54 protein-coding genes, 1 tRNA gene, 1 other RNA gene and 2 pseudogenes (1 of these 58 running past the window's edge) are annotated in these 57671 nt (G+C 67.9%); 33 read left to right on the top strand and 25 right to left on the bottom strand.

Features of this window, described 5'->3' with window-relative positions; translation table 11 throughout:
- The 5 genes from sucB to A5760_RS01035 all read left to right on the top strand — a co-directional run.
- Window positions 1-750: part of a 2-oxoglutarate dehydrogenase, E2 component, dihydrolipoamide succinyltransferase coding region (gene sucB / locus A5760_RS01055; protein WP_064877235.1), annotated on the top strand (this coding region is incomplete at its 5' end). Its footprint begins 20 nt before the window's first position; the window shows 750 of its 770 annotated nt.
- A gap of 15 nt (window positions 751-765) precedes the next feature.
- Entirely contained in the window at window positions 766-1689 is a 924-nt protein-coding gene (locus A5760_RS01050; RefSeq protein WP_064877234.1) for a TIGR01777 family oxidoreductase, read from the top strand.
- A gap of 56 nt (window positions 1690-1745) precedes the next feature.
- Complete coding sequence (lipB, locus tag A5760_RS01045) at window positions 1746-2444, top strand: lipoyl(octanoyl) transferase LipB (RefSeq protein ID WP_064877233.1); 699 nt, start codon at window positions 1746-1748, stop codon at window positions 2442-2444.
- Window positions 2441-3382 carry a lipoyl synthase gene (gene lipA / locus A5760_RS01040; protein ID WP_064877232.1) on the top strand — a complete coding sequence of 314 codons (942 nt, stop codon included), beginning with the start codon at window positions 2441-2443 and terminating at the stop codon, window positions 3380-3382. The genes lipB and lipA overlap by 4 nt, the downstream gene beginning before the upstream one ends.
- 36 nt (window positions 3383-3418) lie before the next feature.
- Window positions 3419-4171, top strand: a complete 753-nt coding sequence (locus A5760_RS01035) for a DUF4191 domain-containing protein (protein WP_064877231.1) — start codon at window positions 3419-3421, stop codon at window positions 4169-4171.
- Window positions 4172-4213: 42 nt separating this feature from the next.
- Here the strand turns inward: A5760_RS01035 and A5760_RS01030 are convergent, their stop codons facing one another.
- Entirely contained in the window at window positions 4214-4636 is a 423-nt protein-coding gene (locus tag A5760_RS01030; protein ID WP_064877230.1) for an RDD family protein, read from the bottom strand.
- A gap of 244 nt (window positions 4637-4880) precedes the next feature.
- Between A5760_RS01030 and glnA (A5760_RS01025) the strand changes: the two genes are divergently transcribed.
- The gene (gene glnA / locus A5760_RS01025) at window positions 4881-6317 is read left to right on the top strand and encodes a type I glutamate--ammonia ligase (protein WP_064877229.1); all 1437 of its coding nucleotides are present in this window, start codon (window positions 4881-4883) and stop codon (window positions 6315-6317) included.
- Between the two features lie 100 nt (window positions 6318-6417).
- Here the strand turns inward: glnA (A5760_RS01025) and A5760_RS01020 are convergent, their stop codons facing one another.
- Window positions 6418-6981 (bottom strand): TetR/AcrR family transcriptional regulator, encoded by a 564-nt coding sequence (locus A5760_RS01020; RefSeq protein ID WP_064877228.1) that lies wholly within the window; start codon window positions 6979-6981, stop codon window positions 6418-6420.
- Between the two features lie 141 nt (window positions 6982-7122).
- On the opposite strand from A5760_RS01020, the gene A5760_RS01015 reads away from it, so the two are divergent.
- From A5760_RS01015 to A5760_RS00990, 6 genes are all read left to right on the top strand, one after another.
- Window positions 7123-7692, top strand: coding sequence for a carboxymuconolactone decarboxylase family protein (locus A5760_RS01015; protein ID WP_064877227.1), 570 nt, complete (start codon window positions 7123-7125; stop codon window positions 7690-7692).
- Between the two features lie 96 nt (window positions 7693-7788).
- Window positions 7789-8796 (top strand): hypothetical protein, encoded by a 1008-nt coding sequence (locus A5760_RS01010; RefSeq protein WP_064877226.1) that lies wholly within the window; start codon window positions 7789-7791, stop codon window positions 8794-8796.
- A complete protein-coding gene (locus tag A5760_RS01005) occupies window positions 8793-9149 on the top strand; it encodes an alpha/beta fold hydrolase (protein WP_064877225.1) in 357 nt (118 codons plus the stop codon). The genes A5760_RS01010 and A5760_RS01005 overlap by 4 nt, the downstream gene beginning before the upstream one ends.
- Window positions 9150-9200: 51 nt before the next feature.
- Window positions 9201-10160 carry an NADP-dependent oxidoreductase gene (locus A5760_RS01000; protein WP_064877224.1) on the top strand — a complete coding sequence of 320 codons (960 nt, stop codon included), beginning with the start codon at window positions 9201-9203 and terminating at the stop codon, window positions 10158-10160.
- 70 nt (window positions 10161-10230) lie between these two features.
- Window positions 10231-11400, top strand: coding sequence for a 12-oxophytodienoate reductase (locus A5760_RS00995; protein ID WP_064877223.1), 1170 nt, complete (start codon window positions 10231-10233; stop codon window positions 11398-11400).
- 215 nt (window positions 11401-11615) lie between these two features.
- Window positions 11616-12581, top strand: a complete 966-nt coding sequence (locus A5760_RS00990) for a zinc-dependent alcohol dehydrogenase family protein (RefSeq protein WP_231122511.1) — start codon at window positions 11616-11618, stop codon at window positions 12579-12581.
- Between the two features lie 224 nt (window positions 12582-12805).
- Here A5760_RS00990 and A5760_RS00985 read toward each other — a convergent pair whose 3' ends face one another.
- The 8 genes from A5760_RS00985 to A5760_RS00950 form a co-directional block, all read right to left on the bottom strand.
- Window positions 12806-13297: a hypothetical protein gene (locus tag A5760_RS00985; protein ID WP_064877221.1), complete on the bottom strand. Its 492-nt coding sequence runs from the start codon at window positions 13295-13297 to the stop codon at window positions 12806-12808.
- 107 nt (window positions 13298-13404) lie between these two features.
- Window positions 13405-14265 carry a TIGR03619 family F420-dependent LLM class oxidoreductase gene (locus A5760_RS00980; protein WP_064877220.1) on the bottom strand — a complete coding sequence of 287 codons (861 nt, stop codon included), beginning with the start codon at window positions 14263-14265 and terminating at the stop codon, window positions 13405-13407.
- Window positions 14262-14906, bottom strand: a complete 645-nt coding sequence (locus A5760_RS00975; protein WP_064877219.1) for a PaaI family thioesterase — start codon at window positions 14904-14906, stop codon at window positions 14262-14264. Before A5760_RS00975 ends, A5760_RS00980 begins: the two co-directional genes overlap by 4 nt.
- Window positions 14903-17887 (bottom strand): bifunctional [glutamine synthetase] adenylyltransferase/[glutamine synthetase]-adenylyl-L-tyrosine phosphorylase, encoded by a 2985-nt coding sequence (locus A5760_RS00970; protein ID WP_064877218.1) that lies wholly within the window; start codon window positions 17885-17887, stop codon window positions 14903-14905. The genes A5760_RS00975 and A5760_RS00970 overlap by 4 nt, the downstream gene beginning before the upstream one ends.
- Before the next feature lie 50 nt (window positions 17888-17937).
- Window positions 17938-19278: a type I glutamate--ammonia ligase gene (gene glnA / locus A5760_RS00965; protein WP_064877217.1), complete on the bottom strand. Its 1341-nt coding sequence runs from the start codon at window positions 19276-19278 to the stop codon at window positions 17938-17940.
- A gap of 81 nt (window positions 19279-19359) precedes the next feature.
- Complete coding sequence (locus tag A5760_RS00960) at window positions 19360-20928, bottom strand: alpha/beta hydrolase (RefSeq protein ID WP_155764153.1); 1569 nt, start codon at window positions 20926-20928, stop codon at window positions 19360-19362.
- 143 nt (window positions 20929-21071) lie between these two features.
- Entirely contained in the window at window positions 21072-22628 is a 1557-nt protein-coding gene (locus A5760_RS00955) for an alpha/beta hydrolase (protein ID WP_064877215.1), read from the bottom strand.
- Between the two features lie 57 nt (window positions 22629-22685).
- The gene (locus A5760_RS00950; protein ID WP_064877214.1) at window positions 22686-24089 is read right to left on the bottom strand and encodes a WS/DGAT/MGAT family O-acyltransferase; all 1404 of its coding nucleotides are present in this window, start codon (window positions 24087-24089) and stop codon (window positions 22686-22688) included.
- A 131-nt stretch (window positions 24090-24220) separates the two neighbouring features.
- On the opposite strand from A5760_RS00950, the gene panB reads away from it, so the two are divergent.
- Entirely contained in the window at window positions 24221-25069 is an 849-nt protein-coding gene (gene panB / locus A5760_RS00945; RefSeq protein ID WP_064877239.1) for a 3-methyl-2-oxobutanoate hydroxymethyltransferase, read from the top strand.
- Between the two features lie 199 nt (window positions 25070-25268).
- Entirely contained in the window at window positions 25269-26459 is a 1191-nt protein-coding gene (locus A5760_RS00940) for a hypothetical protein (RefSeq protein WP_064877238.1), read from the top strand.
- Window positions 26460-26469: 10 nt separating this feature from the next.
- On the opposite strand, the pseudogene A5760_RS00935 reads toward A5760_RS00940, so the two are convergent.
- Window positions 26470-26849: pseudogene (locus tag A5760_RS00935) on the bottom strand (hemophore-related protein).
- Between the two features lie 185 nt (window positions 26850-27034).
- On the opposite strand from A5760_RS00935, the gene A5760_RS00930 reads away from it, so the two are divergent.
- Both A5760_RS00930 and A5760_RS00925 read left to right on the top strand, forming a co-directional pair.
- Window positions 27035-27277: a hypothetical protein gene (locus tag A5760_RS00930; protein WP_064877213.1), complete on the top strand. Its 243-nt coding sequence runs from the start codon at window positions 27035-27037 to the stop codon at window positions 27275-27277.
- A 153-nt stretch (window positions 27278-27430) separates the two neighbouring features.
- Entirely contained in the window at window positions 27431-28969 is a 1539-nt protein-coding gene (locus A5760_RS00925) for a CYTH and CHAD domain-containing protein (RefSeq protein WP_064877212.1), read from the top strand.
- A gap of 4 nt (window positions 28970-28973) precedes the next feature.
- On the opposite strand, the gene rnpB is transcribed toward A5760_RS00925, so the two are convergent.
- Window positions 28974-29374, bottom strand: an RNA gene (gene rnpB / locus A5760_RS00920) — RNase P RNA component class A.
- Between the two features lie 77 nt (window positions 29375-29451).
- Here rnpB and A5760_RS00915 point away from each other — a divergent pair.
- Complete coding sequence (locus A5760_RS00915) at window positions 29452-30162, top strand: 2OG-Fe(II) oxygenase (RefSeq protein ID WP_064877237.1); 711 nt, start codon at window positions 29452-29454, stop codon at window positions 30160-30162.
- A 6-nt stretch (window positions 30163-30168) separates the two neighbouring features.
- On the opposite strand, the gene A5760_RS00910 is transcribed toward A5760_RS00915, so the two are convergent.
- On the bottom strand, window positions 30169-30801 hold the full coding sequence (locus tag A5760_RS00910; RefSeq protein ID WP_064877211.1) for a class I SAM-dependent methyltransferase: 633 nt from the start codon (window positions 30799-30801) through the stop codon (window positions 30169-30171).
- A 46-nt stretch (window positions 30802-30847) separates the two neighbouring features.
- Between A5760_RS00910 and A5760_RS00905 the strand changes: the two genes are divergently transcribed.
- From A5760_RS00905 to A5760_RS00890, 4 genes are read left to right on the top strand one after another with little or no spacing between them, the layout of a single operon-like run.
- Window positions 30848-31423 (top strand): helix-turn-helix domain-containing protein, encoded by a 576-nt coding sequence (locus A5760_RS00905; RefSeq protein WP_064877210.1) that lies wholly within the window; start codon window positions 30848-30850, stop codon window positions 31421-31423.
- Window positions 31424-31472: 49 nt separating this feature from the next.
- Window positions 31473-32651, top strand: coding sequence for a cytochrome P450 (locus tag A5760_RS00900; protein WP_064877209.1), 1179 nt, complete (start codon window positions 31473-31475; stop codon window positions 32649-32651).
- Window positions 32652-32703: 52 nt separating this feature from the next.
- Entirely contained in the window at window positions 32704-32898 is a 195-nt protein-coding gene (locus A5760_RS00895) for a ferredoxin (protein WP_064877208.1), read from the top strand.
- A 59-nt stretch (window positions 32899-32957) separates the two neighbouring features.
- Window positions 32958-34910 carry an aconitate hydratase gene (locus A5760_RS00890; protein WP_064877207.1) on the top strand — a complete coding sequence of 651 codons (1953 nt, stop codon included), beginning with the start codon at window positions 32958-32960 and terminating at the stop codon, window positions 34908-34910.
- A 3-nt stretch (window positions 34911-34913) separates the two neighbouring features.
- Here A5760_RS00890 and A5760_RS00885 read toward each other — a convergent pair whose 3' ends face one another.
- Genes A5760_RS00885 through cobC form a run of 4 tightly spaced genes read right to left on the bottom strand, consistent with a single transcriptional unit; the run spans window position 34914 to window position 38963 of the window.
- Window positions 34914-36035: a bifunctional RNase H/acid phosphatase gene (locus tag A5760_RS00885; RefSeq protein ID WP_064877206.1), complete on the bottom strand. Its 1122-nt coding sequence runs from the start codon at window positions 36033-36035 to the stop codon at window positions 34914-34916.
- Window positions 36032-36769 (bottom strand): zinc ribbon domain-containing protein, encoded by a 738-nt coding sequence (locus tag A5760_RS00880; protein ID WP_064877205.1) that lies wholly within the window; start codon window positions 36767-36769, stop codon window positions 36032-36034. Before A5760_RS00880 ends, A5760_RS00885 begins: the two co-directional genes overlap by 4 nt.
- A complete protein-coding gene (locus A5760_RS00875) occupies window positions 36766-37914 on the bottom strand; it encodes a Nif3-like dinuclear metal center hexameric protein (RefSeq protein WP_064877204.1) in 1149 nt (382 codons plus the stop codon). The genes A5760_RS00880 and A5760_RS00875 overlap by 4 nt, the downstream gene beginning before the upstream one ends.
- Window positions 37911-38963, bottom strand: coding sequence for an Rv2231c family pyridoxal phosphate-dependent protein CobC (gene cobC, locus A5760_RS00870; RefSeq protein ID WP_064877203.1), 1053 nt, complete (start codon window positions 38961-38963; stop codon window positions 37911-37913). Before cobC ends, A5760_RS00875 begins: the two co-directional genes overlap by 4 nt.
- Window positions 38964-39054: 91 nt before the next feature.
- On the opposite strand from cobC, the gene A5760_RS00865 reads away from it, so the two are divergent.
- The 3 genes from A5760_RS00865 to A5760_RS00855 are packed head-to-tail and all read left to right on the top strand — an operon-like array spanning window position 39055 to window position 41088.
- Window positions 39055-39756, top strand: a complete 702-nt coding sequence (locus tag A5760_RS00865; RefSeq protein WP_196771938.1) for an HAD-IA family hydrolase — start codon at window positions 39055-39057, stop codon at window positions 39754-39756.
- Window positions 39749-40246, top strand: a complete 498-nt coding sequence (locus A5760_RS00860) for a low molecular weight protein-tyrosine-phosphatase (RefSeq protein ID WP_064877202.1) — start codon at window positions 39749-39751, stop codon at window positions 40244-40246. The genes A5760_RS00865 and A5760_RS00860 overlap by 8 nt, the downstream gene beginning before the upstream one ends.
- Window positions 40246-41088, top strand: a complete 843-nt coding sequence (locus A5760_RS00855; RefSeq protein WP_064877201.1) for an SURF1 family protein — start codon at window positions 40246-40248, stop codon at window positions 41086-41088. The genes A5760_RS00860 and A5760_RS00855 overlap by 1 nt, the downstream gene beginning before the upstream one ends.
- Here the strand turns inward: A5760_RS00855 and A5760_RS00850 are convergent.
- Window positions 41070-42029 carry a cobalamin biosynthesis protein gene (locus tag A5760_RS00850; RefSeq protein WP_064877200.1) on the bottom strand — a complete coding sequence of 320 codons (960 nt, stop codon included), beginning with the start codon at window positions 42027-42029 and terminating at the stop codon, window positions 41070-41072. The genes A5760_RS00855 and A5760_RS00850 overlap by 19 nt on opposite strands.
- Before the next feature lie 161 nt (window positions 42030-42190).
- Between A5760_RS00850 and A5760_RS00845 the strand changes: the two genes are divergently transcribed.
- Genes A5760_RS00845 through A5760_RS00835 form a run of 3 tightly spaced genes read left to right on the top strand, consistent with a single transcriptional unit; the run spans window position 42191 to window position 44193 of the window.
- On the top strand, window positions 42191-43006 hold the full coding sequence (locus A5760_RS00845) for an oxygenase MpaB family protein (protein WP_064877199.1): 816 nt from the start codon (window positions 42191-42193) through the stop codon (window positions 43004-43006).
- Complete coding sequence (locus A5760_RS00840) at window positions 43007-43786, top strand: SDR family NAD(P)-dependent oxidoreductase (RefSeq protein ID WP_064877198.1); 780 nt, start codon at window positions 43007-43009, stop codon at window positions 43784-43786.
- A gap of 11 nt (window positions 43787-43797) precedes the next feature.
- Window positions 43798-44193, top strand: a complete 396-nt coding sequence (locus A5760_RS00835; RefSeq protein ID WP_064877197.1) for a VOC family protein — start codon at window positions 43798-43800, stop codon at window positions 44191-44193.
- A 4-nt stretch (window positions 44194-44197) separates the two neighbouring features.
- Here the strand turns inward: A5760_RS00835 and A5760_RS00830 are convergent, their stop codons facing one another.
- The 7 genes from A5760_RS00830 to A5760_RS00800 all read right to left on the bottom strand — a co-directional run bounded on the left by A5760_RS00830 (window position 44198) and on the right by A5760_RS00800 (window position 49661).
- On the bottom strand, window positions 44198-45316 hold the full coding sequence (locus tag A5760_RS00830) for an epoxide hydrolase family protein (protein ID WP_064877196.1): 1119 nt from the start codon (window positions 45314-45316) through the stop codon (window positions 44198-44200).
- A gap of 101 nt (window positions 45317-45417) precedes the next feature.
- Window positions 45418-46653 (bottom strand): DUF732 domain-containing protein, encoded by a 1236-nt coding sequence (locus A5760_RS27515; RefSeq protein WP_269198359.1) that lies wholly within the window; start codon window positions 46651-46653, stop codon window positions 45418-45420.
- Window positions 46654-46879: 226 nt separating this feature from the next.
- Window positions 46880-47845, bottom strand: coding sequence for a peroxiredoxin (locus tag A5760_RS27725; protein WP_064877194.1), 966 nt, complete (start codon window positions 47843-47845; stop codon window positions 46880-46882).
- Between the two features lie 131 nt (window positions 47846-47976).
- Window positions 47977-48051, bottom strand: a tRNA-Val gene (locus A5760_RS00815).
- Between the two features lie 55 nt (window positions 48052-48106).
- Entirely contained in the window at window positions 48107-48568 is a 462-nt protein-coding gene (locus A5760_RS00810) for a peroxiredoxin (protein WP_064877193.1), read from the bottom strand.
- Complete coding sequence (locus A5760_RS00805; RefSeq protein ID WP_064877192.1) at window positions 48568-48990, bottom strand: DUF3052 domain-containing protein; 423 nt, start codon at window positions 48988-48990, stop codon at window positions 48568-48570. The genes A5760_RS00810 and A5760_RS00805 overlap by 1 nt, the downstream gene beginning before the upstream one ends.
- An 83-nt stretch (window positions 48991-49073) precedes the next feature.
- A complete protein-coding gene (locus A5760_RS00800; protein ID WP_064877191.1) occupies window positions 49074-49661 on the bottom strand; it encodes a hypothetical protein in 588 nt (195 codons plus the stop codon).
- A gap of 185 nt (window positions 49662-49846) precedes the next feature.
- On the opposite strand from A5760_RS00800, the gene aceE reads away from it, so the two are divergent.
- The 6 genes and pseudogenes from aceE to kasB all read left to right on the top strand — a co-directional run.
- Complete coding sequence (gene aceE / locus A5760_RS00795; protein ID WP_064877190.1) at window positions 49847-52636, top strand: pyruvate dehydrogenase (acetyl-transferring), homodimeric type; 2790 nt, start codon at window positions 49847-49849, stop codon at window positions 52634-52636.
- A 190-nt stretch (window positions 52637-52826) separates the two neighbouring features.
- Complete coding sequence (locus A5760_RS00790; protein WP_064877189.1) at window positions 52827-54149, top strand: PucR family transcriptional regulator; 1323 nt, start codon at window positions 52827-52829, stop codon at window positions 54147-54149.
- A 143-nt stretch (window positions 54150-54292) separates the two neighbouring features.
- On the top strand, window positions 54293-55201 hold the full coding sequence (locus tag A5760_RS00785) for an ACP S-malonyltransferase (RefSeq protein ID WP_064877188.1): 909 nt from the start codon (window positions 54293-54295) through the stop codon (window positions 55199-55201).
- A gap of 88 nt (window positions 55202-55289) precedes the next feature.
- Window positions 55290-55637: a meromycolate extension acyl carrier protein AcpM gene (gene acpM / locus A5760_RS00780; protein WP_064877187.1), complete on the top strand. Its 348-nt coding sequence runs from the start codon at window positions 55290-55292 to the stop codon at window positions 55635-55637.
- Window positions 55634-56884: a 3-oxoacyl-ACP synthase KasA gene (gene kasA, locus A5760_RS00775; protein WP_064877186.1), complete on the top strand. Its 1251-nt coding sequence runs from the start codon at window positions 55634-55636 to the stop codon at window positions 56882-56884. Before acpM ends, kasA begins: the two co-directional genes overlap by 4 nt.
- A gap of 28 nt (window positions 56885-56912) precedes the next feature.
- A pseudogene (kasB, locus tag A5760_RS00770) lies at window positions 56913-57671 on the top strand (3-oxoacyl-ACP synthase KasB); the annotation flags it as partial.

Below are 57671 nucleotides of genomic sequence, written 5' to 3'. Positions count from 1 at the left end.
CCCACCCCGGCGCCCGCGCTGGCGCACCTGCGGGGCACCACCCAGAAGGCCAGCCGGATCCGGCAGATCACCGCGAACAAGACCCGCGAATCCCTGCAGGCGACAGCCCAACTCACCCAGACGCACGAGGTCGACATGACCAGGCTGGTCGGGTTGCGGGCCAGGGCCAAGGCGGCGTTCGCCGAGCGCGAGGGGGTGAACCTGACCTTCCTGCCGTTCATCGCCCGCGCGGTGATCGACGCGCTGAAGATCCACCCCAACGTCAACGCGAGCTACAACGAGGACACCAAAGAGATCACCTACTACGACGCCGAGCACCTCGGCTTCGCGGTCGACACCGAACAGGGCCTGCTCTCCCCCGTCGTGCACAACGCGGGCGACCTGTCCCTGGCCGGACTGGCCAGGGCGATCGCCGACATCGCCGCGCGCGCCCGGTCGGGCAACCTGAAACCCGACGAGCTGTCCGGCGGCACCTTCACAATCACCAACATCGGCAGCCAGGGTGCGCTGTTCGACACCCCGATCCTGGTTCCGCCGCAGGCCGCCATGCTGGGCACCGGCGCGATCGTCAAGCGGCCGCGGGTCGTGGTCGACGACAGCGGCAACGAGTCGATCGGCGTTCGCTCGATCTGCTATCTCCCGCTGACCTATGACCACCGGCTGATCGACGGCGCGGACGCCGGCCGCTTCCTGACCACCATCAAGCACCGGCTGGAAGAGGGAGCCTTCGAGGCCGACCTCGGCCTGTAAGAAGGACATGCGAACGTGGCTCGCGCTGGTCAGAATTCCGTCATCGCGATTGCGGGTTCGTCCGGCCTGATCGGTTCCGCCCTGGCCGCGGCCCTGCGGGCCGCCGATCACCGGGTGTTACGGATCGTGCGGCGGGCTCCCGCGAACGCCGATGAGCTGCACTGGAATCCCGAGACCGGCGATCTCGATCCCGACACGCTCGTCGACGCCGACGCCGTCGTCAACCTGTGCGGCGTCAACATCGGCAAGCGGCGGTGGTCAGGCGCCTTCAAGCAGAGCCTGCGCGACAGCCGCATCGCCCCCACCGAGGTGCTGGCGCATGCCGTCGCCGACGCGGGTGTGGCGACCATGGTCAACGCCAGCGCGGTGGGCTTCTACGGCAACACCAAGGACCGCGTGGTCGATGAAACCGACCGCGCGGGAACGGGTTTCCTGGCCCGGTTGTGCGAAGACTGGGAGGCCGCCACGCTGCCCGCCCAGTACGGCGGCGCCCGGGTGGTGCTGGCCCGCACCGGGCTGGTGTTGTCGCCCGCCGGTGGCGCGCTGGGCCGGTTGCGGCCGTTATTCCGCACCGGGCTCGGCGCCCGGCTGGGCGGGGGGCGGCAATACGTGTCGTGGATCACGCTGGAAGACGAAGTGCGCGCGCTGTTGTTCGCGATTTTCGACGCCGAGTTATCCGGCCCGGTGAACATGACCGGGCCCGCGCCGGTCACCAACGCCGAGTTCACCACCGCTTTCGGTCGGGCGGTCAACCGCCCGACCCCGTTGCTGTTGCCCGGTTTGGCCCTCCGGGCCGCGCTCGGCGAGTTCGCCGACGAGGGCCTGCTGATGGGACAGCGCGCCATCCCGTCCGCGCTCGAGCGTGCGGGTTTCGTCTTCCACCACAACACCATTGGCGAGGCGCTCGCCTACGCCACGGCCCGGCGCGAACACGACTAGCACCGCGGCCGGACCGGACTGGGCCCGGCCCGCCCCCGCCGAGTACCGTCGCGAATGTGATCGAGTCCATCCGGTCCAGCCAGGCCTTGATCGACGTCCGCCAGCTCGGCGTTGTCGACTACCGCCTGGCCTGGCAGCAGCAACGCGATCTTGCCGACGCCCGGGTGGCCGGTGGCAGCGACACGCTGCTGCTGCTGGAGCACCCCGCGGTCTACACGGCAGGCCGGCGCACCGAGCCGCACGAACGGCCGGTGGACGGCACGCCCGTCGTCGACACCGACCGCGGCGGCAAGATCACCTGGCACGGTCCCGGCCAGTTGGTCGGGTATCCGATCATCGGCCTGGCCGAACCTCTCGACGTGGTCAACTACGTGCGGCGCCTGGAAGAGGCGCTGATCAAGGTCTGCGCCGACCTGGGCGTTGACGCGATCCGGGTGCCGGGCCGGTCGGGGGTGTGGGTGCCGGGCGGCGAGGGCCGGCCCGACCGCAAGGTTGCCGCGATCGGCGTCCGGGTGTCGCGGGCGACCACCCTGCACGGATTCGCCCTCAACTGCGACTGCGACCTGGATGCCTTCAGCGCGATCGTGCCGTGCGGCATCAGCGACGCCGGGGTGACGTCGCTGTCGGCCGAGCTGCGCCGCCCGGTGTCGGTCGAAGACGTCCAGACTGCGGTCGGCGACGCCGTCTGCGACGCCCTGGACGGCGTCCTGCCGGTCCGTGACCACCCCGACGCCCGCGTAGCATCAGCGATGTGACTGTCGCACCGGAAGGACGCAAGCTGCTGCGCCTGGAAGTGCGCAACGCCGAGACCCCGATTGAGCGCAAACCGCCCTGGATCAGGGTGCGGGCCCGGATGGGCCCGGAGTACACCCAGCTCAAGAGCCTGGTTCGGCGCGAGGGGCTGCACACGGTGTGCGAGGAGGCCGGCTGCCCCAACATCTTCGAGTGCTGGGAGGACCGCGAGGCCACCTTCCTGATCGGCGGCGACCAGTGCACCCGCCGATGCGACTTCTGCCAGATCGACACCGGCAAGCCCGCCGAACTGGATCGCGACGAGCCCCGGCGGGTCGCCGACAGCGTGCGCACGATGGGACTGCGCTACGCCACGGTCACCGGGGTGGCCCGCGACGACCTGCCCGACGGCGGTGCCTGGCTGTATGCCGAGACGGTGCGCGCCATCAAGGAACTCAACCCGTCGACCGGCGTCGAGCTGCTCATCCCCGACTTCAACGGCGAGCCCACCCGGCTGGCCGAGGTGTTCGAGTCGCGCCCGGAAGTGTTGGCGCACAACGTCGAAACCGTGCCGCGGATCTTCAAGCGGATCCGGCCCGCCTTCACCTACCAGCGCAGCCTCGACGTGCTGACGGCGGCGCGCGACTTCGGGCTGGTCACCAAGAGCAACCTCATCCTCGGCATGGGCGAGACCCCCGACGAGGTGCGCACCGCCCTGGCCGACCTGCACGACGCCGGCTGCGACATCATCACCATCACCCAGTACCTGCGCCCGTCGGCGCGTCACCACCCCGTCGACCGTTGGGTGAAGCCGGAGGAATTCGTCGAGTTCGCCCAGCACGCCGAGCAGCTGGGTTTCGCCGGGGTGCTGGCCGGGCCGTTGGTGCGCTCGTCCTATCGCGCGGGACGGCTCTACGAGCAGGCCGCCCGCAGCCGCCTCGACGATGCCGCGGCACGGTAGCGGCGTTCGTCCTTCGGCCCTACGTATTCTTTGACTATGGCTAAATCCCGCAATGCCGCTGAGAACAAGGCCGCCCGAGCGCAGGCGCAGGCCGCCCGCAAGGCCGCCGCGCGGGAGCGGCGCACCCAGTTGTGGCAGGCGTTCAACATTCAGCGCCAGGAGGACAAGCGCCTCCTGCCGTACATGATCGGCGCGTTCGTGCTGATCGTGGGCATCTCGGTGGGGGTCGGCATCTGGGCGGGCGGTCTGACGATGATCACCCTGATCCCGCTCGGGGTGGTGCTGGGCGGCCTGGTCGCCTTCATCGTGTTCGGCCGCCGCGCCCAGAAGTCGGTGTACCGCAAGGCCGAAGGCCAAACCGGCGCCGCCGCATGGGCTTTGGACAACCTGCGCGGCAAGTGGCGGGTGACCCCGGGGGTGGCCGCGACCGGCCACTTCGACGCCGTGCACCGGGTGATCGGCCGGCCCGGCGTCATCCTGGTCGGCGAGGGGGCGGCGACCCGGGTCCGCCCGCTACTGGCGCAGGAGAAGAAGCGCACCGCGCGCCTGATCGGGGACGTGCCGATCTACGACATCATCGTCGGCAACGGCGAGGATGAGGTGTCGCTGGCCAAGCTCGAGCGCCACCTGACCAAGCTGCCGGCCAACATCACCGTCAAGCAGATGGACACCCTGGAGTCGCGGCTGGCCGCGCTGGGGTCGCGGGCCGGCGCCGCCGTAATGCCCAAGGGACCGCTGCCCAACTCGGGCAAGATGCGCGGTGTGCAGCGCACCGTGCGCCGCAAGTAGCGCGCGGCTTCGCCGCTTTCACCGGCGATCGCCGCCATTGATTCAGCGACGCACCACGGCCGTCGCGGTCAGCCGATCCTGCATTCCGCGGCCATCCCAATCGGTGAACAACGCCGGGACCACCGTCCCGACCAGCACGCCGCGCACCACCGCCCGACCCAGGCCGACGGGCCCGCGGCCGTCGACCGTCACCACCTGCAGGCGCAGGGCCAGCTGGCCGGGTGTGAATCCGAACAATCGCAAAAACACCACACCCAGCACGAACCAGATCACCAGGACCGCGGTGGCCAGCGCCGGCTGGGACAACCAGCCGAAGCGCATGGCCAGCGCGGCCAGACCGTACGAGATCAGCCAGTCGATCATCAGCGCGCCCAGCCGGCGCCCCATCGGCGCGAGCGATCCCGGCCCGCTCTGCGGAAATCCGAGCTTCTCTCCCGGGTATGCGGATCGAGATTCCGCCATCATCGGCGCGGACCGCGGTCCGAATAACCGGCCGGAACGGCCTGGTAAAGAGGGCGGACGGTGCGCGCGGCCACCGGAAAAGATACGATCTTGCGATCCATGGCCCCACAATAGAACCCGCCGCCGACGCGGCCACTTTTAGCGTGTGGCATGGTCACGTAACGTGCGCGCAACATCGGGTTGACTGACGGGCAACATCTGCTCCATAGCGTCAGGCCGCGGATCTCACCAAGTAAAGGAGCATTCTGTGACGGAAACGACGCCCGACGACGTCTTCAAACTCGCCAAGGACGAAAACGTCGAATTTGTCGACGTCCGGTTCTGTGACCTGCCCGGCATTATGCAGCATTTCACAATCCCGATTTCGTTCTTCGACGAGAGCGTTTTTGAGGACGGCTTGGCCTTCGACGGCTCGTCGATTCGCGGATTCCAGTCCATTCACGAATCCGACATGCTGCTCCTCCCCGATCCCGCCACCGCGCAGATCGACCTGTTCCGCGAAGCCAAGACGCTGAACCTCAACTTCTTCGTGCACGACCCGTTCACCCTCGAGCCGTACTCGCGCGACCCGCGCAACATCGCCCGTAAGGCCGAGAACTACCTGATCAGCACCGGCGTGGCCGACACCGCCTACTTCGGCGCCGAGGCGGAGTTCTACATCTTCGACTCGGTGAGCTTCGACTCGCGCACCAACGGCTCGTTCTACGAGATCGACGCGATCGCGGGCTGGTGGAACACCGGCTCGCCGAACGAGCTCGACGGCAGCCCGAACCGCGGCTACAAGGTGCGGCCCAAGGGCGGCTACTTCCCCGTCGCCCCCGTCGACCACTACGTCGACCTGCGCGACAAGATGCTCAAGAACTTGATCACGGCCGGCTTCAGCTTGGAGAAGGGCCACCACGAGGTGGGCACCGGCGGCCAGGCCGAGATCAACTACAAGTTCAACACGCTGCTGCACGCGGCCGACGACATGATGCTGTACAAGTACATCGTCAAGAACACGGCGTGGCAGCACGGCAAAACCGTCACGTTCATGCCCAAGCCGCTGTTCGGCGACAACGGCTCCGGCATGCACTGCCACCAGTCGCTGTGGAAGGACGGCAGCCCGCTGATGTACGACGAGACCGGTTACGCCGGGCTGTCGGACACCGCCCGCCACTACATCGGCGGCCTGCTGCACCACGCGCCGTCGCTGCTGGCGTTCACCAACCCGACGGTGAACTCGTACAAGCGTCTGGTGCCCGGCTACGAGGCGCCGATCAACCTGGTCTACAGCCAGCGCAACCGGTCGGCGTGTGTGCGTATCCCGATCACCGGCAGCAACCCGAAGGCCAAGCGGCTCGAGTTCCGTTGCCCCGACTCGTCGGGCAACCCGTACCTGGCGTTCTCGGCGATGCTGATGGCCGGCCTGGACGGCATCAAGAACAAGATCGAACCGCAGGCGCCGGTCGACAAGGACCTCTACGAGCTCCCGCCGGAGGAGGCCGCCAACATCCCGCAGGCGCCCACGCAGCTGTCCGCGGTGATCGACCGGCTCGAAGAAGACCACGAATACCTCACCGAGGGCGGCGTTTTCACGCCCGACCTCATCGAGACGTGGATCAACTTCAAGCGCGAAAACGAGATCCTGCCGGTCCAGATCCGGCCGCACCCTTACGAATTCGCGCTGTACTACGACGTCTAAGTCGGCTTGACGAAACCACCCGCGTGGCAATCGCCGCGCGGGTGGTTTCGTATCTGTCGGGAGGACCGGGCCCTCGCGAACTGGTCCAGAGCGAATGGCGTCAGGCCGACGGTCCGAAGACTTTCTCCACGGTTCGGGGTATGCGTTTGACGGCGGCCGGTCCGGTGAGGGCCAACTGCATCAGGTAGCCAGGCAGGACACACAACAGCAGGTCGGTCACCGCGGCCGCGTCGCGGGCAGGGCGTTTGGGCGATCGTAAGAGCCGTGCTGCGGCGCTAATCGAGGCGCGGAGTCGTTCCGCCAGAACGGGATTGCGCATCGCCTCCGACCAGACAAGCAGCGCGATCGCTGCAAATCCATCCTCGGCATGACGGGCGGTGACGAAGTCGAGGACGGCGCCGATGGCCGCTTCGGCGGTCAAGCCATCCTCGATCGACGTGCGGATCACGTTGACAACCTGATCAAGGTTGTCGGCGGCGATCGTCTCGATGACGGCGTCCTTACTGGGAAAGTAGCGGTATACCGCGCCTGAGGACACTCCAGCCTCGTCGACGAGATCCTGCATCGAAGTGCCATGGAAGCCGTCGCGGACGAAGCACCTGCGCGCCGCGGCCAGGATGTGCGCGCGCCGTTCGGCGCGGTACTCGATTGACACCTTCGGCATCGCCACACCCTACCTCAAACGCACATGAGCGTTCGCGTTTGACGTCAGCGGGCGACGGTGACACTATAAAAACATGAGCGCTCATTCTCTTATCTGCAACTGAATGGCACGACCGCTCGGATTTAACGAGGAGACGGATCGATGAGTGATGCAGGGGGATTCGGAACTTTCGGCCGGTTTGTGGAGACGCCGGTGCACGCGATGTCACCGGAGATGAAGCAGGCTTATGACTTCACCCGCGAGTTGCGCGGGTTGGTGCCGGGTCCGCACAAGATCTGGCTGGCTAACCCGACGCTGTCCAAGACGATTGTGCCGACCGGCGCTTACTATCAGCGCGATTCGACGCTGAGCAAAGCGGAGATCGAAATTGCGACCAACCTGGTGTGCGGCCGATGGCGCAGTGCGTACGCCAGCTACGAACATGAGATCATCGGCGAGCGGGACGGCCAGCTCGACGCGCGGCGCGTCGCAGCCTTGATCGCCGGGTTGCCGACATCTTTCAGCGATTCGCGTCAGCAGGTGGTCTACGACCTTGCCTCGACATTGCTGGTAGGGCGGGTGGTTCCGATGGGACTGTACCGGCGTGCCCGGGATCTGCTCGGCGACGCCGGCGTCGTTGACGTGACGGTGCTGCTCGGCTGGTTCACCATGGTGTGCCTGACACTGAGCGCGTTCGACGTGCCCGCCGACGCTACGGGTTTGGACCAGTGAGCGCCGCCCCCGCCTTCGCCATGACCACCAGCCGCCGGGCTTCGTGGCCCGCACCTCCTGCTCTAGTTCTGAAGACACCGGAAGGTAGGACCAACCGTGCCTGATGTGCCCCTGCCCACCGTCACGGTGGCACCCGTCGCGTTCTTCCCGAAGAAGTACTTTCTGGAAAACCTGGCCGTGCGCGCTGACGGCTCCGTCTTGATCACCGCGGTACTGCAGAAAGAACTTTGGTACGTCCCGGCCGCCGAGAACGGTTCGCTGGTGGACCCGGTCTTGGTGCATCGTTTTGACCATCCGGTCACCGGCATTGTTGAGATCGCGGCCGACGTGTTCGTCCTCAGCCTCACCGAGGCCTACACGACCCACGAATCTCTGCTCGTCAGAGTCGATCTCGTCGGCTGGGTTCCCGGCGACCCTGTCATCCCGGAGACCATCTACCGGTTCGACGACCGCGTCCGCGGGCTCAACGGAGCCTGCCTGCTCGGCCCGGACGTGCTGGCGGTCGCCGATTGCTTCGCCGGCCTGATCTGGCGTGTCGACCTCGCAGGCGGCGCCGACACGGCCACCGCCGAGGTGTGGTTGACCCACGACACCATGGCCTTCGACCCCGACAGCGGCCTGCCGCCCCCACCCCAGCCGGGCGTCAACGGCGTGCGCTACAGCCCCAAAACCGGCTACCTGTACTACACCTCGACCGCACAAAAAGTGTTCATGCGCGTCGCCGTCGATCCCTCGACACGCAACCCGGCCGCGGCACCGGAGTTCGTCGCCGCGATCGACAACGCCGACGACTTCTGCCTCGACGAGGACGCCGGGTTCGCCTACGTCACCCGCCACCGCGCCAACACCATCGACCGGGTACCGCTGCAGCCGCGGCACGGCAGCGAGGTCCGTCACCTCGTCGGCGACCCCTTCGACGAAGCGCTGGTCGGACCGTCCAGCGCCACTTGGGGACGCCGCCCCGGAGAGCGCGGCAGAGTTTTCTATGTCACCACCGATGGCGGCACCACCGCACCCCCACAGGGCATCGTGCGCAACGCGGCGCTGCTGCGTGTCGCACTGGACTCAGCCCGATCCGAAACATCCGGCGCGGCGCGGCCATGACCCGGTACGGGGAAGTCGTCGACACACCAGACGCGTCCATCGAAACCTGCGTCGACGGGCACGGACCGGCGGTAGTGATCGTCCCGCCTTATGGCCGCGACGGTGGCGCCGATTTCGACGCGCTGACCGCCGCGCTCGTCGAGGCCGGCTACCGGGTGCTGCGGCCCCAGCCGCGCGGCGTCGCCCACTCAGTTGGTCCGATGAGCGAGGTCACCTTCGAAGACATGGCCGATGACCTCGCCGCTATCGATGAGCTCGCCGACGGGCCGGCGATGGTGCTTGTCCCTGACCTTTTCCACAGGATAGGTGAAACACCGTGTTTCCCTGCCCTTTTCATGTTCGTTGTCGGGTGAAAAATGTCGATTCTCGGGAATAGGAGTGCACATGATTGGTTGTGGTGAGGGATGAAAGCGATCGGCTATACCGAATTCGGTGGTCCTGAAGTCTTGCGCGTCTTGGAGTTGCCGGAGCCGCACGCGGGGCGTGGGCAGGTTCGGGTCCGTGTGCAGGCGGCGGCGGTCAATCCTGCTGATACAGCGGCCCGGTCGGGCTGGATGCAGAGGACCTATGCGCCAGACACGCTCCCTGGAGGACGCTACCCCGAACCGCCGTACGTCCCGGGATGGGACTTCTGCGGTGTTATCGACGAGTCCCCCACTGGCGCTCCGGTCGCGGTTGGCCAACAAGTTATCGGCCTCACGCTCAGCCCGATCGGCGATGTCGGCGCTTACGCCGAATACGTGGTCACCGACGAGCGCTCGATTGTACGAGCACCGAGTAACGCCACAGTCGTTGCCGCGTCCACTCTTCTCATGAATGCGGCGACCGCATACGCCATGCTCGAGGCACTAGCCGTCCCGGCCGGCGGCACCGTCGCGGTGACGGGCGCGGCCGGCGCTTTAGGCGGCTACGCCGTTCAATTGGCCAAACATCAAGGGCTGCACGTCATTGCTGATGCCGCTGCAACCGACGAGCAGTTGGTGAAGGGGTTAGGGGCGCACATCGTCGTCCGCCGCGGAGACAAGTTGGTCGACCACATTCGTGCAGCGTTGCCTGAGGGAGTCGACGGTGTCGTCGACGCCGCGCTGTACAACGATGCGATCGTTCCCGCGATCCGCGATGGCGGCGCCGCCACCTCGGGCCGCCAACACGTCGGCGCCACCGAGCGAAACATAGTGTGGCACAAGGTCTTCGTCAACGAACACACCACACGTACCGACGTTCTCAACACCCTGCGCGACCTCGTCGAGGCCGGCGTCCTGACCCTGCGGGTAGCAGACACCCTTCCCGCCGAGCGGGCCGCCGAGGCACACCGGCGGCTAGAGGCCGGCGGGCTGCGGGGTCGTCTCGTACTCACGTGGTAGCTCAGACAAGCCCGGCGCGGGCTCAGCCGCGCGAAACACCTTGTACTGATCGATCGCTGAGAGGAATCCAATGACGAAGGACTTTCGCCCACCCGACTCGTTTGGAGTGGATGACGCTGTCGACATCTCGGAATTGCTGGCTCCGTTGTCGGTGGGGTCGCTCCGGCTGCCCAACCGGTTCGCGCTCGCGCCGATGACACGCTATGCCACACCCGATGGGATCCCCACCGCGTCCTATGCCCGCTACTTTCAGCGGCGCGCTGCGGGCGGAATGGGCCTGTTGATCACTGAGTCCGCCCTGATCCCCGACCCGAGCACCGCAATGGACCTCGACATGATCAGCTACTTCCACGACGAGGCGAAAGCGGCATGGAAACCGGTGGTCGAGGCGGTCCACGACGAAGGGGCAGCAATCTTCTCCCAGTTGCTGCACGCAGGCGTCTACCGAGGCACCCATCCCACCCTCTTCCCCGATGTCCCCACAGCCAGTCCCTCCGGACTCGACTTCTACGGTGAACCGATTGGTAAGGCGTTATCCACCAACGACATCGACAACATCATCGCCAGCTACGTGAAGGCAGCCCGAGACGCGCAGTGGGCGGGCTTTGACGGCATCGAAGTGCACGGCGCCCACGGATACCTGCCGGACCTATTTTTGTGGGAGCGCACCAACCAGCGCTCAGACCAGTACGGTGGCACGTTGGCCGACAGGACCCGGTTCGCGTCCGAATTGGTCCGCGCCCTGCGTAGCGAACTCGGACCGGACACCGTGATCAGCTTCCGGTTCTCCCAATGGAAGGCCGACCTTTTCGACGCGCGGATCGCTGACACACCCTGCGAACTGGAAACGGTGCTGGGCCCGCTTACCGCCGCGGGAGTCGATATCTTCCATCCGTCAACACGCCGTCACTATGACCCGGCCTTCCCTGACCTGCCCGGCACCGACGGCCAACTCAGCCTTGCCGGTTGGACCAAGAAGATCACCGGCAATCCCACCATCACCGTGGGATCAATCGCGCTCACCAAGACCATCGGAGAATCCGGCGCCACAGCCGACGGTCACGCGGACATCGCCTCCCTGCACGCCCTTGTTCGCCAGTACGAACGCGGCGAGTTCGACATCGCCGCCATCGGGCGTGCTGCCCTGGCGAACCCCGACATAGTTCACAAAGTCCACGCCGGACGTAGCCACGAACTCATCCCCTACAACGAGCGCCAACACAAACTCATACTCCGGTGAACACCGAACGCACGACGGAACGTAATTTGCAAACGTTGAAGCGGATTCGCTGCATCGGCCGCGCTGGGATTCAGCGTGCTGAAGCGCCCATAATGGCCGCTGCTGACTTCCTGATGGGCAATACGAGTCTCATCCGCACCTGACATCCGACTGAAAGGAGTATCGCTGTGCGCGTATACCGATTCGATTACCACGGTGGGCTAGACGGTCTGCAGTTGCACGACGAAACCGTACCCTCACCGCAACGAGGAGAAGTCCTGCTGCGGATCAAAGCCGTCTCGCTGAACTACCGGGATGTCGCGATTCCGCTGGGCCGCTATGTGCGTGACGCCAAACCCGGTTTGGTGCCGTGCAGCGACGCAGTTGCCGAAGTCATCGAGATCGGTGACGGCGTCGCTGACTACCGCCCCGGCGACCGGGTGGTGGGGACGTTTCAACCCAGGTGGTTCGGTGGACCACTGCCGGCGACCGCAGAGTCCGACAGTTACGGCAGCGGACAGGACGGATGGCTCACCGAATACAAAGTGGTCTCCCAGGAATCGGTAGTCGCCGTGCCACCCGGCCTGTCGGATGAACACGCCGCCACGCTGCCCTGCGCCGGTGTCACCGCCTGGAATGCGCTAGGCGGTCCCGCACCCATCCGCGCCGGCCAAACCGTATTGACGCTCGGTTCCGGCGGCGTGTCGGTCTTCGCCGTGCAGCTGGCGAAACTGCTCGGCGCCCATGTCATCGCGACAACCTCAAGCACCCAAAAGGCGCAGGTATTGCAGTCGTTGGGGGCTGACGAGGTCATCAATTACCGCACCAACCCTCAATGGGGCCAACGGGTGCGGGAGTTAACCGGAGGTCGCGGCGTCGACCGCGTCGTCGAAGTCGGCGGGCCGGCCACCATCGAGCAGTCATTGCGGGCGGTCGCCGTGGGAGGGGAAGTAACCCTGATCGGCTTCCTGAGCGAGGACAATCCCGGCATCGACTATTTCTTGCTCAAGGGCAGCGACGCGATCACGCGGTCCATCACGGTGGGCGACCGCACAGAGCTTGAAAGTCTCATACGGGCCGTCACCACCACCGGGCTCACACCGGTTATCGACGAAATCTTCGAATTCTCAGATGCAAGAGGGGCATTCGAGCGACTGCGCGACGGAAAGCACCTCGGCAAGATCGTCATAAGGGTCAACTGAGACGGTCGCACAGACCGTCGCGTCCTGTGCTGTGGTTGATAGCCCAGCCGTGAGCGACGTCCGGTCGGCCGTATCAGGGGTGGGGACATCACCGGCGGTGCAGGTGCCGTGGCGTTTTCCGCGGTCGCGCTGTTCGCGCGGTACTACGACGCCTGGTCGGCTTGACGAAACCACCCGCGTGGAGGTTGCCGCGCGGGTGGTTTCGCATTTTGCTGCCTCGGCTGTTATCCGCGGCGCGCGCAGTCCTTGTCGGCGGGCGCTGACGGCCACGCGCAAGCGTCGATGTCCGTCGTGCTGCCGAAGCCCCCTCCGGTGAAGACCCCGAAAGCGTTGCCGTTTCTGGCGGTATACGTGGCCCCACCGCCGCCCGGCCCGCCACCGGCGCTGTCGACGATCAGCGTCCAGTTCATGCTCAACAGCGCGGTCTTGTAGGCGCTCATCACGTCGGTCGAAGATCCGTTGACGAAGAAGTGCGAACGGATGCCGCCGTCATGAATGGGATCGGGGCCGTCGGTTCTGTTGGTGGTCGCCGGCGTCGGGATCAGCGACCGCAGATACGCGACGGCGGCAGCGGTAGTGGCCTGCGACACGATCGTGGTGACCGTGTTGGTGTGGGTCCCACCCGTGGTCGTCGAGATGCCCGCATACGGTGAACCACCGCACGCTGCCGTCACCACTCCGGCGGCCGCGGCCGCAACGCAGATAGTGGGGCGCATCTGGACTCCGTTCGGGGCAAGGGTTCCCGAAACATATGCGATGGCGAGGCGCGCCAGCGTGCCTTCGCCGCCGGTTAGGTGCCCCGCGGCGCCGAATTAGGTGTCGTCTAGCCGTCGAGCGCGAGGTCCTTGCGGAAGCGCTGCATGCCGTCGATCTTGTCGTCCAGGCTGGCATCGGGCCCGGAGTAGAACATCCACGGCATGGTGATGATGCCGGTGATGCCGGCGTCCTCGACGCGTTGGTAGTCGGCGGTGGTGAACGCGTCGGTCAGCGGTGTCAGGATGGTGAAATCGTCCATGGTCAAACCGCTTTCGGCGCGCATCTCCCGCAGCCGGCCGACCGCCTCGATGGCCCGCTCAGACTTGATCAGATCTCCGATCCAGCCGTCGTTGCGGGCGGCGCGGCGCAGCGCGATGTCGGACAGGCCACCGACATACACCGGTATCGGGGGCGGAGTGGGTTGCATCTCCAGCCGCGGCGCTTGGTAGAACTGGCCGTCGAACTCGGTCCAGCCCGGCGACCACAGCGCCCGCATCAAGTCGATGATTTCATCGGTGCGCTTGCCGCGGGCCTCGAATCGCTGCCCCATCAGAGCGAATTCCTCGCGGCACCATCCCACGCCGATGCCCAGCTCCACTCGGCCGGACGCCAGAACCGCCGCGGTGCCAATGGCTTTGGCCGCCGAATACGGGTTGCGCATCGCGGGGATGTAGACGGTGTTGACGAACCGCAACCGCGTGGTGACCTGGGCCAGCGCACCGACAAGCACCCAGGGGTCGGGCCAGTCGGTGAACGGCTGCCAGCGCCGTTCCCCGTCTTTGGTGTACGGGTAGGGGGTGTCCAGGGTCTCCAGGTTGACGACGTGATCGGGAATGCCGATCCCGTCGTAGCCGAGCTCGTCGGCCGCCTTGGCGAGCTCGATGATCTCGCGGGTGTTCAGGAAGGCGCTGCTGATGTAGAACTTCACTGCGCCTCCTGCGCCCAGGCCGGCTCGATGAAGACGCCGTCGGCCTCGACGGTGACGCCGGTGGCATCCGAAATCGTGCCGCGCGCAAAGACTTTGCGCCCCTCCTTGCCGTCGACCCACGCCTCGCAGCGGAGCGGGCCCAGCGGGGTGCCACGCAGGTACTTGACGGTGATGGTGCCGGTGAAGCGGGCCTTGGACAGCCCCTCGCTGGCCGCCTCGCCGAGCATGTGGTCGAGCACCAGGGCGCTGACGCCGCCGTGCACCAGCTTGGGCGGACCCTCGTAGGCCGAGCCGAGGGTGAACTCGCTCCAGCAGCGCCCGTCGCCCTCGGGGTGCACGACGATCGGCGGGGCGATGGGGTTGCATACGCCGATCGCGGCGTTGCCCAGCGGCAGCGGGCGGCCGTTGACGCGGTAGCTCACCCCGAGCGGGCGGGTGCGTTGCCGCAACGACGCGGTGACGGCCTCGACCGCCCTCTTGGCCTCGGCGACGGCGTTGTCGTCGGCCTCGGTCCGGATGGTGGCGTCGACGAGCTCGCGGACCGCGTCGGCCAGCGGAGCGTACAGCGCGGTCACGCGATCGGCCTCCGCCGCGCTGAGCACCTCGAATGTGGCGTCCAACGCGCCGGCTTCCTGACTCAACTTCCAAACACCTTGCGCACCACCGCTTTTGCTCGTCGCGTCACCCGAAGATAGTTGTCCAGGAATTCCCCGCCCTCATCGGTCGGCCACCCCGCGGCCACGGCGACCGCGTTGAGCTGGCGCCCGGGCCCGGGCAGCTGGTCGGTGGGCTTACCGCGGACCAGCACCAGCGCGTTGCGGGCCCGGGTGGCGGTCAGCCAGGCCTGCCGCAGCAGTTCCACCTCGTCGGCGGGCACCAGGTCGGCCGCGGCGATCGCGTCCAGGCACTGCAGCGTCGAGGTGTTGTGCAGCGCGGGAATCTCGTGCGCGTGCCGCAACTGCAGCAGCTGCACGGTCCATTCGACGTCGGCCAGTCCCCCACGGCCCAGCTTGGTGTGCGTGTTGGGGTCCGCACCGCGCGGCAACCGCTCGGAGTCGACGCGGGCCTTGATGCGCCGGATCTCCTGCATCGCCTCGGCGGACACCCCGTTGGCCGGATACCGCGTCTTGTCGACCATCAGCAGGAACCGCTGCCCCAGCTCCGCGTCGCCGGCGACCGAGTGCGCGCGCAGCAGCGCCTGGATCTCCCAAGGCTGCGCCCACTGCTCGTAATAGGCGGCATAGGACGCGAGGGTGCGTACCAGTGGACCGTTGCGGCCCTCGGGCCGCAGGTTGGCGTCGACCTCCAGCGGCGGGTCGACGCTGGGCGTCCCCAGCAGCGCCCGAATCTGTTCGGCGACACCCGTCGCCCAGCGCACCGCCGCGGAATCCTCGACACCGGGCGCCGGTTCGCACACGAACATCACGTCGGCGTCGGACCCATAACCCAACTCGGCGCCGCCCAGCCGGCCCATCCCGATGACCGCGATCGCCGCCGGCGCCTTACCGTCCTTGGGCAGGTTGGCCCGGATCATCGCGTCCAGCGCCGCCTGCAACACCGCCACCCAAACCGAGGTCAGCGCACTGCACACGTCGGTGACCTCGAGCATGCCGAGCAGGTCGGCGGACGCGATGCGGGCCAGCTCGCGGCGCCGCAGGGTGCGCGCCCCGGCGATCGCCCGCACCGGGTCGGAGTAGCGGCTGGCCGAGGCGACCAGCGCGCGGGCCACCGCGGCGGGCTCGGTGTCGAGCAGTCTGGGCCCGGACGGCCCGTCGCCGTAGTCCTGAATCACCCGGGGGGCGCGCATCAGCAGCTCCGGCACGTATGCCGAGGTGCCCAGCACGTGCATCAGCCGGCGGGCCACCGCAGGCTTGTCGCGCAGCGTGGCCAGGTACCAGCTCTCCCCGGACAGCGCCTCGGACAGCCGCCGGTAGGCCAGCAGTCCGGCGTCGGGGTCCGGCGTGTACGACATCCAGTTCAGCAACCTGGGCAGCAGCACCGACTGCACCCGGCCGCGCCGGCCGCTCAGGTTGACCAGGGCCGACATGTGCTTCAACGCGGACTGCGGACCCTCGTAGCCCAGCGCCGCCAGCTGGCGCTCGGCCGCTTCGGAGGTCATGCCGCGGGCGATCTCCAGCCCCGGCGGGCCGATCGACTCCAGCAGCGGCTGATAGAAGAGCTTGGCGTGCAGCTGGGACACCCGCAGGTTCTGGTGCCGCAACTCCTCACGCAACACCCCGGCCGCGTCATGGCGCCCGTCCGGCCGGATGTGGGCGGCCCGCGCCAGCCAGCGCACTGCCTCCTCGTCCTCGGCCTCGGGCAGCAGGTGGGTGCGCTTGAGCCGCTGCAGCTGCAACCGGTGCTCGAGCAGCCGGAGGAACTCGTAGGAGGCGGTCAGGTTGGCCGCGTCCTCGCGGCCGATGTAGCCACCCTGGCCCAGCGCGGCCAGCGCGGCCACCGTCGACGCCACGTGCAGCGAGTCGTCGCCGCGGCCGTGCACCAGCTGTAGGAGCTGCACGGCGAATTCCACGTCGCGCAACCCGCCGCTGCCGAGCTTGATCTCGCGGCCGCGGACCTCGGAGGGCACCAGCTGCTCGACCCTGCGGCGCATCGCCTGCACCTCGACCACGAAATCCTCACGCTCGCAGGCGACCCAGACCATCGGCATCAGCGCGTCCAGGTAGCGCTGGCCGAGCCCCGCGTCGCCCACCGCCGCACGGGCTTTCAGCAACGCCTGGAACTCCCACGTCTTCGCCCAGCGCTGGTAGTAGGCGATGTGTGACTCGACGGTGCGCACCAGTTCCCCGCTGCGTCCCTCCGGCCGCAGCCCCGCATCGACCTGAAAGAAGGCCTCGGAGGCCAGCCGCATCATCTCGCCGGCCACCCGGGTGGTGACCGGGTCGGCCTGCTCGCCGACGAAGATGACGTCGACGTCGCTGACGTAGTTCAATTCGCGGGCACCGCATTTGCCCATCGCGATGACCGCCAGCCGCGGCGGCGTCTTATCGCCGCACACGCTCTTCTCGGCCACTCGCAGCGCGGCGGCCAGCGCGGCGTCCGCCAGGTCCGACAGGTGGGCCGCCACCACGGTGAACGGGACCACCGGTTCGTCCTCCACCGTCGCGGCCAGATCCAGCGCGGCGAGCACCAGCAGCTGGTCGCGGTACAGGGTGCGAAGGCGCACCATCGCCGAACCCGGCGCCGCCAGCGCCTCGTCGACGCATTCGGTGAACATGTCGCACAGCTGGTCGTGGGTGGGCAGTGTGACGTTGCCGCGCAAGAGTTTCCAGGACTCCGGCTGGGCGATCAGGTGATCGCCCAGGGCCAGCGACGAGCCGAGCACGCCGAACAGCCGGCCGCGCAGCGGACGTTCGGCCAGCAGGGTCGCGTTGAGCTGATCCCATCCGGCGTCGGGGTTCTCCGACAGCCGGACCAGGGCGAGCAGCGCGGCGTCGGGATCAGCCGCGCGCGACAGCGACCAGAGCAGGTCGACGTGGGCCTGGTCGTCGTGGTCGTACCAACCCAGCTGCGCCATGCGTTCGGCCGCTTGCGGATCGACCAACCCGAGCCGGCCGACGCTGGGCAGCCTGGGACGCTGCGTCGCGGGTTTGGTCACGCCCACGACCGTAGCGCAAGCCGCCGGCGTTCAGCCTGATCGGCGCTCGATCCGGGTCAGAGCGACAGGTAGGTGTTCAGCTCGTATGGGGTGACGTGGCTGCGGTAGTTGGCCCACTCCGTGCGCTTATTGCGCAGGAAGAAGTCAAAGACATGCTCCCCCAAGGTTTCCGCGACCAGCTCGGAGGACTCCATGGCGCGCAGCGCGCTGTCCAGGCTCGTCGGCAGCTCGCGGTAGCCCATCGCGATGCGTTCCTCGGCGGTCAGGTCCCACACGTTGTCCTCGGCCTGCGGCCCCAGCACGTAGCCCTTCTCCACCCCGCGCAGCCCGGCGGCCAGCAGCACGGCGAACGTCAGGTACGGGTTGCACGCCGAGTCGGGGCTGCGGACCTCGACGCGCCGCGACGACGTCTTGTGCGGCGTGTACATGGGCACCCGCACCAGCGCGGACCGGTTGGCTGCACCCCACGACGCGGCGGTGGGCGCCTCGCCGCCGCCGACCAGCCGCTTGTAGGAGTTGACCCATTGGTTGGTGACGGCGCTGATCTCCGAGGCATGCTCGAGGATCCCGGCGATGAAGGACTTGCCCACGTCGGAGAGCTGCAGCGGGTCGTCGGGGCTGTGGAACGCGTTGACGTCACCCTCGAACAGGCTCATGTGGGTGTGCATGGCGGAGCCGGGGTGCTGCCCGAACGGCTTGGGCATGAAGCTCGCGCGGGCGCCGTTCTCGATCGCGACCTCCTTGATGACGTAGCGGAACGTCATCACGTTGTCGGCCATCGACAGCGCGTCGGCGAAGCGCAGGTCGATCTCCTGCTGGCCGGGCGCGCCCTCGTGGTGGCTGAATTCCACCGAGATGCCCATGAATTCCAGGGCGTCGATCGCGTGGCGGCGGAAGTTGGAGGCCGAGTCGTGGACGGCCTGGTCGAAGTAGCCGGCGTTGTCGACGGGGACCGGCGGCGTGCCGTCGTCGTGGCCCGGCTTGAGCAGGAAGAATTCGATCTCGGGGTGCACGTAGCAGGAGAAACCCAGGTCGTTGGCCTTCTGCAGCTGGCGGCGCAGTACGTGCCGCGGGTCCGCCCACGACGGCGATCCATCCGGCATGGTGATGTCGCAGAACATCCGCGCCGAGTGGTGGTGGCCGTTGGGCGAGGCCCACGGCAGCACCTGGAAGGTGGACGGGTCGGGGTTGGCCACGGTGTCGGATTCCGAGACCCGCGAGAAGCCCTCGATCGAGGAGCCGTCGAAGCCGATGCCCTCCTCGAAGGCGCCCTCGAGCTCGGCCGGGGCGATGGCGACCGACTTGAGGAAACCGAGCACATCGGTAAACCACAGCCGAACGAAGCGGATGTCTCGTTCCTCGAGGGTGCGGAGGACGAATTCCTTCTGTCGATCCATAACTCGAACAGTATGCAACGGCTGTTAACTCTGTGTTACCGATGCCCGCTCAGAAGCGTTGCGAAGCTTGCCGGGCGCTGGTCAGGACTGGCAGCGGTAGGCGGCCGGCGGCGGCGTGCCGGCGACCAGATAGCGGACGACGGCGTTGTCCACGCATTGGTGGCCGTTGAACACCGCGGTGTGCTGCGTCCCGTCGTAGGTGATCAGAGGGCCGCCCAGCTGGCGGGCCAGGTTCACGCCGGCCTGATACGGCGTGGCCGGATCGTGCGTGGTGGAGACGACGACGACCTTGCCGGCGGCCATCGGCGGCGCGGCGTGCGGCGCCAACGTCGCCGGCACCGGCCACAGCGCGCACAAATCGCGGGGAGCGTTTCCGGTGAACTGCCCGTAGCTGAGGAACGGCGCGGCCTGGCGGATGCGCTGATCGGCACTCACCCAGCTGGCCTGGTCCGTCGGATTCGGCGCGTCGACGCAGCGGATCGCGTTGAACGCATCCTGATCGTTGGCGTAGTGCCCGTTCTTGTCGCGCCCGTCGTAGTCGTCGGCGAGCAACAGCAGGTCGCCGGCGTCGGTGCCGCGCGCCAGGCCGAGCAGGCCGCTGGTCAGGTACTTCCAGTGCGCCGGCGTGTAGAGCGCGTTGATGGTGCCGGTGGTCGCGTCGGCGTAGCTCAGGCCGCGCGGGTCCGCGGTGCGGCCCGGCTTGGTCGCCAGCGGGTCGACCAGCGCGTGGTACCGGCTGACGAATTGGGTCGGGTCGGTGCCCAGCGGGCAGCCCGCCGAGCGGGCGCAGTCCGTGGCGTAGTCGTTGAAAGCGGTTTGGAATCCTGCCATTTGGTTGACGTTCTCGTCGATCGGCCCGACGGTCGGGTCGATGGCGCCGTCGAGCACCATCGTGCGCACGTGGTTGCTGAACTTCTCCAGATAGGCGGTGCCCAGCTCGGTGCCGTAGCTGTACCCCAGGTAGTTGATCTGGTCGTCGCCCAGCGCCTGGCGGACGGCATCCATGTCGCGGGCGACCGAGGCGGTGCCGGTGTTGGCCAGGAACGCCGTGCCCATCCGGCTGACACACTGCTGGGCCAGCTGCCGGTAGAGCTGCTCGATATGCGCCACCCCGCCGGGGCTGTAGTCGACCATCGGCTCACGCCGGTACGCGTCGAACTCGGCGTCGGTGCGGCAGCGCAGCGCCGGGGTGGAATGGCCCACCCCGCGCGGGTCGAAGCCGACCAGATCGAAGTTGCGCCGGACCGGAGAGCTCTCCAGGTTCGAGGCCATCGCGGCCACCATGTCGACCGCCGAACCGCCGGGTCCGCCGGGGTTGACCAGAAGGGATCCGATCCGTTGACCTGATGCGGGAATCCGGATCACCGCCAGCTTGGCCTGCCCGCCGCCGGGGTTGTTGTAGTCGATCGGGACCGACACGGTGGTGCACTGTGCGGTGGGGATATCGCTTGTGTCATCGACGAATTGGCCGCAACTTCCCCAACCCTGCGGCACCGCCGCCGACGGCGGATTCGGGCCCGGCGTCTGCCCCGCGCCGGGTTCCGGCGTGGCGACGGCCGCGGGCGGCGCGAGGACGCAGGGACCACCGAGCAGCAGCCCGAATGAAAACAGCGCCGAGCTCAGGGATCTCAGGCGCGACATGGCTGTCATCGTTGCAGCCCCGGGTACCCGTGACAGCGCGAAACGGTTACGCCTTGGTCTCAGCTGCCATCCCCGCCAAGCGTGCAACCACGGCGAAGGATCGACGAAAACCTCGCCGTGAGTACACGTTCGGCGTCAGCGTGATCGACCGGTCAGCACTTGGCGCCGTCGGGCGGGATGGACCCGCCGACCAGATACGCCGTGACGTAGTTGTCGATGCAGCCGTCGCCCTGGAAGACCACGGTGTGCTGGGTGCCGTCGTAGGTGAGCAGCGAGCTGCGCAGCTCGTTGGCCAGATCGACGCCAGCCTTGTACGGGGTTGCCGGATCGTGGGTCGTCGACACCACCACCGTGGGCGCCAGGCCGGGCGCGGAAATGGTGTGCGGCTTGCTCGTTGGCGGCACCGGCCAGAACGCGCAGGTACCCAGCGGGGCGTTGCCGGTGAACTGCCCATAGCTCATGAACGGCGCGACCTCGCGGGAGCGGCGGTCTTCGTCAACCACCTTGGCGCGGTCGGTGATCGGCGGCTGGTCCACACAATTGACCGCCACCCGCGCGTCGGTGGCGTTGCTGTAGTGGCCGTGCGAGTCGCGGCGCATGTACATGTCGGCCAGGGCGAGCAGGGTGTCGCCGTGGTGGTCGACGAGTTCGGACAGGCCGTCGGTCAGGTGATGCCACAGGTTCGGTGAGTAGAGCGCCATGATGGTGCCGATGATCGCGTCGGAGTAGCCCAGTCCGCGTGGGTCGTTCGTCGGGATTGGATGGCTGACCATGGGGTTGTTCGGGTCGACCATCGGGTCGACCAGGCTGTGGTAGACGTCCACCGCCTTGGCCGGGTCGGTGCCCAGCGGGCAGGTCGGCTGCTTGGCGCATTCGGCGGCGTAGCCGTTGAACGCGTCCTGGAATCCCTTGGCCTGACGGAGGTCTGCTTCGATCTGGTCGGCGTTGGGGTCGACGGCGCCGTCGAGGATCATCGCCCGCACGTTGTGCGGGAAGGCCTCGGCGTACGCCGAGCCGATCCGGGTGCCGTAGGAGTAGCCGAGGTAGGTCAGCTTCTCGTCACCGAGCGCCGCGCGGATGGCGTCGAGATCCCGTGCGACGTTGACGGTCCCGATGTTGGCCAGGAAGTCCTTGCCCATCTTGTCGATGCAGCGGCCGACGAACTGCTTGGTTTCGTCTTCCATGTGGGCCACGCCCGCCGGGCTGTAGTCGACGTTGGGCTCCGTACGCAACCGGTCGTTGTCGGCGTCGGAGTTGCACCAGACCGCCGGACGCGACGCTCCCACTCCGCGGGGGTCGAAGCCGACGAGGTCGAATCGTTCGCGGACCTTCTTGGGCAACGACTGGACGACACCGAGGGCGGCTTCGATGCCGGACTCCCCCGGCCCGCCGGGGTTGATCACCAGCGAGCCGATCTTGTCTCCGGTCGCGGGGAAACGAATCATGGCCAGCGTCGCCACGTCGCCGTCGAGGTGCTCGTAGTCGACCGGCACGGCCAGTTTGCCGCACAACGCGCCGGCCGGGAGTTTGACCTTTGGGTTCGCGGCGCGGCACGGCGTCCACTCCACCGCCTGGCCCAGCTTCGGCCCGGACATGACGGCCCGTCCGACCACCACGCGGACACACCCCGCCAGAAGCAGCGCGACGGCAGCCATCGACGTCCAGATCAGCAGCGTGCGCGCGATCTTGGCGCGGCGAGACAGGCCCATGCCAACCTATGCTGCCAGAGGAAAGCTGAGATCATGATTAGCGGCACCGCCGCCCGGCTACCGCGCGAGCGCGAGCAGCTCCTCCATCCCCACCGCGAAGTCATCGGCCATCTCCCACAAATCCGGCAGCAGATCGGGGCAGGCGACAAGTCCGATGTCGAGTTTGCCCAGCAGCGACATCGCGGTGATGTTGAGTCCCGAGCCGTGAAATATCGGCCCCAGCGGATACATCGATTTGACCTCGCAGCCCAGCATGTACAGCGGAACCTGCGGTCCCGGCACGTTGGAGACCACCAAATTGTGCACGGGCATGCTGGCGGTGAATCGGGTTCTGGCGTAGATCCGCATCGCGATGCCGAAAACCGCCGGGGCGGCGAATTGCGACCAATCCTGCAGCAGTGACGCACCGATAGCTGAACTGTGTTCTTTGGCAACCGAATTCGCCCGCGCGATGGCTTTCAGCCGTTCCACCGGATCGGTGATCTGGGTGTGCAGACTGGAAAACATCGCCGATACCTGATTGCGGCCGGGCCGGTCGGATTTGCCGTGCACCGAAACGGGGACGGATGCCACCAATGACGAATCCGGCAATTCATTTCGGTCCGTCAGGTATTGGCGAAGCACGCCCGAAACCAATGCCATCACGACGTCGTTGACTTTGACGCCGAAATGGTTCTTCACCCCTTTGATGTCGTCCAGATCCAATTCGGCATAAGCGACGTTGCGGCGGTCGGTGATCCTGGCGTTGAAAACGGTTCCGGGCGCCGCGAAGGGACGGGCCATGGCCACGCCTTCGCGCGCGCGTCGCACCGTGGCGAGCACCGACGAGACGGTGTCGGGCACCACGTTGGCCAGGTGCAGCGGCCGGGCCGCGAAGCGGACGAAGCCGCCGGCCGCGATCTGCCAACCGTTGGCTCCGCCGACGCCCTCGGCCGGCTCCGGGGCGGGGGCGTCGGCTTCGGTCGCGCACAACTGCGACATCAGGTTGGCGCCGGTCACCCCGTCGACGCCGGCGTGGTGCACCTTGGTCATCACCGCCAGCCGCCCTCCGAGACCGTCCGAGCGGTGGCAGTCCGTGCCAGCGACGCCTTCGATGACCCACATCTCCCAGAGCGGCCGGTCACGGTCCAACGGCCGCTCGGCGATGTGGCCGCAGATTTCGGAGAGCTCGGCCCGCCCTCCCGGCGCGGGCACCGCGATGCGATGCAGGTGGCGATCGATGTTGAACTTCTCGTCGTCCACCCAGACCGGGTGGTCCAGATTCAGCGGACTGTTCGCGAGCTTTTCGCGGAACGCCGGGATCGCCTTGATGCGGAGCGCAAGAGCGTCGCGGAGCCGGGCGAAGCTGTAGCCGCCCGGCACGGTCGACGTGTCCAGCTCGATGATCGAGCACACATGCATGGGCTGTGACGAGGTCTCCAGGTACAGGAAGCTGGCGTCCAGTCCACTCAGCCGCTGCATGCGCGAATGGTATGTCTCACACCGCCGCGCCGGTGCAACTGCGCAAAAGAAATGGCAGAATCGAGTAGTCCGACGAACCCGGGGACCCGTAACGGCCACGAGGATCGAACCGACCACCATTAGGGACAATGATGTCTGAGCACAACGTTTACGGTGCCAACTCACCTGCGCAGCCCGAAAAGCCGCGGACCAAGATTCGCACCCACCACCTGCAGAAGATGAAGGCCGAAGGCCACAAGTGGGCCATGCTCACGGCCTACGACTATTCGACCGCCCGCATTTTCGACGAGGCCGGTATCCCGGTGCTGCTGGTCGGCGACTCGGCGGCCAACGTGGTGTACGGCTACGACACCACCGTGCCCGTCTCGATCGATGAGTTGATTCCGTTGGTGCGCGGCGTGGTGCGGGGCGCCCCGCACGCGCTGGTCGTCGCCGACCTGCCGTTCGGCAGCTACGAGGCCGGGCCGGCCGCCGCACTGGCCGCCGCAACCCGGTTCATGAAGGAGGGCGGCGCGCACGCGGTCAAGCTCGAGGGCGGTGAGCGGGTGGCCGAGCAGATCGCCTGCCTGACCGCCGCCGGCATCCCGGTGATGGCGCACATCGGGTTCACCCCGCAGAGTGTCAACGGCCTGGGCGGCTTCCGGGTGCAGGGCCGCGGCGACGCCGCCGAGCAGACGGTGCACGACGCGATCGCCGTCGCCGAGGCCGGCGCGTTCTCCGTCGTCATGGAGATGGTGCCGGCCGAACTGGCCACCCAGATCACCGGCAAGCTGACCATCCCGACCGTCGGCATCGGCGCCGGACCCAACTGCGACGGCCAGGTCCTGGTTTGGCAGGACATGGCCGGGATGAGCAGCGGCAAGGCCGCTCGCTTCGTCAAGCGGTTCGCGGACATCGGCGAAGAATTGCGCCGGGCCGCAACGCAATATGCGCACGAGGTGGCCGGCGGGGTCTTTCCCGCCGACGAGCACTGCTTCTGATCCGTACGTAGACCGGTTGCGGTGTTTTGCGCGGTCACGTCGCCAGTCTGAAGTTCGCGCCTGGTTGACACGTTATCCCCGTCACTATGAAACCGCTGAAAAGCGTTGCGGTACAGGGATGTACGATGGCTCGCTGAGACGATCTGAAGTCTGACGAGCAGAGGTGGACCACATCGACCGGGGGTATCGCGGTGACTTCGTGCACCGTCGAACGGTGTTGACGCTGCCGCTGCTAGTAGCGGGAGGCATGGCTTTGGCCCAGACACCTGGCGCGTCGGCGCAACCGCCCAACACCTCGCCGCAGGCAAGCCGGTGGTCGCCCGAACGGGCCAACCGCTGGTATCAGGCGCAGGGCTGGCCGGTCGGCGTGAACTACATCACCTCCAACGCCATCAATCAGCTGGAGATGTTCCAGCGCGAAACCTTCGACCCCCGGCGCATCGATACCGAACTGGGCTGGGCGCGGACCAACGGGTTCAACGCGATACGGGTCTTCCTGCACGATCAGCTTTGGGCGCAGGACTCCCGCGGGTTTCAGGGCCGGCTCGCCCAATTCGTCGACATCGCCGCCCGCCACGGCATCAAACCGCTGTTCGTCCTGTTCGATTCGTGCTGGGACCCGTTCCCCCAGGCCGGCCCGCAGCGCGCGCCGCGGCCGGGCATCCACAACTCCGGCTGGGTGCAGAGTCCGGGGGCGGCGCGCCTCGACGATCACGGCTACCTGCGCACCATGCGCGGCTACGTCACCGGGGTGCTGACGCAGTTCCGCAGCGACGACCGCATCCTGGGCTGGGACCTGTGGAACGAGCCGGACAACCCGGCCAACGCCTACGCCTCGGTCGAGCGCAAAGACAAGGTGGACCTGGTCGCCCAGCTGCTGCCCCGGGTGTTCGAGTGGGCGCGGCTGGTCGATCCCTGCCAGCCGCTGACCAGTGGCGTCTGGCACGGCGAGTGGGCCGACCCGGGACGCCGCAGCGTGATCAGCGGCATCCAGCTCGACAACTCCGACGTCATCACGTTCCACTCCTACGCCGGCCCGGAGGAGTTCGAGAGACGCATCGCCGAGCTCGTCCCGCAGGGCCGGCCCATCCTGTGCACCGAGTACATGGCCCGGCCGCTACGCAGCACGGTGCAGGACATCCTGCCGATCGCGAAGCGTGCCGGCGTCGGCGCATTCAACTGGGGATTCGTCGCCGGCAAAACGCAGACCTTTTTCCCGTGGGATTCGTGGGACCACCCGAACCCGGACCCCGCGATGCCGCAGGAGTGGTTTCACGACCTGCTGGCCCCCGATGGACGGCCATTCCGCGACACCGAGATCCAGACGATTTTGGAGCTGAGCGACCTGGCAATGCACCTGCAACAGCCGCCGCCGCCACCGGCCGGCTGAGGGCGATCGGTCAGCGGCACCGGTTCTGGAAGTCGGTCAACGGCTGGCGAATGCCCTCGAGATCGGTGTGGGTCTGCGGGTTGGCGTCCATGTACTGCTTCAGCTGCGCACGCATGTCGTCGCGCGGCTGGCCCTTCAAGCTGGTGAAGTACGCGTTGACGTCGGGGTGGGTGAATAAATATGCCGACGTCGCCGCGGCGACGCCCGACGAGGCCTGGGCAAGGTCGGCCGCCGTGCAATTCGGCTGCGACGAGGGCGCCGGTCCGGATCGTCCATCGGCCAGTCCGCGGCGGCCGAACCGGCCGTCGCGAAAAGCATTGCCACACTGACCGCGCCGGCCGCGATTACGCCGGCAACAACTCGGCCCGCCGGGCGAACAAAAGACACCATGGAAACGCTCCTTCGTCTTCGCATCCGCAACCGCGGCCGTTATCGGTACCGCAAACCATAAGGGGTTTTCTCGCCGCGCATGCGCTAATCACCGGCAAAGGAATATGGAGCCATTCTTCGATCTCGGCCCGTCGGTCGGGCCTCGACGGCAGAATGCTTTACGGGTGGCAGGAAGGAGACCGCAGATGATTCGGCGCCGCTGGTTTGCCGCAGTGCTGGTGTTCTCGGGCTTGGCCGCAACTCCCGCAATTGTCGTTGCCGCGCATTCCGCCGGTCGGGCGGAGGCGACCGTGTGTGTGAGCGCGGGCCGACGCATCTCGGTCAGCGGATGCACCAACATCGCCGACAACATCGAACGCTATGTCCCGCCACCGGCCGCTTATGCGCCGCTGCCCGAGGACGACGCGCCACCTCCGCCGCCGCCCTAAGGGCGGCCGCGACGGGCCCTCCACGCACCCGCCGATCCGCGGCGGCCTCGTCGCTTCGGTATGGCAGGCTATGGGTGCTCATTTCCCATCCGATGTGTTCACGGCCGCGGTGACGCGCCCAACGCGCCCTCCCAGCCCTCAGTGGAGCCGAAAATGCCTGCAAAAGCGCCGCAACCCTCGCGTCATCTCGAGGTCGAGCGCAAGTTCGACGTACTCGAATCCACCGTGTCACCCTCGTTCGAGGGGATCGCCGCGGTCGCCCACGTCGAGAAGTCACCGGCGCAAACCCTGGATGCGACGTACTTCGATACGCCCATACACGATTTGGCGCGCAACAAGATCACCCTGCGCCGCCGCACCGGTGGCTCCGACGCGGGATGGCACCTCAAGCTGCCGTCAGGTCCCGACGCCCGCACCGAGGTCCGCCTACCGCTGGACGCATCGGACGGAAACGACTCCGTGCCCAACGAGTTGACGGACGTGGTGCTGGCGATCGTCCGCGACCGTCCGGTGCAGCCGGTCGCGCGCATCACCACCCGGCGTGAGAGCCAGGTGCTGTACGACGCCGCGGGCACCGCGCTGGCCGAGTTCAGCAACGACCACGTCACCGCGTGGTCGATGCGGGGATCCGAGGACACCGACTCGCCGACCGAACAGGAATGGCGCGAGTGGGAATTGGAGCTCCTCGAAGCGAGTGGGCTCTCCAACGGGACGGCCGGTGTCGAGCTGCTGAACCGGTTGAGCAACCGGCTGCTGGACGCCGGCGCCGCGCCGGGGGGTCATGGCTCCAAGCTGGCGCGGGTGCTCGGCACGCCGCCCAACGGCACTCCGTCGCCCGGCGATCCGCTGCAGCGCGCGATCGCCGAGCAGGTTCGCGAGCTGGTCGTGTGGGATCGCGCGGTACGCGCCGACGCCTACGACGCCATCCACCAGATGCGGGTGACCACCCGCAAGCTGCGCAGCCTGCTGCGGGACTACCAGGAGTCGTTCGGGCTGCCCGAGGAGGGGTGGGTCCTGGACGAGTTGCGTGAGCTCGCCGGAATTCTGGGCGTGGCGCGTGACGCCGAGGTGCTCGCCGAGCGATACGAGCGCGACTTGGACGGGCTCGCACCGGAATTGGTGCGCGGCCCGGTGCGCGAACGTCTGGTCGGGGGCGCCCAGCGGCGCTACCAGACCGGGTTGCGCCGGTCATTGATCGCCATGCGCTCGCAGCGCTACTTCCGCCTGCTGGACTCCCTCGACCTGATAGCAGCCGAAACCCCGGGCGTTGCAACGGCCGAGGAACAGGCGCCGGTGACCATCGAGGTTGCCTACCAGAAGGTCCGCAAGGCCCAGAAGGCTGCCGCCCAGGTCGACCGCGAGCACCCGGACGACCAACACCAACGCGACGAGGCGATCCATCGGATCCGCAAGCGCGCCAAGCGTCTTCGCTACACCGCGTCGGCTACCGGCGCCGCGAAGGTGTCCGAACAGGCCAAGGCGGTCCAGTCGCTGCTGGGTGATCATCAAGACAGCGTCGTCAGCCGCGAGCATCTGCGTCAGGAGGCCGAGATCGCGCACGCCGCCGGCGAGGACACCTTCACCTACGGGCTGTTGTATCAGCGGGAGGCCGACCTGGCGGACCGCTGCCGCGACGAACTCGACGACACCCTGCGCGGCCTCGCCAAGGCGGTCCGCAAAGCGGGGCATTAGAAGGCGGACGAGTTGGCCTGTAAGCCGGATTCTGTTCCCCGCCGCCGCGCATAAGCAACGGCGGCGCGGCGGCGACCATCCATCTGGACACACCGTCACCGGGTGCCTCGAGCGGCCTACCCGCAGGCTCGGGCGAGCAGCCCTCGAACGCCTGCGCGGCCACACCTTAGGTGCGGCCTTCTTGGCCTTGCTTCGGGTGGGGTTTGCCTAGCCACCCCGGTCACCCGGGGTGCTGGTGCGCTCTTACCGCACCGTTTCACCCTTACCACCGCGAGGGTGGCGGTCTGTTTTCTGTGGCACTTTCCCGCGAGTCACCTCGGATTGCCGTTAGCAATCACCCCGCTCTGTGAAGTCCGGACTTTCCTCGAACCGCTTGTGACGGTCCGCGGCCGCCCGGCCAACTCGTCCGCGACGAACCACGGTACTACCTGCGGCATCCTGGGGCCAGCAACTATTGCTCGTGCCGCTCTATCGTGGACCTGATGGACCGATGGAAAAAGCGTGTCGACACCGGCGATTGGAACGCCATCGCCACCGAGGTCGACGAGTACGGCGGTGCGCTGCTGCCGCGGCTGATCACGTCCGATGAAGCGGCCAGGCTGCGCAAGCTCTACGCCGACGACGACCTGTTCCGGTCCACCATCGACATGGCGCCCAAACGCTATGGCGCCGGGGAATACCGCTATTTTCATGCGCCCTACCCCGAACCGATCGAAGCGCTCAAGCAGGCCCTCTATCCGCGGCTGCTGCCGATAGCGCGCGATTGGTGGGACAAGCTCGGCCGGGAGGCGCCCTGGCCGGACCGCCTCGACGATTGGCTGGCGGCCTGTCACGCCGCCGGTCAGCGCAGGTCGACCGCCCTGATGCTGAAATACGGTGCGGGCGACTGGAATGCGTTGCACCGGGATCTGTACGGCGACTTGGTTTTCCCGCTCCAGGTCGTCATCAACCTGAGCAACCCCGAGACCGACTACACCGGCGGCGAATTCCTGCTCGTCGAACAGCGTCTGCGGGCCCAATCCCGCGGCCTGGCAACGCAACTGCCGCAGGGACACGGGTATGTCTTCACCACCCGGGAACGGCCGGTGCCCTCGGCCCGGGGGTGGTCCGCGGCGCCGGTGCGCCACGGCGTCTCGGTCGTTCGCTCCGGCGAGCGCTACGCGATGGGGCTGATCTTCCACGACGCGGCGTAGGCGGGGCTATCCCGTTCGCCGCAAGACCATGATGTTGTCGGCCATCGTTCCGGATTCCCCGTTCGGGCCGACCATTTCCCGGTCGACGGCCTCGGTCCGCAGCCGCGTCCACCGCGGCGCCTCCAGGCGCAGCGACCCGAGGACCTCCTCGATACCGGCGAAGTGGTGATCGTGATGCTCCGCCCACGGCGGAGGCGCCCCGTGGTCGACGATCAGCAGCACCCCACCACGATCCACCCGCTCGGCCGCCCGCTGCAGCACCCCGTCGCGTTCCAGTCGCGCCGGGGAGTGCAGATACTGCGCGGAGACCAGGTCGAAGCTCCCTTCGGGGAAGCTCTCGTTGAGGTCGTGTCGCTGAAAGTCGATGTATGCGAGCAAGTTCCGCGCGGACGCGGCCTCGGCGGCTCGCTGCAGCGCGGTGGCCGAGATGTCGACGGCCACCACCTGCCAGCCGCGCTCGGCCAGCCAGAGCGCGTCGGCCCCCTCACCGCAGCCCAGGTCGAGGGCCCGCCCCGCCGGCAGGCCGGCGGCCACCTCGGCCAGGCGGGGATTGGCCCGTCCGCTCCACGCTCGCTCCACCGAGCGGTAGCGCTCCTCCCAGAAACGCTGGGCGTCATCAGGTTTGCACGAATTGTCCACACCGCGAGCTTGCCTACCCGGTACGAATTTGCCAAGCTGAATTGCCATGCAGGCAAAAACGGCCCCCGACATCGACCTCCTGGTGCGCCGGCGGCTGCGCGAACTGCGGGTGCAGCGCGGCTTGACGCTGCAGGAGGTCGGCGAGCACGCCGGCATCGACGTCTCGACCCTCAGCCGCCTCGAGTCGGGGAAACGCCGGCTGGCGCTGGATCACCTGCCCCGGCTGGCCCGGGCCCTGTCGGTCAGCACCGACGAGCTGCTGCAGACGCCGCCCACCCCCGACCCGCGGGTGCGCGGCACCGCGCACACCCACCACGGCGTCACCTATTGGCCGCTGACCCGCCAGGGCCCCGCCGGCGGCCTGCACGCGTTCAAGGTCCGGGTCAGCGCGCGTCGCCGCACCCCGCCGGCCGACCTGCCGGTGCACGAGGGCCAGGACTGGATGTATGTGCTTTCCGGCCGGATGCGGCTCATCCTGGGCGAGCGCGACTTCACCATCGACCCCGGCCAGGCCGTCGAGTTCTCGACGTGGACGCCGCACTGGTTCGGCGTGGTGGACGGGCCGGTGGAGGCCATCGTGATCTTCGGAGCGCACGGCGAGCGGCTTCACCTGCATAGTTGATCCGCGCTACACCATTGCCCAACAGGCACGCCGGTGCCAGGCTGACCGCATGACAGAAGCCGAAAGTTTCGTCGACCAGACGGTCATGGGGCTCGCGGAGCCGCAGCCGATGTACAAGGCGCTGCGCGAAACCGCCCCCGTGTTCCGGTCGCCGCAGGCGGTCGTTCTCAGCCGCCTGGCCGACATCGAAATGGCGCTCAAACACACCGAGCTGTTCTCGTCGAACATGGATGCGGTCGACCTGGGTAACGTGCGGCCGCTGATCCCGCTGCAGATCGACCCACCCGAGCACGCGAAGTACCGGCGCATCCTCGATCCGCTGTTCACCCCGCGGGAGATGGCCCGCCGCGAACCACGCGTCACCGAGCTGGTCAACGAGATGATCGACCGCTTCGCCGGCCGGGGCGAGTGCGACTTCCACACAGAGTTCGCGGTGCCGCTGCCCTGCACCGTCTTTCTGCAGCTGCTCGGCCTGCCGCTGGACGACCTCGACCAATTCCTGGTGTGGAAGGACGGCGTCATCCGCCCCGAGGGCGACTCGGGCTACGAGCGCCGCCACGAGAGCTCCGCAGGCGTGGCCCGACAGATCTACGAGTACTTCGACCGCGCGATCGACGACCACATCGCCAGCCCGCGCGACGACGTGCTGTCCGCGATGATCGCGGCGAACTTCAAAGACGATGCCGGCCAACCACTGTCGCGCGAAGAGCTGCTCGACATCTGCTTCCTGTTCCTCATCGCCGGCCTGGACACGGTCACCGACTCGCTCGACTGTTTCTTCGTGTACCTGGCGCGTCACCCCGATCACCGTCATCAACTCGTCGACCAGCCCGACGTGCTGCCCAGCGCGGTCGAGGAGTTGTTGCGTTGGGAGACACCGGTGCCCGGCGTCGCGCGGGTGGCCATCCAGGACGTCGAGGTGGGCGGGTGTCCGATCAGCAAGGGCGAGCGGGTCAGCCCGTTACTGGGCGCGGCCAACACGGACCCGGCCGAGTTCCCCGATCCGGAGCTGGTGGACTTCACCCGCAACCCCAACCGGCACCGGGCTTTCGGCGGCGGGCCGCACCGTTGCCTCGGCTCGCACCTGGCCCGCATGGAGCTGCGGGTGGCGTTGCGCGAATTCCACCGTCGCATACCGGATTACCAGATCAAGCCCGGCACCGAGCTGACCTACACCGCTGCGCTGCGATCGGTGGAGTCGCTGCCGCTGGTCTTTCCGGTGTCATGACCCGCATAGCCGGCGACGATGCAGAGCGAAGCGATGAGAAGGAGCGGCGCAGATGGCCCACGTAGCCGTCGACCCCGACCGGTGCACCGGGCACGGGCGTTGCTACACCCTGGCGCCCGACGTCTTCGACGCCGACGAGGTCGGCCACTGCGTGGTGCTCGTCGACGAGGTGTCCGGCGAGCTCGGAACGCAGGCCGTGACCGCCGAGCGCAATTGCCCGGAAAGCGCCATCACGCTTTCACGCTGACGACATACATCGGCCGTCGATTCGCGCTAGAACACGCCGTCCCGGGGTAACCCCGGGGTATGGCCATGAACGTCGCTCACAAGCTGATCAGCTCGCACCTGGAGTCCGGGGAGATGTCCCCGGGAGAAGAGATCGCGCTCCGCATCGATCAGACGCTGACCCAGGATGCGACCGGCACGCTGGTGATGCAGGAACTCGAGGCGCTCGGGCTCGATCACGCCCGCACCGAGGTCAGCGTGCAGTACGTCGACCACAACCTGCTGCAGGGCGACGAGAAGAACGCCGAAGATCACGAGTACCTGCGCACCGCGGCGCAACGCTTCGGCCTGTGGTTCTCCAAACCGGGCAACGGTGTCTCGCACCCAACCCACATGCAGCGCTTCGGCATCCCCGGCAAGACGATGGTGGGCTCCGACTCCCACACTCCGGCAGCCGGATCGCTGGGCATGCTCGCGATCGGCGTCGGTGGTCTCGAGGTGGCCCTCGCGATAACGGGGCGGCCACTGCACATCCGCATGCCCGAGGTATGGGGGGTGCGGCTCGACGGTGAGCTGCCCGAGTGGTGTTCGGCCAAAGACGTGATCCTGGAGATGTTGCGCCGCCACGACGTCAAGGGCGGGGTGAACCGGATCATCGAGTATCACGGTCCCGGCGTGACGACGCTGACGGCGATGGACCGCCACGTCATCGCCAACATGGGCGCCGAACTCGGCGCCACGACGACGGTGTTTCCCAGCGACGAAGCCGTTCGCGAATTCCTGCGCGCCGAGGACCGCGAGGACGACTGGATGGAATTGCTCGCCGACGACGACGCGGCGTACGACGTCGAGGACACCATCGACTTGTCGCAGATCGAGCCGCTGATCGCCAAACCGTCGTCGCCCGGCAACGTGGTACCCGTTCGCGAGGTGACGGGCGAGGAGATCGCCCAGGCGGTGATCGGTTCCAGCGCCAACCCCGGGCTGCGCGATTTCGCGATCGCGGCCGCGATGGTGGCGGGGCGTCAGACGGCCCCGCAGGTCAGCTTTGACATCAACCCGACGTCGCGCGAGATCCTGGCCGACCTGACCAAGATGGGCGCGACACTGGATCTGGTGGTGGCCGGGGCGCGCATCCACCAGGCGGGCTGCATGGGATGCATCGGCATGGGCCAGGCTCCCGCGGTCGGTCGCAACTCGCTGCGCACGATGCCGCGCAACTTCCCCGGCCGGTCCGGCACCAAGGAGGACGCGGTCTGGCTGTGCTCGCCCGAGACCGCCGCGGCATCGGCACTGACGGGGGTGATCACGGATCCGCGCGACTGGGCCAAAGATGAGCAGATGGAGTATCCGAAACTCGATCTGCCCGAGCGCAATTCCGTCAACACCGCAATGCTGGTGCCTCCGCTCGACGCCGAGGAGGCACAACGCGTCGAACCCGTGAAGGGCCCCAACATCTCCAGCCTGCCCGAGTTGTCACCGCTACCAGACGAAATCGAGGCGCCGGTGCTGCTCAAGGTCGGCGACAACATCTCCACCGACGAAATCTCACCGGCCGGCGTGCAGGCCCTTCCGCTTCGGTCCAACATCCCGAAGCTCGCGATGTTCACCTTCACCCGGGTCGACGACTCCTACCCCGAGCGGGCTCAAAAGGCCGGCGACGGCGGGCACATCATTGTCGCCGGGGACAACTACGGCCAAGGCTCCTCGCGTGAGCACGCCGCGATCGCACCGCGCTACCTCGGGTTGCGCGTGGTCATCGCCAAGTCCTTCGCACGCATCCACTGGCAAAACCTGGCCAACTACGGAATTCTGGCGCTCGAGTTCGAAAATCCCGACGACTACGACTCGATCGACCAAGACGACACCCTCCGAATCCGAAATCTGCGCGCACTCGACAAAGACGATGTCCTGCAGGTCGAGAACGCCAGCAAGGAATCGTCATTCGCGGTGCGGCATCGACTCTCGCCACGACAAGTCAAGGATGTGTTGGCCGGCGGCCTGATCCCACGACTCAACCAGGAGCAGGAGTGACGTTTATAGATACGCCGTCTGGTTGACCAAGCGCACCGAAGACGCTCCGTCGGAATAGAATTCGGCGATGCTCAGTGATGCCAGGTCCAGGTGCAGGCGGTACAGGATGCCGGGCCCGGCGTCCAGCGCCTCTCGCAGCAGCATCTTGATGGGTGTCACGTGCGACACCAACAGCACCGTGGTTCCCTGGTGGGCGGCGACGAGTCGGTCACGAACCCTCGACACCCGCTCGGCCACCGCGTCGAAGCTCTCCCCGCCCGGCGGGGCGGTGCTGGTGTCGCGCAGCCAGCGGCCGTGCAGCTCGGGATCGTGCTCGGCGGCCTCGGCGAACGTCAGCCCCTCCCAGGAGCCGAAGTCGGTCTCGATCAAGTCGTCGTCGACGGTGACGTCCAGGCCCAGCGCCTTGGCGGCGGCCGCCGCGGTGTCGTAAGCCCGTTGCAGCGGGGAGGCGAACACCGCCGAAATCCCGCCGCGCTGCGCCAGATAGCGCGCCGCCGCGTCGGCCTGCCGCCGCCCCACCTCGGTGAGCGCCGGGTTGCCGCGGCCCGAATAGCGGCGGTGCACCGACAACTCGGTCTGGCCGTGGCGCAGCAACAGCAGCCGGGTCGGGGTGCCGCGTGCGCCGGTCCAGCCCGGCGCCGACGGGGCCGGGGACGGCGTGGGCTTTTCTACCGGGGCGGATTGTTGCGCCGGTTCGGGCTTTTCGGTCACACCGTTGGCCTCGGCGGCGGCGTCCATCGCCTCGTTGGCCAACCGATCGGCGTGGGTGTTGCGCTCGCGCGGAATCCACGAGTAACTGATGCGCTCGAACCGTCGTGCCCGGTCGCGGGCTTCGGCGTGCAGTTCGATCAGGTCGGGGTGCTTGACCTTCCACCGCCCGGACATCTGCTCCACCAGCAGCTTGGAATCCAGGTACACCGCCGCCTCGGTGGCGCCCAGGTTCAGGGCGTCGTCCAAACCGGCTATCAGACCCCGGTATTCGGCAACGTTGTTGGTAGCCCGGCCGATGGCCTGCTTGGCCTCAGCCAGCACGGTCGCGCGGTCCTCGGTCCACACCACCGCGCCGTACCCGGCCGGGCCGGGGTTGCCCCGCGACCCGCCGTCGGCCTCGATGACGACTTTCACTGATCGAACCCCTTGACCCGCAACAGAATCGCGCCGCATTCCGGGCAGCGCAGCACATCGTCTTCGGCGGCCGCCGAGATGCGGGACAGCTCGCCGCGGTCGATCTCGAGCCGGCAGGCCCCGCACCGGCGTCCCAGCAGCTGCGCGGCACCCGCGCCTCCCCCGGCGCGCTGGCGTTCGTAGAGGGCCGACAGTGCCGGGTCCAGTGCGGCGCTCAGCGAGTCACGCCGCGAGGACTGCAGCTCGCGGGCCTGGCTGATCTCGGCGACCGCGGCGTCGAGCGCCTCACGCGCGGCGGTCATCTCGGTCTCCAGCGACGTGAGGGTCTGCTGCTCGCCGTCCAGCTGGGATTGCAGCTCCTCACGACGCTCCATCACCTCGAGCAGCGAGTCCTCCAGGCTGGTCTGACGACGCTGCAGGGTCTCCAGCTCGTGTTGAAGATCCGATAGTTGCTTGGCGTCGGTCGCCCCCGACTGCAGCAGCGAGCGGTCGCGGTCCTCGCGCTGGCGCACCGCCTCGATCTCCGCCTCGAGCCGCGCCACCTGGGCGTCGATGTCCTCCAGCGCGATGCGCACCGTGGCCAGCCGATCACCGGCGGCCTCGAATTCCACCTGCAACCGCGCACAGGCCTCTTGTTCTGGCAGGTGCGTGGCCCGGTGCGTGATGCGGGACAACTCGGCATCCAACTTCGACAATTCGAGCAGCGAACGCTGCTGTGCCACTTCGGCTTTCATGCCCTGTTACCCCCGGACTCGTTGCCAACCTGCTCGACATTCCAAGGGTCGGTGCGTATCGAGCTCACCCGCACCGGGAGCTCCGCACCGAAACGCGACCGTAGCAAGCCGGCGGCCTGCTCACACCAAGGGAATTCACTTGCCCAATGTGCCACATCAATCAGAGCCACATCGGAGGCACGGCGATGTTCGTCGGCCGGGTGGTGGCGCAGGTCCGCTGTGACGTAGGCCTGCACGCCGGCGCCGGCCGCGGCGGCCAGCAGCGAATCCCCGGCGCCGCCGCACACGGCGACCCGCGACACCGGCATGTCTGGGTTGCCCGCCGCCCGCACTCCCCAGGACGTGCGCGGCAATGCCGCGTTGACGCGGGAGACGAAGTCGCGCAACGGTTCCGGGCGTGCCAGCGTCGCGACGCGGCCCAATCCGGCGTCGGCGGGCGGGGGCACCATCGCGAAGATGTCGAACGCGGGCTCCTCGTAGGGATGGGCGGCTCGCATCGCCGCCAGCACCGCGGCCCGGGAACGCGCGGGCGCGACGACCTCGAACCGGTCTTCGGCCACCCGCTCGACATTCCCGACGCTGCCCACGGCGGGCGAGGCGCCTTCGTGCGGCAGGAACTGCCCGATGCCGCTGACGGTCCAGCTGCAGTGCGAATAGTCCCCGATGTGGCCGGCCCCGGCCGCGAACACCGCCGCCTGCACCGCTTCGGCGTTCTCGGCGGGCACGTAGACGACCCACTTGTCGATGTCGGCTGCGTCCGACGCCGGTTCGAGCACGGCCTCGACGCTGAGGCCCAGCGCCTCGGCCAGCGCATCGGAGACACCCGGGCGGGCCGAGTCGGCATTGGTGTGCGCGGTGAACAGCGAGCGCCCGCTCTGGATCAACCGGTGCACCAGCGCACCCTTGGGGGTGCTGGCCGCCACGGTGTCCACCCCGCGCAACAGCAGCGGATGATGGGCCAGCAGCAGGCTCGCCCGGGGAACTTCGTCGACGACCGCCGGCGTCGCGTCGACGGCGACGGTCACCGACTCGAGCTCGTCGTCGGGGTCGCCGCACACCAGGCCCACCGAATCCCAGGATTCGGCGAGCCGCGGCGGGTAGGCCTCATCGAGCACCGCGATGACGTCGGCCAGCTGCACGCTCACCGCTGGCCCCCGATGCTCTCCGGCGTGACCGCCTCCGAAATCGCCTGCACCAACTGCGGCCACTCGCGGCGCACCGCGGCCCGCAGATACCGCTCGTCCAAGCCGACGAACGTATCACAGCGGCGAATGGCAATTCCCCTGTCATGCAGAGTCTTTCGTATGTGGGCCGCATGGGGTGTGCGGAACAGCACGAACGGAGCCCGGCCGTCGACCACCTCGGCGCCCACGGATGCCAGGCCGGTCACCATCTCGGCGCGTAGCCGGGCCAATCGCGCCGCCCCGGCCGCCGCGTCGGCGACGGCCTGGCGGCCGCAGCAATCCGCGATGGCGGTCAGTTGCAGCGTCCCCACCGGCCAGTGCGCCCGCTGCGTGGTCAACCGCGCCAGCACCTCCGGGGAACCCAGCGCGTAGCCCACCCGCAACCCGGCCAGCGCCCACGTCTTGGTCAGGCTGCGCAGCACCAGCACGTCGGGCAGCGCGTCACCGGCCAGCGATTGCGGCTCACCGGGGATGGAGTCGGCGAACGCCTCGTCGACCACCAGGATCCGTCCGGGCCGGCGCAACGCCAGCAGTTGTTCGCGGGTGTGCAGCACCGAGGTGGGGTTGGTCGGGTTACCCACCACGACAAGGTCGGCGTCGTCGGGGACGGCCGCACCGGCCAGGCCGAACGGCGGCTTCAGCACGACGTGGTGCACCGGCACCCCGGCCGCGGTCAGCGCGACGGCCGGCTCGGTGAACGCCGGCGCGATGATCGCCGCCCGTCGCGGACGCAGGTTGCCCAGCAGGGCGAACGCCTCGGCCACCCCGGCCAGCGGCAGCACCTCGTCGCGGGTCCGGCCGTGCCGCTCGGCGGCCGCATCCTGCGCCCGGTGGACATCGTCAAGGCTCGGGTAGCGCGCCAGGTCGGGCAGCCGCTCGGCCAGCCGTCGCAGCAGCCACTCCGGCGGTTGGCCGTGCCGGACGTTGACGGCGAAATCCAGCATCCCGGGCGCGACGGCCTGATCACCGTGGTAGCGCGCCGCAGGCGGGCTCAGGTTCAGACTCGCCATCCGTGAAACACTAGTGCGCCGGCCGGACCGGCCGGAGCAGCATCGGCAACACCGTCACACCCGGCTGCAACGCATCGAGGACAATGGTGAGGTGACAGGCACAACGTCAGCCGATCGCCAGGCCCCCGGCGACGCCATGGCCCCGGATGCGGCGCAGCTGGTGATCTTCGATCTCGACGGCACCCTGACCGACTCCGCGGAGGGAATCGTCGCCAGCTTCCTGCACGCGCTCGAGCACATCGGCGCCCCGGTGCCGCCCGGGGACATCGTCGCGCAGATCGTGGGCCCGCCGATGGACGACACCTTCCGGGCCATGGAGCTCGGCGACGACGCCGAGGAGGCGATCGCGGCCTTTCGCGCCGAGTACGGCGCCCGGGGCTGGGCGATGAACGCGCTCTTCGACGGGATCGAGGCGCTGCTGGTGGACCTGCGCGCCGCCGGTGTCCGGCTGGCGGTGGCGACCTCCAAGCTGGAGCCGACGGCGCGGCGCATCCTCGCCCACTTCGGGCTCGACCAGCACTTCGAGGTCATCGCCGGCGCCAGCCCCGATGGTTCGCGCAAGGCCAAGGTCGAGGTGCTGGCCCACGCCCTGTCGCAGCTGGAACCGCTGCCCGACCGGGTGCTGATGGTCGGTGACCGCAGCCACGACGTGCACGGCGCCGCCGCCCACGGCATCGACACCGTGGTGGTCGGCTGGGGCTACGGCAAGGCCGACTTCCCCGACGGCGCCCCCGCATCCGGCGTGACGCACGCCGCGACCATCGACGAATTACGGAGGACGCTAGGTGTCTAGTCGCGAACCGCTGCACGTCACGTTCGTGTGCACCGGCAACATCTGCCGTTCGGTGATGGCCGAGAAGATGTTCGCCGACCAGCTGCGCCGGCGCGGCCTGGCCGACGCGGTGCGGGTGAGCAGTGCCGGCACCGGCAACTGGCATGTCGGTGAGTGCGCCGACGAGCGGGCCGCCGGCGTGCTGCGCGCCCACGGCTACGCATGCGAGCACCGCGCCACCCAGGTCGACGCCGAGCACCTGGGCGCCGACCTGGTGGTGGCCTTGGACCGCAACCACGCCCGCATGCTGCGGCACCTGGGCGCCGACGAGGACCGCGTCCGGATGCTGCGCTCCTTCGATCCGCGCACCGGCGCACACACCCCCGACGTCGACGACCCCTACTACGGCGACACCGGGGACTTCGAGCGCGTGTACACGGTCATCGAGGCCGCGCTGCCGGGCTTGCATGACTGGGTCGACGAGCGGCTCGCGCAGAACGGATCCACCTGATGCGCCGCCTGCCCTTTCTGCTGCGCCCGGGCTGGATCGTGCTGGCCCTGGTGGTCGTCGCCTTCGCCTATCTGTGCTTCACGGTGCTCGCGCCCTGGCAGCTCGGCAAGCACAGCAGGACCTCGCAGGAGAACCGCCAGATCGAATCCTCGCTGAACACCGCGCCCGTCCCGCTGAAAACGCTGCTGCCGCAGCAGAATTCGGCAGCTCCCGGCGCGCAGTGGCGCCAGGTCACCGCCACCGGGCACTATCTGCCCGACGTGCAGGTGCTGGCCCGGCTGCGGGTGATCGATTCGAAGCCGGCGTTCGAGGTGCTGGCGCCGTTCGCCGTCGACGGCGGACCGACCGTCCTGGTCGACCGCGGCTACGTGCGGCCCCTGGAGGGCTCCCATGTCCCGCCGATCCCCCGCCCCCCGGCGGAGACGGTGACCATCACGGCGCGGCTGCGCGACTCCGAGACCGCCGCGGTGAACAAGGATCCCTTCGTGGGCGACGGTGTGCAGCAGGTGTATTCGATCGACACCGAACAGGTGGCGATTCTGACCAAGATCCCGCTGGCCGGGTCCTACCTGCAACTGATCGACGGTCAGCCCGGCGGCCTCGGCGTGGTCGGTGTGCCGCAGCTGGACGCCGGCCCGTTCCTGTCCTACGGCATCCAGTGGATCGCGTTCGGCATCCTCGCCCCGATCGGGTTGGGCTACTTCGCCTACTCGGAGATCCGCGCCCGCCGCCAGGAGAAGCAACAGCGGCCGTCGCCCGAGGCGGCGCCCACGCCCGAGGCGCCCGAGGTACCGCAGTCCGTGGAGGCCAAACTAGCCGATCGCTACGGTCGTCGGCGGTAACCCGACAGCCAAACCACCAGCCCCGCCGACACCGCGGCACCCGCCTGCACCAGCGACGACAGCGCCACCGCGCGCCGCAGGTCGGTCACCGCCGGCGCCCGCCCGTCGCCGAGTGTGGGCCGGATCTGCAGCTCGTGACGGTACTGCGTGGGCCCGCCCAGGCGCACCCCCAGCGCTCCGGCGAAGGCCGCCTCGACGACGCCGGCGTTGGGGCTGGGATGGCGGGCCGCATCGCGGCGCCAGGCCCGCGCCGCACCCGACGGTGATCCGCCGACCAGCGGCGCCAGCAGCACCGCCAGTGACGCGGTCACCCGCGCGGCGGCGTAGTTGGCGACGTCATCCAATCTCGCTGCGGCCCAACCGAATCGGAGATAGCGCGGCGAGCGGTGACCCACCATCGAGTCCAGGGTGTTGACGCCGCGATACACCAGCACCGCGGGCACGCCGCCGACCGCCGCACACAGCAGCGGCGCCACCTGGGCGTCGGAGGTGTTCTCGGCGATCGATTCCAGTGCCGCGCGGGCCAGGCCGGCTTCATCCAGCGACGCCGGATCGCGCCCGCACAGCGACGGCAGCAGCCCACGCGCACCGTCGACGTCGCCGCATTCCAACAGTTCCGACATGTCCAGGCCGGTGCGCACCAACGAGGTTCCGCCCAGCGCGACCCAGGTGGCTACGCCGGTCGCGGCGATCGACCACACCCGGCCGCCGCGCCGCTCCGCGGCCCGTTCCACCGCCAGGCCCAGCAGGCCCAGCGCCCCGATGAGCACGCCGACATGGAACACCCCGGCGACCCGGCTGTCGCGGTAGGCCACATTCTCCAGCGCCCCCGCGGCCCGGCCGAACAACGCGACCGGATGGCCGCGGCGCGGGTCGCCCAACGCGCGGTCGGCCAGATAGCCGATCGCCACGCCCACGATCCGGGTTCGCCTCGCAACCACCTCGGCAGCGTCTCACACCCTCGCGCCCCCGCCGACTGGGCGACCGCCACGATCACAACGACGATGACCAGCACGATGGGCAATTAACGTCGGAATCATTGATCGTGCCGATCCGGCGATGGTCTACTCGAAGGCATGAGGCCAAGCAGGCAAGGTCCGCGGTGAAGCGGCCCGCGACCCGGATCGCCGACCTGCTGAACCCGGCGGCGGTGTTGCTGCCCGCCGCGAACGTCATCATGCAGTTGTCGTTGCCCGGCGTCGGCTATGGCGTGCTGGAAAGCCCGGTGCACAGCGGCAACGTCTACAAGCATCCGTTCAAGCGCGCGCGCACCACCGGCACCTATCTGGCGGCCGCGACCATCGGGACCGAGTACGACCGGGCGTTGATCTGCGCGGCCGTCGACGTCGCCCACCGGCAGGTCCGGTCCACGTCGTCGAGCCCGGTGTCCTACAACGCTTTTGACCCCAAGTTGCAGCTGTGGGTGGCCGCATGCCTGTACCGGTACTTCGTCGACCAGCACGAGTTCCTGCACGGCCCGCTGGATGACGCAACGGCCGACACGGTCTACCGAGACGCCGCCAAGCTGGGCACCACACTGCAAGTGCCCGAGCGGATGTGGCCGCCGGACCGGACCGCGTTCGACGAGTACTGGAAACGCTCCCTCGACGAGCTGCGCATCGACCCTCCGGTCCGCGAGCACCTGCACGGCGTGGCGGCGTTGGCGTTCCTGCCGTGGCCATTGCGCGTGCTGGCGGGGCCGTTCAACCTGTTCGCGACGACGGGGTTTCTGGCTCCCGAGTTCCGGGAGTTGATGCGGCTGGACTGGTCGCCGGGCCGGCAGCGCCGCTTCGACTGGCTGCTGACGGCACTGCGGCTGGCCGACCGGCTGATCCCGCACCGGGCCTGGATCTTCGGATACCGGCTCTACCTGTGGGACATGCGATCCCGCGCGCGCCAGGGCCGGCGGATCGTCTAGATGGCGCAGGATCGTCTCGCGGGCAAAGTCGCCATCATCACCGGCGCGGGCTCCGGCATCGGGTGGGCCGCGGCCCGCCGCTTCGCCGACGAGGGAGCCCGCGTCGTCTGCGCCGACGTCAGCGGGCAGGAGCGCGAGATCGCCGCCCGGCTCGGCGATGTCGCGCTGCCGGTGCACGTCGACGTCACCGACGCCGCCGACGTCCAACGCATGGTCGCCACCGCCGTCGACCGCTTCGGCCAGCTGGATGTGCTGCTGAACAACGCGGGATTCGGTGGGCCACACGCGGCCCTGGCCGACACCGACGAAGAAATGTTCGACAAGATCCTGGCCATCAATCTCAAAGGCGTGTTCCTCGGCATGAAATACGCGATCCCCGCGATGCTCGAGGCAGGTGGCGGCGCGGTCGTCAACACCGCATCGGCGTCCGGGCTGGTCGGCTGGAAAGGCTTGTCCTGCTACGCCGCAGCCAAAGCCGCGGTGGTGCAGATGACAAAGTCCGCTGCGCTGGATTACGCCAAGGCGAACGTGCGCATCAACGCGATCTGCCCCGGCATGACCTACACCGGCCTGGCGGGGGCCAAACCCGACGATGACGTGCCGCCCGGTGGTTACCTGCCGACGCCGATGGCGCGGTGGGGCGAACCCGCCGAATTGGCCGCCGCCGCACTGTTTCTCGCCAGCGACGAGGTATCCTTCATCACCGGCGCCGCGCTGGCCGTGGACGGTGGGTACTCGGCCGGCGGCCCGATGGTCGGCAAACCGCGCCAAGCGGACTAGCGTGGCAAGGCATGACCTTTCCAGCGCTCAACCACGTCGCGGTCACGGTGCGCGACCTCGAAGTCAGCGGGCCGTGGTACCGCAACCTGCTCGGCGCCGACCCGATCCTCGATGAGCACACCGACGCCGGCTTCCACCACCAGGTGTGGATACTCGACGGCGGCACCGTCTTCGGCATTCATCAGCACGACCGAACGGCCCCTGACGAACAGTTCAGCGAACACCGCGTCGGCCTCGACCACGTCGGCTTCGGCTGCGCCGGCCGCGCCGAGCTGGAGAAGTGGGTCACCCGGCTGGGCGAACTGGGCATCGAGCACGGCGGCATCGTGGATGCCCCGTACGGCTCGGGGCTGAGTTTCCGCGATCCCGACGGCATCGCGCTGGAGTTCTTCGCCCCGCCCGGCTGATCGCTCAGCGCACGGTCGCGAAGAACGCGCGCAGGTCCTCGACGAACAGCTCCGGTTGTTCGAACGCCGCGAAATGCCCGCCGCGTGGCATGTCCGTCCAGTGGGTGATGTTGTAGACCGGCTCGCACCAGCTGCGCGGCGCCTTGAGCAGCTCCCCGGGGAAAGCCGCGACGCCCGTGGGCAATTCGACGCGGTCCCCGCCGCTCCACACCGCAAAACTCTCCCAGTACAGGCGCGCCGAGGACGCGGCGGTGTTGGTCACCCAGTAGACCATCACGTTGTCGAGCAGCTCGTCGCGGCTGACCGCATTCTCGGGGTGCCCGTCGCAATCGGCCCAGTCCCAGAACTTTTCGACGATCCACGCCAGCTGCCCCACCGGCGAATCGGCCAGGCCGTAGCCCAGTGTTTGCGGCCGGGTGGACTGTTGCTTGGAATAGCCGGTGCCCCACTTGCGATGGTTGGCCAACCCGGCCAGCGCTCGTTGCTCCTCCTCGGTCGGGTTCGTCAACGAGTCCTTGGTGGGCCGGCCGCCCGGCATGTTCAGGTGGATTGCCACGCAGTGACCGACGTTGCGGCCGATCTGTATCGTGACCGCGGCGCCCCAGTCGCCGCCCTGGGCGCCGTAGCGGTCGTAGCCCAGGCGCAGCATGAGCGTTTCCCATGCCTGCGCGATCTTTTCCACACCCCAGCCGGTGTGGGCGGGCTTGCCCGAGAAGCCGTAGCCGGGCAGCGACGGACACACGACGTGGAAGGCGTCCTCGGCGCGGCCCGAGGCGGGGTTGGTCAACGGCTCAATCACCTTGTGGAACTCCACGATTGAGCCCGGCCAGCCGTGCGTGATCACCAGCGGGAAGGCGTCGGGGTGCGGGGACCGCTGGTGGATGAAATGAATGTCCAGCCCGTCGATTTCGGTGGTGAACTGATCGAAGCGGTTGAGCGCGGCCTCCCGCGATCGCCAGTCGTAGCCGCTGGCCCAGTAGTCGGCCAGTTCCCGGGTGTAGGCCAGCGGCACGCCCTGGCTCCAGTCGTCCACGCATTCGGCCTCGGGCCAACGGGTGCGGGCAAGCCGCGATCGCAGATCGTCGAGAACGTCGTCGGGAACGTCGATGCGGAACGGTTTCACGGGTTCATAGTGCCCCCGAGTGCGATCGGCGCCGCACACGCCCCCGCTGGCGCATGCATGAGCACGAACGGCCCCGCGGGCCGCCGAGCGTGGCCACTCTCTCAGGGTGCAAGCCTGACAAAGCCCGGCGCCATGGGTGGCGCTGGCGGCGCCGGCGGGACGGGTGGTGGTGGCGGGGGCGCCACGGGCGGCGGAGATGCCACGGGCGGTGGGGGTGGCGCCGCTGGAAGATCACCGCCGGTGCTTCCACCGCCGCCATTGCCGGGCGCGGCACCCGGCCGCGGAGCAACCCTGGGAAGAGGCGGCGGCTGTTGTGGTGGCGGCGACACCCGTTGCGGCCGAGGCGGTGCCGCGATCGGCTTGGGTGGTGCCTGGTGCGCCAACGACGGTGGTGGCGCCGGAAGCTGCGGCGGGCTCGGCTGGGTGACATCTCCGGCAGGAACCGCTGCGGCGGACGAGGCGAGCGCCGCGCCATGCACATCGAAGTCCAACCGCTCGCCGGCGCAGCGACCCGTCGCGAGGGCGCCACGGTGCGACACATGCGGCTCCCGCAGGTCATCGCGCGAGTTGACCGCGTTGCGGTTGTTGTCCGCCATCCGATGCGCCGGATCATTCCATCGCGATGCGGGATCAGTGACCAGGAAGGTGATTTTGCTCCGGTTGTATGGACAGTAGGCACCCACCGACGCGGTGATGAACCGTGCTTCGGTGCGCGCGAGACGGCCCGGGGCGTAGAAGCGCTCGGGTGGATCGTTGCTTCCCGCATACTCGACCATCGCGTCCAGTACGCGGTCCGCCGGAATGCCGGCATCCAGTGCGCGACAGACTTTATGAGCGACGTCGACGAGGCTCGGCACGCCTTCGAGGGCGGGGATGCCTTCTTGAGCGAGCAGCGCCAGGAATTGGTCGTCTTCGTTCGAGTCAGCCGTTGCTGCGCCGCCGCGCAGAATTGCGGCGCCGCTTAGCAAAACAAGGGTGGTAACCAGAACGCCGGCATGGCTGGTGACGCCGGTGCACCTGGTCGTGGCGGTGAACATGACAGGATTTCCGTTCTGCGAGAGCCCGTCCCCGCGCGGACTTTGGATATCACTTATGCCGCAGGCGTTATCGCCTGCGCGCCAGCGGGTCTCCCAACGCAGGTTCAAGATGGGGATATCGCCGGTGGAAGTGGAGCGCACGGTCGTTGACGCGCACCACGTGAGACGCCCTGGCGCGGTCGCCGGATCCGTCTGTGTCACCAGACGGTAGGCGTCGTCCGCGCAGACGCCGGTGCTCAGCATTTTGAGCGATTTACCGCGGGCCAAACGGGGACGCCGGGTGAAGTAGACCTCGCCCATCCCGACACATCCCAACAACCGCAGGATGGCATACCCAGCAAACATGTTGCCGTTAGCCAACGGCATGAAAAAATCGTACTTCCGACGCGCTGTTACGTGACATAGACATTACCTGGGCATGTACTGCGGGTTAACTGTTATCCCGTTAGCGAACGCGTATCCAGATTACGAAACACGTGTACAACAAGTTCACCGAGTCCGGCATCAACCCCCGGCGCCCGATCCCTCAGAGTGCTCGTAGGCCACGCAGGGTCCTGCCTATCAGCTCGCGTCGTTGGTCGATCGTCATCGAGTCACCGAGGGGGGCGTGCACCCGCAAATAACCTTGTGTCACCAGTTCGCCGACCAGGAACCGCGTCGCACCGAGCGGCAAGGACAGACGAGCGGCGATCTCTGCGACCGAGGGGCTCTGCACGCAACACGTCAGGATCTGGCCCCGCACATCGTTTTTCGGCCAGCGCGGCGGCTTCGATGTGGTGTCGAGCGCTTCGACCGGAGCCTCGAGTGGCAGTTCGACACCAGAGTCGGTACGGCCCCCCGTCAGCGTGTATGGCCGGACCAGGCTCGCCCCGTTCGCGGTTTCCCGTTCGGCGCCCTCGTCCTCCGACTGCGGATGCGGGTCGGAATGTTTCCCCCCGGCATGCGGCGAACTATGCAGCCCCTTGCGGTGCTGCAAGAACCACAACGTCTGGTCGGCGTGCACGGACGCCCGCAGCTCGCTGGCGACCACCTTGAGTACGGTGCGATCAGTGTCGATGACGAATGTGGTCCGTCTGACCGGCAGCAGCCGGGCCAGCAGGCCACGGCGCCGGGTGTGCCGGCCTCGCCGGGCCGCCTCACGCGCCACGACGGATCTACGCAGCTTGGCGAGCCTGCCCCGGCGCACCCCGAACAGCTCGGACACCACGCCGTCCGCGTCGGAGAGCAGCGGATAGTCGAACGAGCGCTGTTGGGCGAAGTGGGCTTGCCTGTCGACGGTGTCGGTGCTGATGCCCACCCGCTGGGCGCCCACCGTGACGAATTCGTTGCTCAGGTCCCGAAAATGACAGGCCTGGGCCGTGCAGATCGGTGACGATGCCAGTGGGAAGAAGAACAGCACCACCGGCCCGTCGGCAAGGAGCGCGGACAGGGCCCGGGGCCGACCGGTGTGATCGTACAGAGTGAAGTCAGGCGCCTTCTCGCCCGCGATCATCGGCAAAGGGTAACGCCGGGACGCTCCGCGCGAACGCACACTCGGATAATTCGGTCAAGGCCGAACAGCTCACGGGCGTTTGCCCGCCAAACCCGGCTAACTCGTCCTGCGACGCTGAACTGCGTAAACGTTGGTGGGCGCGGACGGTATCGAACCGCCGACCGCTGGTGTGTAAAACCAGAGCTCTACCACTGAGCTACGCGCCCGTGCCCGGGCAGGCTACCCGCCCGAAGGCCAACTTCCCAAAATTCTCAGTCCTCCTCAGGCCCGCAAAGCCGCCAGTGCGTCCGTCCAGAGCCGCTGGTCGCGGGACTCGCCGGGCTGCTTCATCTCGGCGAAGCGAATGATCCCGGACCGATCGATGACGAACGTCCCGCGGTTGGAGTAGCCGGCGTCCTCGTTGAACACGCCGTAGCTCTGGCTGACCGCGCCGTGCGGCCAGAAGTCCGACAGCACCGGAAAGGTGAAGCCGCTGTCCAGCGACCAGACCCGGTGCGTGGGCGGCGGGCCCACCGAGATGGCCAGCGCCGCGCTCTCGTCGTTTTCGAACTCGGGCAGGTGGTCACGCAACAGGTCCAGCTCCCCCTGGCAGATCCCGGTGAAGGCCAGCGGGAAGAACACCAGCAGAACGTTCTTGGCGTCACGATAGGAACTCAGCGTGACGCGCTGTTGGTTCTGGTCGCGCAAAGTGAAATCCGGGGCGGCTGTGCCGACGGGCAGCATCAACGCTTCCCGGCGCGGGATTTGGGCTGCACCAGCCGGCTGGCGCTCCAGTCCCCCAGGTTGACCGACGAGGTCGGCATCAAACCGGCGGTGGGGGCGGCCTCCGCGATTTCGGCCGGCAATACGTGACCCGGCTTGCCGGTCTTGGGCGTCAGCACCCAGATCACGCCATCTTCGGCCAGCGGGCCGATCGCGTCCATCAGGGTGTCCACCAGGTCGCCGTCACCGTCTCGCCACCAGAGCAGGACGACGTCGACCACCTCGTCGGTGTCCTCGTCGAGCAACTCACTGCCGCAGGCTTCCTCGACCGCGGCGCGGATCTCGTCATCGGTGTCTTCGTCCCAGCCCCACTCCTGGACAACTTGGTCCCGTTGGATGCCCAATTTGCGGGCGTAGCTCGGGGCGTCATCCGCCGCGACCACCGTGGAGCCTCCTTAACGTCCGCGCGCTATGCGATTGGGGATTATCGTCGCACAGCCAGAACCTGGTCCATACTTCCGCATCATCACGTTGCCAGGCACAGTTTCACCGCGTTCTTTTTTGTGTCGTTGAGTTGATCGACCCGCTTGTTGAATTCCCCGGTCCCCGCGTGGGTGCCGATGGCGTTTGCCACCGCGCGGGCGGCGTCGATGTAGGCGTTGAAGGCGTCCTTGATCTGCTGCGACATCGCATCGCTGAAGCTGTTGGCCACCGTGGTGGCACTGTCGTTGAGGGCGTCGATGGCCGGGCCTTCGGTCGGGCCGGTGCCGCGGCCGTCGTTGAACGCCTTGACGAAGTCGTTGGTCTTGTCGATCGCGTTCTTGCTGGTGGTGACCAGCGTGGCGCAGGCGGTGCGCACCGCCTTGGTGGTCAGCGACTGCTGCCGCTGAGATTCCCGGACGCTCGAAGTCACCGACGACGCGGACACCGACGCCGACACCGATTGCCGGTAGGCCGGCGCCACTTTGGTGTCCGGCGTTGCGGTGCCGTTGGTGACCGACGTGCACCCGACGATGCCCATCAGCGTCACGGCGACACAGCCGAGGGCCAACGCCCCGCGCCGGGGCAAAGCCTTCACCTGCGTATGAGGGACGGCACCCCACCGGATGAGCACAAGCCTGACGTTACCGGGTGGGTTGCGCACCTGCCCCAAACACGCCGAGTTGGGGTTCGCCAGGTGAAGCTCCGTCGGCTACCCGACGTCGGCTATCCGCGCGAAACACCGGTGCGGCACGATGGTGGTCAGGGTGCGACCCACCCGTTACGGCACACATTCCGCCACACAACAGGAGTAGTGCGTTGACAACTGAGTTCGTGCGCCACGATCTGGCCACAAACCCCACCGGCGCAACCGAACCCGACCGCGTTCGGGTGATCCGCGAGGGGGTGGCCTCCTACCTACCCGACATCGATCCGGACGAGACGTCGGAGTGGCTGGAGTCCTTCGACGAATTGCTGGAGCGCTCCGGCCCGTCGCGGGCGCGCTATCTGATGCTGCGATTGCTGGAACGGGCCGGCGAGCAGCGAGTCGCCATCCCGTCGCTGACGTCAACGGACTACGTCAACACCATTCCGACCGAACTCGAGCCGTGGTTCCCCGGCGACGAGGACGTCGAACGGCGCTACCGGGCGTGGATACGGTGGAACGCCGCGATCATGGTGCACCGCGCCCAGCGCCCGGGAGTCGGTGTGGGCGGCCACATTTCGACCTACGCCTCGTCGGCGGCGCTGTACGAGGTCGGCTTCAACCACTTCTTCCGCGGCAAGGCGCACCCCGGCGGCGGGGACCAGGTGTTCATCCAGGGCCACGCGTCGCCGGGCATCTATGCGCGCGCCTTCCTGGAAGGCCGCCTGACCGCCGACCGGATGGACGGCTTCCGGCAGGAGCACAGCCACGCTGGCGGCGGGCTGCCGTCCTACCCGCACCCGCGGCTGATGCCCGATTTCTGGGAATTCCCCACGGTGTCGATGGGCCTGGGCCCGCTCAACGCCATTTACCAGGCGCGGTTCAACCACTACCTGCACGACCGCGGCATCAAGGACACCTCCGACCAGCATGTGTGGTGCTTCCTGGGTGACGGCGAGATGGACGAGCCGGAGAGCCGCGGCCTGGCGCATGTCGCCGCGCTGGAGGGTCTGGACAACCTGACGTTCGTCGTCAACTGCAACCTGCAGCGACTCGACGGTCCGGTGCGCGGCAACGGCAAGATCATCCAGGAGCTGGAGTCGTACTTCCGGGGCGCCGGCTGGAACGTCATCAAGGTGGTCTGGGGCCGCGAGTGGGACGCGCTGCTGCACGCCGACCGCGACGGCGCGCTGGTGAACCTGATGAACACCACCCCGGACGGGGATTACCAGACGTATAAGGCCAACGACGGCGCGTACGTGCGCGACCACTTCTTCGGCCGCGATCCGCGCACCAAGGCGCTCGTGGAGAACATGAGCGATTCCGAGATCTGGAACCTCAAGCGCGGCGGCCACGACTACCGCAAGGTCTATGCCGCCTACCGGGCCGCCGTCGACCACAAGGGCCAGCCCACGATGATCCTGGCCAAGACCATCAAGGGCTACTCGCTGGGTGCGCATTTCCAGGGCCGCAACGCCACGCATCAGATGAAAAAGCTTGCGCTGCAAGATCTTAAGGACTTCCGCGACGCGATCCGGATTCCGATCAGCGATGCCCAGCTGGAAGAGGACCCCTACCTGCCGCCCTACTATCACCCCGGCTCCGACGCCGAGGAGATCCGCTACATGGTCGACCGGCGGCGCACCCTCGGCGGCTTCCTGCCCGAGCGGCGGACCAAGGCGAAGGCGCTGCGGCTGCCCGGCCGCGACACCTACGCCGCGCTGAAGAAGGGATCGGGCAACCAGGAGGTCGCGACCACCATGGCGACGGTGCGCACCTTCAAGGAAGTGTTGCGGGACAAGGAGGTTGGTCCGCGCATCGTGCCGATCATTCCCGACGAGGCCCGCACCTTCGGCATGGACTCGTGGTTCCCGTCGCTGAAGATCTACAACCGCAACGGTCAGCTGTACACCGCCGTGGACGCCGAGCTGATGCTGGCCTACAAGGAAAGCGAAGCCGGCCACATCCTGCACGAGGGCATCAACGAGGCCGGGTCGGTCGGTTCGTTCATCGCGGCCGGCACGTCGTATGCCACGCACAACGAGCCGATGATCCCGATCTACATCTTCTATTCGATGTTCGGCTTCCAGCGCACCGGTGACGGATTGTGGGCCGCCGCCGACCAGATGGCTCGCGGCTTCTTACTCGGCGCCACCGCGGGGCGCACCACGCTGACCGGCGAGGGCCTGCAGCACGCCGATGGCCACTCGCTGCTGCTGGCCAGCACCAACCCGGCGGTGGTCGCCTACGACCCGGCATTCGCCTACGAGATCGCCTACATCGTGGAGAGCGGGCTGGCGCGGATGTTCGGGGAGAACCCCGAGGACGTCTACTTCTACATCACCATCTACAACGAGCCGTACGTGCAGCCGCCCGAGCCGGAGAACTTCGACCCCGAGGGCGTGCTGCGGGGCCTGTATCGCTACCACGTCGCCACCGAACAGCGGGCCAACAAGGCGCAGATCCTGGCGTCGGGGGTGGCGATGCCGTCGGCGCTCAACGCCGCGCAGATGCTGGCCGCGGAGTGGGACGTCGCCGCCGACGTGTGGTCGGTGACCAGCTGGGGTGAGCTGAACCGCGACGGTGTGGCCGTCGACCGGGCGCGGCTGCGCCATCCGGACCGGCCGGCCGGCGTCCCGTACGTCACCCAGGCCCTGTCGAACGCCACCGGGCCCGTGGTCGCCGTGTCCGACTGGATGCGTGCGGTGCCCGAGCAGATCCGGCCCTGGGTGCCGGGCACCTATGTCACCCTGGGCACCGACGGGTTCGGCTTCTCCGACACCCGGCCCGCGGCGCGCCGGTACTTCAATACCGACGCCGAGTCGCAGGTGGTCGCGGTGCTGGAGGCGCTGGCCCGCGATGGCGAGATCGACCCGTCGGTGCCGACCGCGGCCGCCCGCCAGTACAAGATCGACGACGTGCTGGCCGCCCCGGAGCAGACGTCCGACCCCGGCGTGGCGTGAGCCCCAAGGCGCACCCTCGCGGGACCCTGCGCCCAACGTGACACTCGCGTCACGTTGGGGCGTCGAGCGTGGCGCCGACGTCACGCTCGCGGCCTAAGGCAGCCCGCGGCCGGCTACCTTGAGGCGTTCTTAAGAACGCCACGCGCCTCCTTTGGCGGAAACTTCCAGAAAAGGCGCGTAGGTTTTAGGGGTGAATGACAACCCCTTCGCCGGTCCGTTCGCCAAGCAGCCCCGATCCCCCATGGAGCTGCTGGACACCGTGCCGGAGTCGGTCCTGCGGCGGCTGAAGCAGTACTCCGGCCGGCTGGCCACCGAGGCGGTCTCGGTGATGGGCGATCGGTTGCCGTTCTTCGCCGACCTGGAAGCGTCGCAGCGGGCCAGCATGGCGTTGGTGGTGCAGACGGCCATCAACAACTTCGCCGAGTGGATGCAGGACCCGCACAGCAACGTCAGCCACACCGCGCAGGCCTTCGAGCTGGTGCCCCAGGACCTCGCCCGCCGCATCGCGCTGCGCCACAGCGTCGACATGGCGCGCGTGACCATGGACTTCTTCGAGGAGGTCGTCCCGCTGCTGGCCCGCTCCGAGGACCAGCTGACCGCGCTGACGGTGGGCATCCTCAAGTACAGCCGCGACCTGGCGTTCACCGCCGCGACCGCCTACGCGAACGCGGCCGAGGCCCGCGGGACCTGGGACAGCCGGATGGAGGCCAGCGTCGTCGACGCGGTGGTCCGCGGCGACACCGGCCCCGAGCTGCTGTCCCGCGCCGCGGCGCTGAACTGGGACACCACCGCCCCGGCGACGGTCGTGGTCGGCACCCCGTCCCCCGGGCGCGACGGGTCGACCGGCCCGGACGTCAGCGAGCGCGCGAGCCAGCGCGTCCGCGATATCGCCGCACAGCACGGACGCGCGGCCCTCACCGACGTGCACGGCACCTGGCTGGTCGCGATCGTGTCCGGCCAACTGTCGCCAACCGACAAATTCCTGGGCGATCTGCTGGTCGCGTTCGCCGACGGCCCCGTGGTCGTCGGACCCACCGCGCCCATGCTGACGGCGGCCTATCACAGCGCCAGCGAGGCGATATCCGGCATGAACGCCGTTGGTGGTTGGCGCGGAGCGCCACGTCCGGTGCCGGCCCGCGAACTGCTGCCCGAACGGGCCCTGATGGGCGATGCGTCGGCCATAGTGGCGCTGCACACCGACGTGATGGGCCCGCTGGCGGACGCGGGTCCTACGCTGATCGAGACTCTTGACGCTTACTTAGATTGTGGCGGCGCGATTGAGGCTTGCGCCAGAAAGTTGTTCGTTCATCCAAACACCGTGCGCTACCGACTCAAGCGGATCACCGACTTCACCGGCCGGGATCCCATGCAGCCCCGTGACGCATATGTCCTGCGAGTGGCGGCGACGGTCGGCCAGCTCAACTACCCGACCAGTCCGTCTAGCGCCGCCAACAACGCCATGCCGGCGGTTCCGCTGCCGCTCAAAGGGGCTGTTGCGGGGCTATCCGGGTGATAGTGACCCAGGCAACAGGTCGCGGCACGATATCAAACCAGTAGCTTAAGGAGCCGTTTTGTAGGGTTCGCACAAAAACATAAGATGAGGTTCATAATCTGTTACACCCGCCAAAACCGTTTCCACAGTGTTCTCTTAAACACGTGATTGCTTTGCTTGCGCCCGGACAGGGTTCGCAGACCGAGGGGATGCTCTCGCCATGGCTGGAGCTCGCCGGCGCCGCTGACCAGTTGGCGCTGTGGTCCAAGGCCAGTGGCCTCGATCTCGTGCGCCTGGGCACCACCGCATCGACCGAAGAGATCACCGACACCGCGGTCACCCAGCCGCTGGTGGTGGCCGCCACGCTGCTGGCCCACCAGGAGCTGACCAAGCGCGGCCTGCTGTCGGACGCCGACCTGGTCGTGGCCGGCCACTCCGTCGGCGAGATCGCCGCCTACGCGATCGCCGGCGTGATCGCCGCCGACGACGCCGTCGCGCTGGCCGCCACCCGGGGCGCCGAGATGGCCAAGGCCTGCGCCATCGAGCCGACCGGCATGTCCGCGGTGCTCGGCGGCGACGAGGGCGAGGTCCTGGCCCGTCTCGAGCAGCTCGACCTGTTCCCGGCCAACCGCAACGCCTCCGGACAGATCGTCGCGGCCGGCGCGCTGACCGCGCTGGAGAAGCTGGCCGAGGACCCGCCGGAGAAGGCCCGGGTACGCGCCCTCGGTGTGGCCGGAGCGTTCCACACCAGGTACATGGCGTCGGCGCTCGACGGCTACGCGGCCGCGGCGGCCGCCGTTCAGACGTCCGAGCCCACCGCCAAGCTGCTGTCGAACCGCGACGGCAAGCCGGTCGCCTCGGCGGCCGAGGCGATGGAGGCGCTGGTCGCCCAGCTGACCCAGCCGGTCCGCTGGGACCTGTGCACCGCGACGCTGCGTGACCTGGAAGTCACCGCGGCCGTGGAGTTCCCGCCCGCGGGCACTCTCACCGGCATCGCCAAACGAGAACTTCGGGGGGTGACGGCTCGTGCCGTCAAGTCGCCCGCAGACCTGGACGCTTTGGCCGAGCTCTAAAGCCAGCTCGACCAGTTGCACAACCAGTACAACCGCATATGCAAGTCAATTCGACTAACACGCAACACATTACGAAGGGAAGCACGCTGTGGCCGTCAGCCAGGAAGAAATCATCGCCGGTATCGCCGAGATCATCGAAGAGGTGACCGGTATCGAGCCCTCCGAGGTCACCCCGGAGAAGTCCTTCGTCGACGACCTGGACATCGACTCGCTGTCGATGGTCGAGATCGCCGTTCAGACCGAGGACAAGTACGGCGTCAAGATCCCCGACGAGGACCTCGCTGGTCTGCGTACCGTCGGTGACGTCGTCTCCTACATCCAGAAGCTCGAGGAAGAGAACCCCGAGGCTGCCGAGGCGCTGCGCGCCAAGCTGGAGACCGAGAACCCCGACGCGGTCGCCAACGTCAAGTCGAGGCTGGAAGCGGACAGCAAGTGAGCAAGCCTTCCACTGCTAATGGCGGTTACCCCAACGTTGTGGTAACCGCCGTCACGGCGACGACATCGATCGCGCCGGACATCGAGAGCACGTGGAAGGGCTTGTTGGCCGGCGAAAGCGGCATCCACGTCCTCGAAGACGAGTTCGTCACCAAATGGGATCTGCCCGTCAAGATCGGCGGACACCTCAAGGACCCCATCGACGAAGGCATGAGCAGGCTGGACATGCGGCGCATGTCGTATGTCCAGCGGTTGGCCAAGGTGCTGAGCACTCAGCTGTGGGATACCGCCGGTAGCCCCGAGGTCGACCCCGACCGGTTCTCGGTCGTGGTCGGCACCGGGCTCGGCGGTGCCGAGCGGATCGTTGAGACCTACGACCTGATGAACGAGGGTGGCCCCCGCAAGGTGTCGCCGCTCGCCGTTCAGATGATCATGCCCAACGGCGCCGCGGCGGTGGTGGGCCTGCAGCTCGGCGCCCGCGCCGGGGTCATCACCCCGGTCTCGGCCTGCTCGTCGGGCTCGGAGGCGATCGCCCACGCGTGGCGTCAGATCGTCATGGGCGACGCGGACTTCGCCGTCTGCGGTGGGGTCGAGGGCCCCATCGAAGCGCTGCCCATCGCGGCGTTCTCGATGATGCGGGCCATGTCGACGCGCAACGATGAGCCCGAGCGCGCATCGCGACCGTTCGACAAGGACCGCGACGGCTTCGTGTTCGGTGAAGCCGGTGCGCTGATGATCATTGAGACCGAAGAGCACGCCAAGGCTCGTGGCGCCAAGCCACTGGCCCGGTTAATGGGTGCCGGCATCACCTCGGACGCGTTCCACATGGTGGCACCGGCGGCGGACGGCGTGCGCGCCGGTCGCGCCATGACCCGGTCGCTGGAGCTGGCGGGGTTGTCCCCCAAGGACGTCGACCACGTCAACGCCCACGGGACGGCGACGCCGATCGGTGATACGGCCGAGGCCAACGCCATTCGCGTCGCGGGTTGCCAGGAGGCGGCCGTCTACGCACCGAAGTCGGCTCTGGGGCACTCCATCGGTGCCGTCGGGGCGCTGGAATCTGTTCTCACGGTATTGAGCCTCCGGGACGGCGTGATACCGCCAACACTCAACTACGAAACCCCCGATCCCGAGATCGATTTGGACGTTGTCGCGGGCGAACCCCGCTACGGCGACTTCCGTTATGCGATCAACAACTCGTTCGGGTTCGGTGGCCACAACGTGGCACTCGCCTTCGGGCGTTACTGAGTAAACGGAAGGAACGTTCGCAAGACCCATGACAGAGCTGGTTACCGGGAAAACGCTCCCGAACGTGGTCGTCACTGGCGTCGCCATGACGACCGCGCTGGCAACTGATGCCGAAACCACCTGGAAGCTGTTGCTGGACAGCCAAAGTGGTATCCGCAAACTCGAGGATTCGTTCGTCGAGGAGTTTGACCTGCCGGTTCGCATCGGCGGGCATCTGTTGGAAGAGTTCGACAGTCAGTTGACCCGCGTGGAGCTGCGTCGCACGGGCTACCTGCAGCGGATGTCGACCGTGCTGGGCCGGCGGGTCTGGGAGAACGCCGGCTCCCCCGAGGTCGACAGCAACCGCCTGATGGTGTCCATCGGCACCGGTTTGGGTTCGTCGGAGGAGATGGTCTTCAGCTACGACGACATGCGCGCTCGTGGCATGAAGGCCGTTTCTCCGCTCGGGGTGCAGAAGTACATGCCCAACGGCGCCTCGGCGGCGGTGGGACTGGAGCGGCACGCCAAAGCCGGGGTGATCACGCCGGTCTCGGCGTGCGCGTCGGGTTCTGAAGGGATCGCGCAGGCCTGGCGCAACATCGTCTTCGGTGAGGCCGACATCGCCATCTGCGGGGGCGTGGAAACCAGGATCGAGGCCGTGCCGATCGCGGCGTTCGCCCAGATGCGCATCGTGATGTCGACCAAGAACGACGACCCGGTGGGCGCCTGTTGCCCGTTCGACCGCGACCGCACCGGCTTCGTGTTCGGCGAGGCCGGCGCGTTGCTGGTCATCGAGACCGAGGAACAC

The organism is Mycobacterium colombiense (assembly GCF_001665835.1).
In the GTDB taxonomy this organism is placed as follows: domain Bacteria; phylum Actinomycetota; class Actinomycetes; order Mycobacteriales; family Mycobacteriaceae; genus Mycobacterium; species Mycobacterium colombiense_A.
The sequence above is the reverse complement of the archived record's forward strand: the minus strand, read 5'-3'. Positions and strand labels throughout refer to the sequence as shown.

Bases quoted from the DNA above. Each gene is read 5' to 3' on its own strand.
- A5760_RS00985 (WP_064877221.1), bottom strand. From the start codon at position 13,297: ATGCGCCCCACTATCTGCGTTGCGGCCGCGGCCGCCGGAGTGGTGACG.
- A5760_RS00960 (WP_155764153.1), bottom strand. From the start codon at position 20,928: ATGACAGCCATGTCGCGCCTGAGATCCCTGAGCTCGGCGCTGTTTTCA.
- A5760_RS00955 (WP_064877215.1), bottom strand. From the start codon at position 22,628: ATGGGCCTGTCTCGCCGCGCCAAGATCGCGCGCACGCTGCTGATCTGG.
- A5760_RS01005 (WP_064877225.1), top strand. From the start codon at position 8,793: ATGACCCGGTACGGGGAAGTCGTCGACACACCAGACGCGTCCATCGAA.
- A5760_RS00880 (WP_064877205.1), bottom strand. From the start codon at position 36,769: ATGAAAGCCGAAGTGGCACAGCAGCGTTCGCTGCTCGAATTGTCGAAG.
- A5760_RS00900 (WP_064877209.1), top strand. From the start codon at position 31,473: ATGACAGAAGCCGAAAGTTTCGTCGACCAGACGGTCATGGGGCTCGCG.
- glnA (WP_064877217.1), bottom strand. From the start codon at position 19,278: ATGGATCGACAGAAGGAATTCGTCCTCCGCACCCTCGAGGAACGAGAC.
- A5760_RS00905 (WP_064877210.1), top strand. From the start codon at position 30,848: ATGCAGGCAAAAACGGCCCCCGACATCGACCTCCTGGTGCGCCGGCGG.
- panB (WP_064877239.1), top strand. From the start codon at position 24,221: ATGTCTGAGCACAACGTTTACGGTGCCAACTCACCTGCGCAGCCCGAA.
- A5760_RS00950 (WP_064877214.1), bottom strand. From the start codon at position 24,089: ATGCAGCGGCTGAGTGGACTGGACGCCAGCTTCCTGTACCTGGAGACC.
- A5760_RS00915 (WP_064877237.1), top strand. From the start codon at position 29,452: ATGGACCGATGGAAAAAGCGTGTCGACACCGGCGATTGGAACGCCATC.
- A5760_RS00895 (WP_064877208.1), top strand. From the start codon at position 32,704: ATGGCCCACGTAGCCGTCGACCCCGACCGGTGCACCGGGCACGGGCGT.
- A5760_RS01000 (WP_064877224.1), top strand. From the start codon at position 9,201: ATGAAAGCGATCGGCTATACCGAATTCGGTGGTCCTGAAGTCTTGCGC.
- A5760_RS00890 (WP_064877207.1), top strand. From the start codon at position 32,958: ATGGCCATGAACGTCGCTCACAAGCTGATCAGCTCGCACCTGGAGTCC.
- A5760_RS01015 (WP_064877227.1), top strand. From the start codon at position 7,123: ATGAGTGATGCAGGGGGATTCGGAACTTTCGGCCGGTTTGTGGAGACG.
- A5760_RS00840 (WP_064877198.1), top strand. From the start codon at position 43,007: ATGGCGCAGGATCGTCTCGCGGGCAAAGTCGCCATCATCACCGGCGCG.
- A5760_RS00995 (WP_064877223.1), top strand. From the start codon at position 10,231: ATGACGAAGGACTTTCGCCCACCCGACTCGTTTGGAGTGGATGACGCT.
- A5760_RS01030 (WP_064877230.1), bottom strand. From the start codon at position 4,636: ATGATGGCGGAATCTCGATCCGCATACCCGGGAGAGAAGCTCGGATTT.
- A5760_RS00930 (WP_064877213.1), top strand. From the start codon at position 27,035: ATGATTCGGCGCCGCTGGTTTGCCGCAGTGCTGGTGTTCTCGGGCTTG.
- A5760_RS27515 (WP_269198359.1), bottom strand. From the start codon at position 46,653: ATGGGCGAGGTCTACTTCACCCGGCGTCCCCGTTTGGCCCGCGGTAAA.
- A5760_RS00925 (WP_064877212.1), top strand. From the start codon at position 27,431: ATGCCTGCAAAAGCGCCGCAACCCTCGCGTCATCTCGAGGTCGAGCGC.
- A5760_RS27725 (WP_064877194.1), bottom strand. From the start codon at position 47,845: ATGATCGCGGGCGAGAAGGCGCCTGACTTCACTCTGTACGATCACACC.
- A5760_RS00835 (WP_064877197.1), top strand. From the start codon at position 43,798: ATGACCTTTCCAGCGCTCAACCACGTCGCGGTCACGGTGCGCGACCTC.
- A5760_RS00810 (WP_064877193.1), bottom strand. From the start codon at position 48,568: ATGCTGCCCGTCGGCACAGCCGCCCCGGATTTCACTTTGCGCGACCAG.
- A5760_RS01020 (WP_064877228.1), bottom strand. From the start codon at position 6,981: ATGCCGAAGGTGTCAATCGAGTACCGCGCCGAACGGCGCGCGCACATC.
- cobC (WP_064877203.1), bottom strand. From the start codon at position 38,963: ATGGCGAGTCTGAACCTGAGCCCGCCTGCGGCGCGCTACCACGGTGAT.
- A5760_RS01035 (WP_064877231.1), top strand. From the start codon at position 3,419: ATGGCTAAATCCCGCAATGCCGCTGAGAACAAGGCCGCCCGAGCGCAG.
- A5760_RS00855 (WP_064877201.1), top strand. From the start codon at position 40,246: ATGCGCCGCCTGCCCTTTCTGCTGCGCCCGGGCTGGATCGTGCTGGCC.